64 protein-coding genes (2 of these 64 only partly in view) are annotated in these 54,531 nt (G+C 61.8%); 44 read left to right on the top strand and 20 right to left on the bottom strand.

Going from position 1 to position 54,531, the window contains the following annotated elements; genetic code table 11:
• Nucleotides 1–568, top strand: partial view of an RNA 2',3'-cyclic phosphodiesterase gene (thpR, locus tag L4923_RS04855; protein WP_239362451.1) — the 3' portion only. Its footprint begins 29 nt before the window's first position; 568 of the gene's 597 nt are visible here — the last part of the coding sequence; its start codon lies off the left edge, out of view; its stop codon occupies nt 566–568.
• Here the strand turns inward: thpR and L4923_RS04850 are convergent.
• Complete coding sequence (locus tag L4923_RS04850) at nt 472–990, bottom strand: low molecular weight protein-tyrosine-phosphatase (RefSeq protein ID WP_239362450.1); 519 nt, start codon at nt 988–990, stop codon at nt 472–474. The genes thpR and L4923_RS04850 overlap by 97 nt on opposite strands.
• Nucleotides 991–1,111: 121 nt before the next feature.
• On the opposite strand from L4923_RS04850, the gene L4923_RS04845 reads away from it, so the two are divergent.
• The 7 genes from L4923_RS04845 to L4923_RS04815 all read left to right on the top strand — a co-directional run bounded on the left by L4923_RS04845 (nt 1,112) and on the right by L4923_RS04815 (nt 5,543).
• Nucleotides 1,112–1,408 carry a 4a-hydroxytetrahydrobiopterin dehydratase gene (locus L4923_RS04845; RefSeq protein ID WP_239362449.1) on the top strand — a complete coding sequence of 99 codons (297 nt, stop codon included), beginning with the start codon at nt 1,112–1,114 and terminating at the stop codon, nt 1,406–1,408.
• Between the two features lie 117 nt (nt 1,409–1,525).
• Complete coding sequence (locus tag L4923_RS04840) at nt 1,526–1,897, top strand: YkvA family protein (RefSeq protein ID WP_239362447.1); 372 nt, start codon at nt 1,526–1,528, stop codon at nt 1,895–1,897.
• A 267-nt stretch (nt 1,898–2,164) separates the two neighbouring features.
• On the top strand, nt 2,165–2,668 hold the full coding sequence (locus tag L4923_RS04835; RefSeq protein ID WP_239362446.1) for an invasion associated locus B family protein: 504 nt from the start codon (nt 2,165–2,167) through the stop codon (nt 2,666–2,668).
• Nucleotides 2,669–2,748: 80 nt separating this feature from the next.
• Nucleotides 2,749–3,246, top strand: a complete 498-nt coding sequence (locus L4923_RS04830) for a GNAT family N-acetyltransferase (protein ID WP_239362445.1) — start codon at nt 2,749–2,751, stop codon at nt 3,244–3,246.
• 118 nt (nt 3,247–3,364) lie between these two features.
• A complete protein-coding gene (rlmN, locus tag L4923_RS04825) occupies nt 3,365–4,600 on the top strand; it encodes a dual-specificity RNA methyltransferase RlmN (RefSeq protein ID WP_239362444.1) in 1,236 nt (411 codons plus the stop codon).
• On the top strand, nt 4,597–5,064 hold the full coding sequence (locus L4923_RS04820) for a hypothetical protein (protein WP_239362443.1): 468 nt from the start codon (nt 4,597–4,599) through the stop codon (nt 5,062–5,064). The genes rlmN and L4923_RS04820 overlap by 4 nt, the downstream gene beginning before the upstream one ends.
• Complete coding sequence (locus L4923_RS04815; protein WP_239362442.1) at nt 5,061–5,543, top strand: hypothetical protein; 483 nt, start codon at nt 5,061–5,063, stop codon at nt 5,541–5,543. The genes L4923_RS04820 and L4923_RS04815 overlap by 4 nt, the downstream gene beginning before the upstream one ends.
• On the opposite strand, the gene L4923_RS04810 is transcribed toward L4923_RS04815, so the two are convergent.
• A complete protein-coding gene (locus L4923_RS04810) occupies nt 5,515–6,156 on the bottom strand; it encodes a LysE family translocator (RefSeq protein ID WP_239362441.1) in 642 nt (213 codons plus the stop codon). The genes L4923_RS04815 and L4923_RS04810 overlap by 29 nt on opposite strands.
• 159 nt (nt 6,157–6,315) lie before the next feature.
• Between L4923_RS04810 and L4923_RS04805 the strand changes: the two genes are divergently transcribed.
• The 3 genes from L4923_RS04805 (at nt 6,316) to L4923_RS04795 (ending at nt 8,533) form a co-directional block, all read left to right on the top strand.
• A complete protein-coding gene (locus tag L4923_RS04805) occupies nt 6,316–7,539 on the top strand; it encodes an argininosuccinate synthase (protein ID WP_239362440.1) in 1,224 nt (407 codons plus the stop codon).
• Nucleotides 7,540–7,541: 2 nt separating this feature from the next.
• A complete protein-coding gene (locus L4923_RS04800) occupies nt 7,542–8,069 on the top strand; it encodes a hypothetical protein (protein WP_239362439.1) in 528 nt (175 codons plus the stop codon).
• Nucleotides 8,070–8,224: 155 nt separating this feature from the next.
• Nucleotides 8,225–8,533 (top strand): hypothetical protein, encoded by a 309-nt coding sequence (locus L4923_RS04795; protein ID WP_239362438.1) that lies wholly within the window; start codon nt 8,225–8,227, stop codon nt 8,531–8,533.
• A 59-nt stretch (nt 8,534–8,592) separates the two neighbouring features.
• Here L4923_RS04795 and L4923_RS04790 read toward each other — a convergent pair whose 3' ends face one another.
• Nucleotides 8,593–9,384, bottom strand: coding sequence for a lytic murein transglycosylase (locus L4923_RS04790; RefSeq protein WP_239362436.1), 792 nt, complete (start codon nt 9,382–9,384; stop codon nt 8,593–8,595).
• A gap of 292 nt (nt 9,385–9,676) precedes the next feature.
• Here L4923_RS04790 and L4923_RS04785 point away from each other — a divergent pair, with 292 nt between their 5' ends.
• From L4923_RS04785 to L4923_RS04760, 6 genes are all read left to right on the top strand, one after another.
• A complete protein-coding gene (locus tag L4923_RS04785) occupies nt 9,677–10,273 on the top strand; it encodes a DUF1236 domain-containing protein (RefSeq protein WP_239362435.1) in 597 nt (198 codons plus the stop codon).
• A gap of 133 nt (nt 10,274–10,406) precedes the next feature.
• A complete protein-coding gene (locus tag L4923_RS04780; protein WP_239362434.1) occupies nt 10,407–11,345 on the top strand; it encodes a CPBP family intramembrane glutamic endopeptidase in 939 nt (312 codons plus the stop codon).
• 258 nt (nt 11,346–11,603) lie between these two features.
• Entirely contained in the window at nt 11,604–13,202 is a 1,599-nt protein-coding gene (ffh, locus tag L4923_RS04775; protein ID WP_239362433.1) for a signal recognition particle protein, read from the top strand.
• Between the two features lie 7 nt (nt 13,203–13,209).
• Entirely contained in the window at nt 13,210–13,536 is a 327-nt protein-coding gene (locus L4923_RS04770) for a chorismate mutase (RefSeq protein WP_239362432.1), read from the top strand.
• Between the two features lie 47 nt (nt 13,537–13,583).
• Entirely contained in the window at nt 13,584–13,979 is a 396-nt protein-coding gene (rpsP, locus tag L4923_RS04765; protein WP_239362430.1) for a 30S ribosomal protein S16, read from the top strand.
• A 341-nt stretch (nt 13,980–14,320) separates the two neighbouring features.
• Complete coding sequence (locus L4923_RS04760) at nt 14,321–16,837, top strand: putative bifunctional diguanylate cyclase/phosphodiesterase (protein WP_239362428.1); 2,517 nt, start codon at nt 14,321–14,323, stop codon at nt 16,835–16,837.
• Between the two features lie 24 nt (nt 16,838–16,861).
• Here the strand turns inward: L4923_RS04760 and L4923_RS04755 are convergent, their stop codons facing one another.
• The 3 genes from L4923_RS04755 to L4923_RS04745 all read right to left on the bottom strand — a co-directional run bounded on the left by L4923_RS04755 (nt 16,862) and on the right by L4923_RS04745 (nt 18,694).
• Nucleotides 16,862–17,767: a bestrophin family protein gene (locus tag L4923_RS04755; protein WP_239362426.1), complete on the bottom strand. Its 906-nt coding sequence runs from the start codon at nt 17,765–17,767 to the stop codon at nt 16,862–16,864.
• A gap of 158 nt (nt 17,768–17,925) precedes the next feature.
• A complete protein-coding gene (locus L4923_RS04750; protein WP_239362424.1) occupies nt 17,926–18,186 on the bottom strand; it encodes a YMGG-like glycine zipper-containing protein in 261 nt (86 codons plus the stop codon).
• A gap of 79 nt (nt 18,187–18,265) precedes the next feature.
• Nucleotides 18,266–18,694, bottom strand: coding sequence for a DoxX family protein (locus tag L4923_RS04745; RefSeq protein WP_239362421.1), 429 nt, complete (start codon nt 18,692–18,694; stop codon nt 18,266–18,268).
• Nucleotides 18,695–18,826: 132 nt separating this feature from the next.
• Here L4923_RS04745 and L4923_RS04740 point away from each other — a divergent pair, with 132 nt between their 5' ends.
• From L4923_RS04740 to L4923_RS04730, 3 genes are all read left to right on the top strand, one after another.
• The gene (locus L4923_RS04740; RefSeq protein WP_239362419.1) at nt 18,827–19,234 is read left to right on the top strand and encodes an ACT domain-containing protein; all 408 of its coding nucleotides are present in this window, start codon (nt 18,827–18,829) and stop codon (nt 19,232–19,234) included.
• A 63-nt stretch (nt 19,235–19,297) separates the two neighbouring features.
• Entirely contained in the window at nt 19,298–20,491 is a 1,194-nt protein-coding gene (locus L4923_RS31055; RefSeq protein WP_239362417.1) for a GGDEF domain-containing protein, read from the top strand.
• A gap of 104 nt (nt 20,492–20,595) precedes the next feature.
• Entirely contained in the window at nt 20,596–21,819 is a 1,224-nt protein-coding gene (locus tag L4923_RS04730) for a GGDEF domain-containing protein (RefSeq protein WP_239362416.1), read from the top strand.
• Here L4923_RS04730 and L4923_RS04725 read toward each other — a convergent pair.
• Entirely contained in the window at nt 21,803–22,168 is a 366-nt protein-coding gene (locus L4923_RS04725) for a hypothetical protein (protein WP_239362415.1), read from the bottom strand. The two genes, L4923_RS04730 and L4923_RS04725, sit on opposite strands and share 17 nt — an antisense overlap.
• Before the next feature lie 201 nt (nt 22,169–22,369).
• Here L4923_RS04725 and L4923_RS04720 point away from each other — a divergent pair, with 201 nt between their 5' ends.
• The 9 genes from L4923_RS04720 to L4923_RS04680 all read left to right on the top strand — a co-directional run bounded on the left by L4923_RS04720 (nt 22,370) and on the right by L4923_RS04680 (nt 30,711).
• Nucleotides 22,370–22,720, top strand: a complete 351-nt coding sequence (locus L4923_RS04720) for a hypothetical protein (RefSeq protein ID WP_239362414.1) — start codon at nt 22,370–22,372, stop codon at nt 22,718–22,720.
• A gap of 236 nt (nt 22,721–22,956) precedes the next feature.
• Nucleotides 22,957–23,361, top strand: coding sequence for a succinate dehydrogenase, cytochrome b556 subunit (gene sdhC / locus L4923_RS04715; RefSeq protein WP_239362413.1), 405 nt, complete (start codon nt 22,957–22,959; stop codon nt 23,359–23,361).
• A gap of 3 nt (nt 23,362–23,364) precedes the next feature.
• On the top strand, nt 23,365–23,760 hold the full coding sequence (gene sdhD, locus L4923_RS04710) for a succinate dehydrogenase, hydrophobic membrane anchor protein (RefSeq protein WP_239362412.1): 396 nt from the start codon (nt 23,365–23,367) through the stop codon (nt 23,758–23,760).
• 4 nt (nt 23,761–23,764) lie between these two features.
• Nucleotides 23,765–25,603 (top strand): succinate dehydrogenase flavoprotein subunit, encoded by a 1,839-nt coding sequence (gene sdhA / locus L4923_RS04705; RefSeq protein WP_239362411.1) that lies wholly within the window; start codon nt 23,765–23,767, stop codon nt 25,601–25,603.
• Between the two features lie 10 nt (nt 25,604–25,613).
• A complete protein-coding gene (locus L4923_RS04700; RefSeq protein WP_239362409.1) occupies nt 25,614–26,393 on the top strand; it encodes a succinate dehydrogenase iron-sulfur subunit in 780 nt (259 codons plus the stop codon).
• Nucleotides 26,394–26,437: 44 nt separating this feature from the next.
• Entirely contained in the window at nt 26,438–27,208 is a 771-nt protein-coding gene (locus tag L4923_RS04695; RefSeq protein WP_239362485.1) for a nucleotidyltransferase domain-containing protein, read from the top strand.
• Nucleotides 27,209–27,239: 31 nt separating this feature from the next.
• Nucleotides 27,240–27,881, top strand: a complete 642-nt coding sequence (locus tag L4923_RS04690) for a YceH family protein (RefSeq protein ID WP_239362408.1) — start codon at nt 27,240–27,242, stop codon at nt 27,879–27,881.
• Between the two features lie 2 nt (nt 27,882–27,883).
• A complete protein-coding gene (locus L4923_RS04685; protein WP_239362406.1) occupies nt 27,884–28,990 on the top strand; it encodes an NAD(P)-binding domain-containing protein in 1,107 nt (368 codons plus the stop codon).
• A 161-nt stretch (nt 28,991–29,151) separates the two neighbouring features.
• Nucleotides 29,152–30,711 (top strand): MFS transporter, encoded by a 1,560-nt coding sequence (locus L4923_RS04680; RefSeq protein ID WP_239362403.1) that lies wholly within the window; start codon nt 29,152–29,154, stop codon nt 30,709–30,711.
• Between the two features lie 186 nt (nt 30,712–30,897).
• Here L4923_RS04680 and L4923_RS04675 read toward each other — a convergent pair whose 3' ends face one another.
• Entirely contained in the window at nt 30,898–31,323 is a 426-nt protein-coding gene (locus tag L4923_RS04675; RefSeq protein WP_239362401.1) for an OsmC family protein, read from the bottom strand.
• A gap of 178 nt (nt 31,324–31,501) precedes the next feature.
• Here L4923_RS04675 and L4923_RS04670 point away from each other — a divergent pair, with 178 nt between their 5' ends.
• On the top strand, nt 31,502–31,858 hold the full coding sequence (locus tag L4923_RS04670) for a YciI family protein (protein WP_239362399.1): 357 nt from the start codon (nt 31,502–31,504) through the stop codon (nt 31,856–31,858).
• Nucleotides 31,859–31,922: 64 nt separating this feature from the next.
• Here L4923_RS04670 and L4923_RS04665 read toward each other — a convergent pair whose 3' ends face one another.
• Both L4923_RS04665 and L4923_RS04660 read right to left on the bottom strand, forming a co-directional pair.
• Entirely contained in the window at nt 31,923–32,405 is a 483-nt protein-coding gene (locus L4923_RS04665; protein ID WP_239362398.1) for a YbaK/EbsC family protein, read from the bottom strand.
• A gap of 112 nt (nt 32,406–32,517) precedes the next feature.
• Nucleotides 32,518–33,783, bottom strand: a complete 1,266-nt coding sequence (locus tag L4923_RS04660) for a ubiquinone biosynthesis hydroxylase (RefSeq protein ID WP_239362397.1) — start codon at nt 33,781–33,783, stop codon at nt 32,518–32,520.
• A gap of 117 nt (nt 33,784–33,900) precedes the next feature.
• On the opposite strand from L4923_RS04660, the gene tesB reads away from it, so the two are divergent.
• The 6 genes from tesB to L4923_RS04630 all read left to right on the top strand — a co-directional run bounded on the left by tesB (nt 33,901) and on the right by L4923_RS04630 (nt 41,425).
• Complete coding sequence (gene tesB / locus L4923_RS04655; protein WP_239362396.1) at nt 33,901–34,776, top strand: acyl-CoA thioesterase II; 876 nt, start codon at nt 33,901–33,903, stop codon at nt 34,774–34,776.
• A gap of 220 nt (nt 34,777–34,996) precedes the next feature.
• Nucleotides 34,997–35,335: a P-II family nitrogen regulator gene (locus L4923_RS04650; RefSeq protein ID WP_239362395.1), complete on the top strand. Its 339-nt coding sequence runs from the start codon at nt 34,997–34,999 to the stop codon at nt 35,333–35,335.
• A 29-nt stretch (nt 35,336–35,364) separates the two neighbouring features.
• Nucleotides 35,365–36,687 (top strand): ammonium transporter, encoded by a 1,323-nt coding sequence (locus L4923_RS04645; RefSeq protein ID WP_239362394.1) that lies wholly within the window; start codon nt 35,365–35,367, stop codon nt 36,685–36,687.
• Between the two features lie 276 nt (nt 36,688–36,963).
• Nucleotides 36,964–39,678: a DNA translocase FtsK gene (locus tag L4923_RS04640; protein ID WP_239362393.1), complete on the top strand. Its 2,715-nt coding sequence runs from the start codon at nt 36,964–36,966 to the stop codon at nt 39,676–39,678.
• Nucleotides 39,679–39,743: 65 nt separating this feature from the next.
• On the top strand, nt 39,744–40,433 hold the full coding sequence (locus L4923_RS04635; RefSeq protein WP_239362391.1) for an outer membrane lipoprotein carrier protein LolA: 690 nt from the start codon (nt 39,744–39,746) through the stop codon (nt 40,431–40,433).
• 188 nt (nt 40,434–40,621) lie between these two features.
• Nucleotides 40,622–41,425, top strand: coding sequence for an exodeoxyribonuclease III (locus tag L4923_RS04630; RefSeq protein ID WP_239362390.1), 804 nt, complete (start codon nt 40,622–40,624; stop codon nt 41,423–41,425).
• 7 nt (nt 41,426–41,432) lie between these two features.
• Here the strand turns inward: L4923_RS04630 and L4923_RS04625 are convergent, their stop codons facing one another.
• From L4923_RS04625 to L4923_RS04610, 4 genes are all read right to left on the bottom strand, one after another.
• On the bottom strand, nt 41,433–41,690 hold the full coding sequence (locus L4923_RS04625) for a GNAT family N-acetyltransferase (RefSeq protein WP_239362388.1): 258 nt from the start codon (nt 41,688–41,690) through the stop codon (nt 41,433–41,435).
• Entirely contained in the window at nt 41,611–41,928 is a 318-nt protein-coding gene (locus L4923_RS04620; protein ID WP_239362387.1) for a hypothetical protein, read from the bottom strand. The genes L4923_RS04625 and L4923_RS04620 overlap by 80 nt, the downstream gene beginning before the upstream one ends.
• Nucleotides 41,929–41,945: 17 nt before the next feature.
• Nucleotides 41,946–42,401, bottom strand: a complete 456-nt coding sequence (locus L4923_RS04615) for a cyclic nucleotide-binding domain-containing protein (RefSeq protein ID WP_239362386.1) — start codon at nt 42,399–42,401, stop codon at nt 41,946–41,948.
• Between the two features lie 224 nt (nt 42,402–42,625).
• Nucleotides 42,626–43,309, bottom strand: coding sequence for a response regulator transcription factor (locus L4923_RS04610; protein WP_239362385.1), 684 nt, complete (start codon nt 43,307–43,309; stop codon nt 42,626–42,628).
• A 107-nt stretch (nt 43,310–43,416) separates the two neighbouring features.
• Here L4923_RS04610 and L4923_RS04605 point away from each other — a divergent pair, with 107 nt between their 5' ends.
• Nucleotides 43,417–44,001 carry a L,D-transpeptidase family protein gene (locus L4923_RS04605; protein WP_239362384.1) on the top strand — a complete coding sequence of 195 codons (585 nt, stop codon included), beginning with the start codon at nt 43,417–43,419 and terminating at the stop codon, nt 43,999–44,001.
• A 15-nt stretch (nt 44,002–44,016) separates the two neighbouring features.
• Here L4923_RS04605 and L4923_RS04600 read toward each other — a convergent pair whose 3' ends face one another.
• Nucleotides 44,017–44,265: a hypothetical protein gene (locus L4923_RS04600; protein WP_239362383.1), complete on the bottom strand. Its 249-nt coding sequence runs from the start codon at nt 44,263–44,265 to the stop codon at nt 44,017–44,019.
• Between the two features lie 134 nt (nt 44,266–44,399).
• On the opposite strand from L4923_RS04600, the gene L4923_RS04595 reads away from it, so the two are divergent.
• A complete protein-coding gene (locus L4923_RS04595; protein WP_239362382.1) occupies nt 44,400–45,350 on the top strand; it encodes a LysR substrate-binding domain-containing protein in 951 nt (316 codons plus the stop codon).
• 9 nt (nt 45,351–45,359) lie between these two features.
• Here L4923_RS04595 and L4923_RS04590 read toward each other — a convergent pair whose 3' ends face one another.
• From L4923_RS04590 to tsaD, 5 genes are read right to left on the bottom strand one after another with little or no spacing between them, the layout of a single operon-like run.
• Entirely contained in the window at nt 45,360–45,965 is a 606-nt protein-coding gene (locus L4923_RS04590; RefSeq protein WP_239362482.1) for a class I SAM-dependent methyltransferase, read from the bottom strand.
• Nucleotides 45,966–46,015: 50 nt separating this feature from the next.
• Complete coding sequence (locus L4923_RS04585) at nt 46,016–46,441, bottom strand: EVE domain-containing protein (RefSeq protein WP_239362381.1); 426 nt, start codon at nt 46,439–46,441, stop codon at nt 46,016–46,018.
• A gap of 37 nt (nt 46,442–46,478) precedes the next feature.
• Nucleotides 46,479–46,775, bottom strand: coding sequence for a YciI-like protein (locus tag L4923_RS04580; protein ID WP_239362380.1), 297 nt, complete (start codon nt 46,773–46,775; stop codon nt 46,479–46,481).
• Nucleotides 46,776–46,799: 24 nt separating this feature from the next.
• Nucleotides 46,800–47,798 carry an NAD(P)H-dependent glycerol-3-phosphate dehydrogenase gene (locus L4923_RS04575; protein ID WP_239362377.1) on the bottom strand — a complete coding sequence of 333 codons (999 nt, stop codon included), beginning with the start codon at nt 47,796–47,798 and terminating at the stop codon, nt 46,800–46,802.
• Nucleotides 47,795–48,898, bottom strand: coding sequence for a tRNA (adenosine(37)-N6)-threonylcarbamoyltransferase complex transferase subunit TsaD (gene tsaD, locus L4923_RS04570; RefSeq protein ID WP_239362374.1), 1,104 nt, complete (start codon nt 48,896–48,898; stop codon nt 47,795–47,797). The genes L4923_RS04575 and tsaD overlap by 4 nt, the downstream gene beginning before the upstream one ends.
• Nucleotides 48,899–49,003: 105 nt before the next feature.
• On the opposite strand from tsaD, the gene hemC reads away from it, so the two are divergent.
• From hemC to L4923_RS04540, 6 genes are all read left to right on the top strand, one after another.
• A complete protein-coding gene (gene hemC, locus L4923_RS04565) occupies nt 49,004–49,930 on the top strand; it encodes a hydroxymethylbilane synthase (protein WP_239362373.1) in 927 nt (308 codons plus the stop codon).
• 26 nt (nt 49,931–49,956) lie between these two features.
• A complete protein-coding gene (locus L4923_RS04560; protein ID WP_239362372.1) occupies nt 49,957–50,673 on the top strand; it encodes a uroporphyrinogen-III synthase in 717 nt (238 codons plus the stop codon).
• 97 nt (nt 50,674–50,770) lie between these two features.
• Nucleotides 50,771–52,159, top strand: a complete 1,389-nt coding sequence (locus L4923_RS04555) for a COG4223 family protein (protein WP_239362371.1) — start codon at nt 50,771–50,773, stop codon at nt 52,157–52,159.
• Nucleotides 52,160–52,163: 4 nt separating this feature from the next.
• Entirely contained in the window at nt 52,164–53,708 is a 1,545-nt protein-coding gene (locus L4923_RS04550; protein WP_239362370.1) for a heme biosynthesis protein HemY, read from the top strand.
• 45 nt (nt 53,709–53,753) lie between these two features.
• Nucleotides 53,754–54,236 (top strand): tellurite resistance TerB family protein, encoded by a 483-nt coding sequence (locus tag L4923_RS04545; RefSeq protein ID WP_239362369.1) that lies wholly within the window; start codon nt 53,754–53,756, stop codon nt 54,234–54,236.
• Between the two features lie 16 nt (nt 54,237–54,252).
• On the top strand, nt 54,253–54,531 hold the beginning of the coding sequence (locus L4923_RS04540) for a glutamine amidotransferase (RefSeq protein ID WP_239362368.1). 435 nt of this gene lie beyond the right edge of the window; the window shows 279 of its 714 coding nt (coding positions 1–279); the start codon lies at nt 54,253–54,255; the stop codon falls past the right edge of the window.

Below are 54,531 nucleotides of genomic sequence, written 5' to 3'. Positions count from 1 at the left end.
TCCGCGTGATGCGGCGCTTTCGCTCTCCCTGCTCAGGGGCGGCCTGCCCGGTGCCCGCTGGATTGACGTCGAAAACTACCATCTGACGTTGCGCTTCATCGGCGATGTCGAAGGCCATGTCGCCGACGAGGTCGCCAACGCGCTGGATCGCGTCGATCGTCCATCCTTTTCCTTGACCCTTTCCGGCGTGGGTGCCTTTGGCCAGAAAAAGCCGCATGCGGTCTGGGCAGGCGTGATCCCTTCCCCCGATCTCAACCTGCTGCAGGCCGACATCGACCGCATTTGCAAACGCCTCGGCGTGCCGACCGATCCACGCAAGTTCACGCCGCATGTGACGCTGGCAAGGCTGCGCAATTCCAGCCCGCTGGAGGTTGCGCGGTATCTTTCCGCACGCGGAAATTTCGCCGCCATGCCCTTCAGGGTCGGTCGTTTTGTGCTGATGTCGTCGCGCGACTCGGTCGGCGGCGGGCCCTATGTCGTGGAAGAGGCGTGGCCGCTCTCGGATGCTGCAACGCGACCCTCCAACCGGGTTGCGATGGCTTCCGACGCCTCCAGGATCATGCGGTAAACCGAGGCGAAGCCTTCCGGCCCGCCATAATAAGGATCCGGGACCTCGCGTCCGGAATTGCCGGCGAATTCCAGGAAAAGCTGGATGCGGTCCTGTGCAAATTGCGGTGCAACGGCCCTGAGATCGCCGACGTTCGACCGATCCATACCGAAGATCAAGTCGAAGCGGGTGAAATCTTCAGCTAGGACCTTGCGCGCCTTCTGGCTGGAAATGTCGATGCCGTGGCGGGCCGCGATTTCGATCGAACGCGGATCGGGTGCGGAACCCGCGTGCCAACCGCCCGTGCCGGCCGAATCCAGCTGAAATCGATGTTCCAGCCCCCGTATGGCAAGGACATGCCTGAACACGCCTTCGGCCAGCGGCGAACGGCAGATGTTGCCGAGGCAGACGAAGAGAATCGATTTAGGGGGTTCCACGGGCATCCGACGTCACGTTATCCTGCCACTTCCAATGCGCCGCGCATCGGTTTTGTTTTTGCGCATGTCGTTATCGCAAAACCGCCTTTGCGCGACATGCTCAACCGCGATAGCACGGACGCAAGCCATGGCGAGAGAAAAATTGGACGGACAGGCCGTTGCAGCGCTTCTGGCCGGGCTCGAAAACTGGGCCCTTGCTGCCGACGGAAGGTCGATCCGCCGAAAGTTCGAGTTCAAAAACTTCTCGGAGGCCTTCGCCTTCATGACGCGTTCAGCGCTGGCCGCTGAAAAAATGGATCACCATCCCGATTGGTCAAATGTCTACAAGACGGTCGACGTCACACTGAACACCCATGATGCCGGCGGACTGACTGCACTGGATTTCGAGCTGGCCAAGAAGATGGACCGCTTCGCGGGCGGCTGAGTCGACCGAGCCGATTGAATCGGCTGTAACGATAGCATCTTGTGATGCGTTACGACGCTCACCACATGCTTGGGCGAGGTCAGGCAGTGTCTGCCGGCTTCGCGAGGGAAACCACTCATGGTGCAAGGCAGTAATTACGAGAACTACGAGTTCCTGGGCCCCGATGGCAAAGTCATCGGCGAAGACAATGTGCGTGCGAAATTCTGGCGGACCGTCAAGAAAGCGGCGCGGCAGGTTCCGTTCATGGAAGATCTCGTCGCGGCTTATTACTGCGCTCTCGACAAGGACACGCCTTTCAAAGTGAAAGCCATCCTGCTCGGCGCGCTCGCTTACTTCGTGCTGCCAGTGGATACCATTCCCGATATCGTCGCGGGCATCGGCTTTACCGATGACGTGGCGGTTCTGACCGCCGCGATCAGTGCTGTACGAGCCCATATCACGCCCGCTCACAAGCTGGCGGCTCGCAAGGCGATCGCCGAACAGGACTGACGTCAGCCGTCGTAGCTCGCGGCGGTCGCGGCCCGGTCGAAGCCACTCCAGTCAAACTCTTGCCGTTTTCCTGCCCTCCAAGTCGGCACCGGGACGCCGTACCTTGTCCAAAAATGGGTCAAGGCACGGAATTGGCGGCGGTTTCCAAAGGCCGTGTTCTTTTCACGCAAAAGTTCACCCTTTGGTAACCCAGATTAAATCAAACTGAAGCGAACCGGCGGGCGGGGGTCCGCCTGGCCCCGCACCGTATGGAATACAGGGAATAAGATGCGCGGATTGATCCTCACAGCCACCAGTCTGGTTTTGCTAGCCGCTGCCACGCCGGCATTGGCGCAGCAGGCGACCAAGATCGGCCAGCACAATGCCTGGGGCACCTACAGCTACAAGGCCCAGACCGGCAAGGTGTGCTATGTGCTGACCGTCCCGACCGACAAGCAGCCGCCGACGCTCGACCATGGCGACATGTTCTTCTTCGTCAGCCAGCGTCCGGGCCAGCAGGTTTCCTATGAGCCGCAGTTCATCGCCGGCTATAATTTCCAGCAGAATTCGAAGGCCGTCGTCACCATCGACAACAAGTCGTTCTCGATGTTCACGCGCGGCAAGTCGGCCTGGGTCGAAAACGCAGCCGAGGAGCCTGTGCTGATCTCGGCGATGAAGACCGGCAAGGAGATGAAGGTCACAGCCAAATCCGGTCGCGGCAATCCCACGTCCTACACCTTCTCGCTGAAGGGCATTTCGGCGGCGTTGCAGTCGATCGCGAGCTGCAAGTAGGGATCCGAAAATCCCAACATTTCAAGGAAGGGCCGGATCAGCATCCGGCCCTTCCGGTTTTACGGCGCGAGAATCCTTCAATGATGCGCATCGTTGTCGACGAAGCTGGTGAGCATCTCGATGCGGCGGCGCAGATTTGGGCTGAGGCAACCAGTTGGCGCGATAGGGTCAAGGACGTGCCGCCGCTGGAATTGTCGCGGCCGGTCATCAAACGGGTTCTGGAGATTTCGCCGCGTTCATTTCTGCTGATGGTTTTCGACGAGGATCTGCCGCTCGGATTTGCGGCGATCGCGCCGGTTGCCGGGAATGAAAGCATGGCCGAGCTGCACTATGTCGGTGTTGAGCCGCCGTCATGGGGCAGGAGTGTCGGTGCCGCCATAATGGTTTCTGCGGCTGACGTTCTGCTGCAACGTGGCTTTTCGGAAGCGAGATTGCTGGTGTATGTCGACAACGAGCGTGCAGCGCAGCTTTACGAGCGTTGCGGCTGGCGCCGGCATGGGGAAGCAGTGCCGCATCCGCGCATGGGAAAGGCGGAACAGGAGTACAGGCTTGTTCTCGAGGCCGTGGAGCTGCATTAGAGCGCCGCACGTCTCATTCGGGACCAAGGCTCGCCATCGTGACGCCATGCCACAGCTGTGATATGTGGCGCCTGAACCCTATCTAGCCAGGATTGTTTCTGTTCAAGCCAGATTTACCATGACCCTTTCGCTCGACATCACCGATGGAAACACCCGCGCCGCCTTGGCGGCTCGCGCAGCCGCGCCGCAAAAAGGCTCGCTGATCGGTCTCAGCCGCGCCGAAATGGCCGAAGCGCTGGTCGCTGCCGGCATCGTGCCGGAGAAACAAGCCAAGATGCGTGTGCAGCAGCTCTGGCACTGGCTTTATGTGCGCGGCGTTTCCGAATTCTCGCAGATGTTCAACATCTCGAAAGACCTGCGAACCGCGCTCGATCGGCATTTTGCCATTGCCCGCCCCGAAATCGTCGAAGAGCAGATCTCGTCGGACGGCACGCGCAAGTGGCTGTTCCGTTTCCCGCCGCGCGGCGCCGGCAGGCCCGTGGAAATCGAGACCGTCTACATCCCCGAAGAAGGGCGAGGCACGCTTTGCATCTCCTCCCAGGTCGGTTGTACGCTGACCTGCTCCTTCTGCCACACCGGCACGCAGAAGCTGGTGCGCAACCTGACCGCAGAAGAAATCCTGGCGCAGTTGCTGACCGCACGCGACCGGTTGGGTGATTTCCCGGACCGCGATACGCCGGCTGGCGCCATCGTGCCGGCAGAAGGCCGCAAGGTCTCCAACATCGTGATGATGGGCATGGGCGAGCCGCTCTATAATTTCGAGGCGGTCAAACAAGCGCTGCTGATTGCTTCCGATGGCGATGGCCTGGCGCTCTCCAAGCGGCGCATCACGCTTTCGACATCGGGCGTGGTGCCGGAAATCTTCCGCACCGGCGAGGAAATCGGCGTGATGCTGGCGATCTCGCTGCATGCGTCGAATGACGATCTGCGCGATCTCTTGGTGCCGATCAACAAGAAGTACCCGCTCAAGGATCTCATCGACGCCTGCCGCAAATATCCCGGGCTTTCCAACGCACGCCGCATCACATTCGAATATGTGATGCTCAAGGAGGTCAACGACAGCCTGGAAGATGCCAAAGCGCTGGTGCAATTGCTCAAAGGCATTCCGGCCAAGATCAATCTGATCCCGTTCAATCCGTGGCCCGGCACCAACTACCAGTGCTCGGACTGGGAGACCATCGAGAAGTTCGCCGATTTCATCAACAATGCGGGCTATGCTTCGCCGATCCGCACGCCGCGCGGCCGCGATATCCTGGCTGCCTGCGGGCAGTTGAAATCGGAATCGGAGCGGCTGAAGAAGTCCGAGCGCCTTGCGCTCGAAGCGATGATGATCGCGGGACACGGCGAGGCGTGAGCGGCGGGAGTTCCGCTCTGATCCGCTGGCTTGGTCGCTTCGGCTTAGGCGTGCTCGGTTATCTGGCGGCGGTCGTCGCTGCGACTGCCGTCACGGTTGTCGCGCTATCCGTCATTGGTGTCGTCGCGGAAGGCGCTGGTATGTCCGGCCTCCTTAAGAACCTGCGCCAAATACCGGAGACCTTTGTCGTCGGCATCATCATAACCGTGCAGTCGGCATTGCCCGGCTTCCTGATTGCTATCTCCGCCGCGGCAATCCTTCGCTGGGTCAAGCCGCTGAGCTACACGCTGGCAGGAGGGCTGAACGGTGCCTTCTCCATTCTTGTGCTCAATTTCTTCACGGAGACCCGGCTGTTCATCATGCCGCCGGGCCTGCTGATCCCCTGCATCATCGGCGGCCTTGCCGGCGGTTTCGTTTTCCACCGTGTTTGTATCCGTCGAATTGGCAACTGGGGCTCGGCATGAACCGCTTCGTGGCCTATTTCATCCGCTGCGTCATCATCCTGTTCGGTTATGCAATCGCCGTGCTCGCGGCGAGTGCCTTCATCAATATCCTGTTTCTTGGCGCAATCGGGTTCAGTGCGGAGGAAACCCGCTGGATGGCGAGCGGGCCGCTTGTCGTCACCATTCCGCTTCTGGCGATCTTCATCGCCTATTTCGCCTTCGCACCTTCGGCACTGCTGATCCTGGCAGCGGAGGTGCTGGCCCGGCGCGACTGGCTGTTCTATGCACTGGGCGGTGGCGTGGTTGCCGGCATCGTACTCGGTGTTGCCTGGCAATCCGGCGATCCAGACTTCGCGGTCACCGACATGCGCGTCATTTTGGGCATTGTCGGTGCCGGTATGGTCGGTGGCATTTTCTACTGGCTCTGCGCCGGCCGCTGGGCGGCCAGCTGGTGGTCGGAAGGTCGTCCGCCTACTTCGCCTGGGCCGTCAGGATCTTGAGTGCGAAGGCCGAGAACACGCCGGCGAAGAGATAATCCACGGCTCGTGTCACGCGTGGGCTTGCCTTCATCGCCGCCGAGAATTTTTCCGCCGCGAACACCATCGGCGCGGTGACCGGGATCGACAGCACCACGAACATTGCGCCGAGAAAGAACAGCTTTCCCGGTGCGTGTGGATCGTGCGCCGAAACGAACTGCGGCAGGAAGGTCATGAAGAACAGGATGATCTTCGGGTTGAGCAGGTTGACGCCCAGTCCTGCAGCCCAGGCGCGGGTAAGTGAGATCTTTGGACCGACTTTCTTTTCCGGCGAGAAGGCGGAGCCTCTGGTGATGGCTTGCCAGGCAAGGAAGACAAGATAGCCGGCCCCGAAGATCTTCAGCATGAAGAAGGCCATCGGCGAAGCAACGATGAGCGCCGAAATGCCGACCACGACCAGCGATGTGTGGATCAGTGTCCCTGACAGTGCTCCCGCCATCGAGGCGAAGCCGGCCGCGCGGCCCTGGCTCAGCGTGCGGCTGACGAAGAGCGTCATGTCGGGTCCAGGCGTGATCGCCAGAATGAAGGTGGCGATGGCGAACTGGATGAGTGTCGTCGTATCAGGAATGAAGGACATCGGTGGCCCCTGGCAGGAAGCCATTGCTATAACGCGGCCCGGGTTCACGCGCCAGCTGGCCTATTGATCCACTTTTGGTGAATTGCTGGTCCCTTGCGTTGGCCGGAAGGGGCGTGATACCTCGCCACCCGGAAAATCCACGCGCGGAAGCGGAACGACATGTCCAAGCTCAAAGACATCAAGAAGGTGGTGCTCGCCTATTCTGGCGGCCTCGATACCTCGATCATCCTGAAGTGGCTGCAAACAGAGCTGGGCGCGGAGGTGGTGACCTTCACCGCCGACCTCGGCCAGGGCGAAGAACTGGAACCGGCGCGCCGCAAGGCCGAGATGCTCGGCATCAAGGAGATTTTCATCGAGGACGTGCGCGAGGAATTCGTGCGTGATTTCGTCTTCCCGATGTTCCGCGCCAATGCGGTCTATGAAGGCGTCTATCTGCTCGGCACCTCGATTGCCCGGCCGCTGATCTCGAAGCATCTGATCGAGATCGCTGAAAAAACCGGCGCCGATGCGATCGCCCATGGCGCCACCGGCAAGGGCAACGACCAGGTCCGTTTCGAGCTGTCGGCCTATGCGCTCAACCCCGACATCAAGATCATCGCGCCGTGGCGCGACTGGTCGTTCAAGAGCCGCACCCATCTGCTCGAATTCGCCGAACAGCACCAGATCCCGGTTGCAAAAGACAAGAAGGGGGAAGCGCCATTCTCGGTCGACGCGAACCTGCTGCACTCCTCCTCCGAGGGCAAGGTGCTGGAAGACCCCGCCGTCGAAGCACCGGAATATGTGCATATGCGCACCATCTCTCCCGAGGCTGCCCCCGACAAGGCGACAATCATCAAGATCGGCTTCGAAAAGGGCGACGCGGTTTCGATCAATGGCGAGCGCCTGTCACCGGCGACGCTGCTTGCCAAACTCAACAATTATGGCCGCGATAACGGTATAGGTCGTCTTGATCTCGTCGAAAACCGTTTCGTCGGCATGAAGTCGCGCGGTGTCTACGAAACGCCGGGCGGCACGATCCTGCTCGCGGCGCACCGCGCCATCGAATCGATCACGCTCGACCGCGGTGCGGCGCACCTCAAGGACGAGCTGATGCCGCGTTATGCGGAGCTGATCTATTACGGCTTCTGGTTCTCGCCGGAGCGGCAGATGCTGCAGGCTGCGATCGACCTCAGCCAGAAGGATGTCGAGGGCGAGGTGACGCTGAAGCTCTACAAGGGCAATGTCATGGTCATCGGGCGCGACAGCCCGAAATCGCTCTATTCCGACAAGCTGGTGACCTTCGAGGACGACCAGGGCGCCTACGACCAGAAGGATGCGGCCGGCTTCATCAAGCTCAACGCGCTGCGCCTGCGCACGCTGGCGGCTCGCAACAAGCGCGGCTGATCGTGCACCGAGCCTATTGTTTCGCCGCTGGCCTTCTTGCGCTGGCGGCGGTTCGGTCTGCCGTAGCGCAGGATTTCGACCCGAGTGCTCTGGACCTACCCGCGCTGCTCGAATGCCGGGCCGACGTGCCGACCTACAACGGTTTTGCCTTCTGGCTGGCCGGTGAAACCAATGCGGCCGATACCCTCGGTTGGCGCAAGGTAGATAGCGGCAATCCTTTCCTCTCGCAGTACGAGATGGAAGAACCATTGGCCGCCTTCGGCCTCGAAACGAGGACCCTGGTCTTTTCGTCGAGTGGTCCAATGGCCGTGCTGGACGGCACGACCGCACCGGAGCTGGCCAGCAAGCTCGGCGTCGAGCCGATAATCTCCACGCCGCAGAAGTTTCTGGGTGAAAGGGTCGTTTCGGAGAAGAGCGAGACGTCCGAGGGCGTGACTTTTGCCACCCGCATCAGCCTCAACGTGTCGACGGTCGAGACACATCCAGGCAAGGTGCTGGCCGGGTGCTCCTATAAAATCGAAGTCAACTAAAGGCTCATCTCCGGATTGTTCCGGCCGCCAGCGTCTGATCGCTTTTGAACCGTTATACATCGCCGATGAGAAAGTGGTCGGCCCGCGGATCATTGCGGCTTGATGTTTTGGAGTCGTTGGTTACGTTCGCGCTGTTTTGGCTGAGGGGGCCTTCAATGAAGAACGATCTCGTTGCGTTGCTCGCAGCAGCATTAGTGCTTATCGGCTGTCAGACGTCGAATGCCGGCGACAAGCCAAATCTAAAGGCCGGCATCGACAGATGCATAAAAAGTTATGCGTTCTTTCCGCTTTCCTTGAAGGAGGAGTTGAGGACTTTCATGGGCGTGTCGAAAGATCGCGCGCCTGCGCTTTTTTGCCAGCGGTTAGGCCGAGCCGTTGCAAGCGGTCGAATTACGTTTTCCGATATCAATCGGCTTCAGGAGAGCCGGTCCACGGATATCTGGAGGGTTATCAAGGGGCGGTAGCGAGGACCGCCCAGCCGGCGATCCTCGTGTGCTGTCGAGCTGGCGCGCGAACGGATTCGTCAGTCGTTATCGATGGCCGAGGCGATGCGGGCGATGGCCTGCTGATAGACGCTGGCGGAATTCCAGCCGGCGATCGCGCCCATGTTTCCTTCCGCGCCTACGCCGGCCTGCCATCCATGACCCTTTAGGAAATTGGCAGTGGAGGCGAGCGCAGTTTCCTTATCGCGCAGGTTCGCTCCGCCAACCCCATACTTCAGGACGTTACCGGGCAGGAACTGGGTATGGCCGATTTCGCCATGCATCGCGCCGACCGAACTGGCGCTCAGCGCACCGCGATCGACAAGCTTAAGTGCGGCGATCGCGTGCGGGTAGAAGAATTCGGGGCGGCGACAGTCATAGGCAAGCGTCACGATGGCAGAGACCGTGTTCTGCTTGCCCATCGCGGCGCCGAAGCCGGTTTCCATGCCCCAGATCGCAAGCAGCACGCCGGGCGACACGCCGTAAGTGCTCTCGATCCTGTTGAAGAGCGCCGCGTTCGCTTTCTTAAGGGACTTGCCGCGCGAAATGATCGTGGCCGCGCCCCGGCGTCTCATGAAGTCCTCTACCGAACCGCTGAAGGCCTTCTTGACGGCCCGATCGGCTCTGATGGTGGCCGCGGCGTAAGTGGCACCGTTCAGCGCAGCAAGTCCGCGGCTCTTGACACCAGCTGCCTGCGCCTCCTGGGCGAACTCGGCCTTCCATTCTTCGAATCCGGCGGCAGTCTTGCCGCATTGGGCCGCCTGGGCGGCGCCCGCCAGCAGCCACAGCGCCGCAGCGGCTGCGAAAACCTTTCCCTTGGCACGCAATGCCATTCTCATCTCCTGGTTGCCTGAATCACCTCGCGAGGCGAATTTGCCAGCGAACATCGAGCTTGTCACCGACTTTGCCCGCACCCGCCATAGTCCGGCTAAGAGGGCAGAACCACGCTCCAATCAAGCGTTTTTTGAGGATCTATGACGGATTTGGCGTCGATCTGTCCGCTCCTGCGGCTCACCTGCAACGACAGGTCGGAACAAAGCGTGAGCATCCGTGAAAACTTTAGCGGGAACGCAAGGGGGAGGGAGGCGTTTGGACCCCCGAGGGACACAACGAAGGAGCAAGACAATGAGAACATTGCTGTTGTCCGCGGTGGCGGGAACACTGGTTGCCATGTCAGGCTCGGCATGGGCGGATACGCTCGTATCGGCCGACAGGGACCTCAACATGCGCGCCGGACCTGGCGCTCGCTATCCGATCGTGGGTGTCTTGGCGGCAGGCGAGACCGCCGTGCTGGATGGATGTCTGCAGGGCTCGAAATGGTGCGCCGTCGGCAATGCCGGCAGCCGGGCGTGGGTGAATTCGGATTATGTGACGAGCGAATTCGCCGGCAGACGTGTGGTGCTGACGGAAAGGCCGATGGATTCCGGCGTCACCGTGATCGAAACTCCGGGTGTCGTCAGCGACGATGATATGCTGACCGGTTCGATCGTCCAGGACGATGATGTGGACGCGCCTGTTCCGCCCTTGGAGGTGCGCAGCTACGTCAGGACGAATGCAGTCGAGCCGATCTATATCGAGGACGAAATTCGAACCGGTACGACGCTGCCTGATACGGTCATGCTGCGCGAGGTTCCCGGCTATGACTATCGTTACGCCTATGTGAATGGCGAGCCGGTGATCGTCAGCCCGTCGTCCCGCCATATCGTCTATGTCGGAGATTAGCCTGCTGCGCCGTCCGACGTTGCAGCCCGAGCAAGTTTGACCCAATCCTTGCGACGCGATTGCGAGGTTCGCGGGCATCGCCTAGTCATGGCGATGCCCGATCCAACGTGCGGGTCCATCAAGAAGAGCCCGCATGACCACCAAGCCCACGGCTTTCGAGCGCTATCAACCGAGCAATGGCAAGACGACGCTGTGGCGTCTCATCCTGGGCACCGTCGTCATCGTGGCCGTCTGGACGGTGTCGACCTTTGCGGTGATGCGGATTGGCTGGGGGTTCGTTGCGCTGGTGCCCGTGTCGCTGCGGCCGAACGGCTATGGAATGGAGCCGTTCCTTGCCTCGCCGATCGGCATGTTTACGGCGCTGGTAACGTTCTGCGGCATATGGGCCGGTGCGTGGCTGGTGATGCGGTGGATTCATCACGAGCCACTTTCGGCACTTTTCGGCAACAGTCACAGGATTTCCCGATCCGGTTTCCTTAAAGGTTTTGTTGCCGTCATCCTGACATCGATCTTTTCCGAAGTGCTGCTGTATCTCATCGATCCGGTCATCGAGCGCGGCTCGATCGATTTCACGGTGTGGCTGCTCGCCTTGGTGCCGGTTGCGCTGCTGGGCTTCGTTCAGACCTCCTCGGAAGAACTTTTGTTTCGCGGCTATCTCCCGCGCGGCTTGGCCAGGCGCTTCCGCAGCCCGCTGGTATGGGCGCTGCTGCCGACGCTGGTCTTCACAGCGCTGCACTGGAGTGGAGGCTCCGACCCGGCGATGAATGCCGCCGGGCTCATCTCCATCGGCGTCTTCGCGGCGGTCCTGATGATGCTCGTCTATTCGACCGGGAATCTTGGTGCAGCCTTCGGCGCGCATCTCGGCAACAATTTGTTCGGTTTCCTGCTGATTTCACATCAGGCTAACCTGTCGGGGTTCGCGTTGTTCGAGGCGCGGTCGCTGGAAGGCGACGGTTGGGCCGGCATCGATGCAATCCTGATTGCCGCCATCGGCATCGTGTCCAGCCTGCTGACCGCGCTGCTTCTGTTGCATGCGCGCTCGCCGTTGAGGGTGGAGCCCGATCTCGGCTGAGCAGTCGAAATGGTCGATTCCAGCCCGTTCCCTTGACTCCCGGGCATTTTTCCTGTCAAAGGCCCGCAACTTCCGCGACGAACATCTTCGCGAAGCCGACCGGGACGTGGCGAGCACTGTGCTCCAGAACGATCCCGGAGGCCAACACCCGGCAGCGCTATGCGCCCCCGGGTGCTTTTTGGTTTTGGGCTTTGCTTGGCTGGGCGGCGCGGAGGTATTACCTCTCGGGTCTGACCATCCGGGATCGAAGGAAGAAGCATGTTCGAATCGCTGCAAGAGCGACTTGGCTCAATTCTGAACGGCCTTACCGGCCGTGGTGCGTTGTCGGAAGCCGATGTTTCGGCGGCCCTGCGCGAAGTGCGCCGTGCGCTGCTCGAGGCCGATGTTGCGCTGGAAGTCGTGCGCTCGTTCACCGACAAGGTGCGCGAGAAGGCTGTCGGTGCGGCGGTTCTGAAGTCGATCAAGCCCGGCCAGATGGTCGTGAAGATCGTGCATGATGAACTCGTCGAGATGCTTGGCGCAGAAGGCGTCGCCATCGATCTCAATGCGCCGGCACCGGTCGTGATCATGATGGTCGGCCTGCAGGGCTCGGGCAAGACGACGACGAGCGCCAAGATCGCCAAGCGGATGACCGAGCGCCAGGGCAAGAAAGTGCTCATGGCGTCCCTCGACACGCGACGCCCGGCCGCGCAGGAGCAGCTGCGCCAGCTCGGCGAGCAGACCAAGGTGGCGACGCTGCCGATCATTGCCGGACAAACGCCGGTCGATATCGCCAAGCGCGCCGTGCAGGCCGCCAAGTTGGGCGGCCACGACATCGTCATTCTCGACACCGCCGGCCGTACGCATATCGACGAGCCGCTGATGGTCGAGATGGCCGACATCAAGAAGGCCTCGACCCCGCATGAAATCCTGCTGGTGGCCGACTCTCTGACCGGTCAGGATGCCGTTAACCTCGCCAAGAATTTCGACGACCGCGTCGGCATCACCGGCCTCGTGCTGACGCGCATGGACGGCGACGGCCGTGGCGGTGCAGCGCTGTCGATGCGCGCCGTGACTGGCAAGCCGATCAAGCTCATCGGCACCGGCGAGAAGATGGACGGGCTGGAGGAATTCCATCCCAAGCGCATCGCCGACCGTATCCTCGGCATGGGCGACATCGTCTCGCTGGTCGAGAAGGCCGCCGAAACCATCGACGCGGAAAAAGCCGCAGCGATGGCCAAGAAGATGCAGTCCGGCAAGTTCGACCTGAACGATCTCGCCGATCAGCTGGGCCAGATGCAGAAAATGGGTGGCATGGGCGGCATCATGGGTCTGATGCCCGGCATGGGCAAGATGAAGGACCAGATGGCGGCAGCTGGCCTCGACGACAAGATGTTCGGCCGCCAGCTCGCCATCATCTCGTCGATGACCAAGGCCGAGCGTGCAAATCCGGATCTTCTGAAGCACAGCCGCAAGAAGCGCATTGCCGCGGGCTCCGGCACCGACGCTGCCGAGATCAACAAGCTCTTGAAGATGCATCGCGGCATGGCCGACATGATGAAGGCGATGGGCGGCAAAGGCAAAGGCGGCGGCATGATGCGTGGCCTGATGGGCGGCCTCGCCAACAAGATGGGCCTTGGCGGCATGATGCCGGGCATGGGCGGCATGCCCGACCTTTCCAAGATGGACCCCAAGCAGCTGGAAGCCTTGCAGAAGCAGGCAGAAGCCGCCGGTCTCGGCAAAGGTCTTCCGGGCGGCATGCCCGGAGGTCTTCCCGGCCTGGGTGGTGGCGGCGGTCTGCCGGGCCTTCCTGGCGGTTTGAAGCTCCCGGGTCTCGGCGGTCCGGGCGGTTTGCCGGGCCTCGGCAAGAAGAAGTGAGGCTGCGATGAGCGACGAAAAAGCAATGGAAGCCGCCCGCACCCAGCTCGCAGGCTACCGCGCGTCGATCGACAATATCGATGCGGCCCTGGTCCATATGTTGGCGGAGCGCTTCCGCTGCACCAAGGCGGTGGGTGTGTTGAAAGCCACGCATGGCCTGCCGCCCGCCGATCCGAAGCGTGAAACCGAACAGATCGAGCGACTGCGCCGGCTTGCCAAGGAGGCGCAGCTCGACCCCGACTTCGCAGAGAAATTCCTGAACTTCGTCATCCGCGAAGTGATCCGCCATCACGAGCAGATCGCCGCGGAAAACGGCGCAAGCAAAACCGGCTGAACCAGCCGCAATTCGATCAACGAGACTCAGAGCATTAGGAGAAAGAAATGGCACTGAAGATCAGACTGGCCCGCGCGGGCTCGAAGAAGCGTCCTTACTACCACATCGTCGTCGCCGACGCGCGCTCGCCGCGCGACGGCCGCTTCATTGAAGCGATCGGCGCCTGGAACCCGCTGCTTCCCAAGGATGGCGAACGCGTCAAGATCGACGCCGACCGCGCCAAGCATTGGTTGGGCAACGGCGCGCAGCCGACCGATCGTGTGTTGCGCTTCTTCGACGAAGCCGGCATTGCCAAGCGCGAAGCCCGCAGCAACCCGATCAAGGCCGAGCCGGGCAAGAAGGCGCAGGAGCGCGCCGCCTTGCTGAAGAAGGCTCAGGAAGACGCAGCCGCAGCTGCAGCTGCCGCTCCGGCGGACGCGCCGGCTGAGGCCAGCGCCGAGTAAGCATCGCCTACAAGCGCGATCAAACGGCGGGCCGAAAGGTCCGCCGTTTTGCATTTCAAAGCAAATTTCAAGCTGCTTTTCGTTGCGTCCACTTGACCGAAAATCGTGATTGACCCGCCTTAAGTGTATGACACTTATATGACATCCGGCTTAAGCAAGCAGTAAGCGCGTGGCCGCTAACGTGCCTGGCAATGGCGGGCAGTCCTGGGGTCTGCGCGGGCATGATGCCATGCCGTTGAGCCGGACCCAGTCCGGCATGGATTGAAAATCGGTGCAACTCTGCTTCGAAACCTGGCGCAGGCTGGGCGATGGAAGCGTTGCGGCAATGGCGGGCTGGACGGATGTCGATTGCGGTGCGGGTTACGGAACTGGACGAATTGGCAGGACGGCAGCCGGTCGAACAGGGCGTGCCGGGGCCGGATCGGAGATTGCGGATCGATACCGAATTCGAGGATGTGCGGCTGATGTTACGCCGCTGGCATGCGGCCTGCATCGACGGCGCTCTGCCACCCTACGAAGAGTTGGCACTGGGCAGCGTTGGCCGTTTCGCGGACGAACTGGCGGTGGTGCGCCTTTCGGAGTGCGGCGAAGGCTTTATCCTGCGCGCCGGGGCACGCTTCTGCGGCTTGGCCGATATCGCGGAAGCCTCAGTCTCCCTTTCCGTTCTGCCGTTTGCGGTTTGGCGCGCGGTGAACGATGCGATCGATCTCGCGCGTTTGGCTGGGCGTCCATATCTGACGCTGTGCCGTTCGATCATCGAGGGTATGGTCTCGACCATGGAGGTCGTGGCGCTGCCGCTGTCCTGCAGGTGGCCGGGCGAATACTTCCTGGTCTTCGCAAGGCCGCGCAAAAGCCAGATCGATCTTGCCCGTCTGCTTATCAATTCGACCGACGAAGGGATTCTGGCACTCAGCCCGCTGGAGGGCGTCGGCGCGGCGCTACGCGACTACCAGGTGCTCAGCATAAACGATGCTGCCGCACGCATGCTCGGCGCGTCGGCAGAAAACATGCGGTTTCGCCTGCTGTCGGAGGTAAAGGGGGCGGAACGGCTGGCGCGCCTGCTCGACCAGCGCAGCTGCAAGCGGCCGGAGGGCGCTGCCGCGCCTTCGCTCGAACTCGAATACGATCTCGCCGACGAAGTCCTTTCTCTCCAGGTGGGTGTCGTCGAAACCGATGGGCTTCTGGCCGTGACCCTGACCGACGTGCGCGAAATCCGCAACCGAGAGGTGCTGTTCCGCTCGCTCTTCGACGATAATCCGGTGCCGATGTATGTGCGTCACGTCGCAACCGGGGCCTTTCTCAACGTGAACGCCGCGGCGCTTCACCTTTACGGACATGATCGCACAGCATTCCTTGCCCTGGACATAAGCAGTCTCGAACCGAACTCTGCCGCGCGTGTCGGTTCCTCGGGAGAACGCTTCGCATGCCATCGGACGGTATCGGGCGCCGAGCTGGACGTCATCGAATATACGCGCGCCGTAACGGTCGGCGGACAGGCTGCGACGCTGTCGACCATCGTCGATGTGACAGAGCGCAAGCGGGCGGAGGAGCGTATCTCTTTCCTCGCCCATCACGACCCATTGACCGGTGTCGGCAACCGCACGACCTTTTCGCAGGAAATCGAGGAGGCGGTGGAGATCGCGGTTGCCGGTCACCAGCCATTCGCGCTGGTCCTGATCGACCTTGACGACTTCAAGGCCGTCAACGACACGCTGGGGCACGCCGCCGGGGATTCGCTGCTGATCGAAACGGCTGACAGGATTCGCCGGCTGCTGCGCCGTACGGATCTGGTAGCGCGTCTCGGCGGGGATGAATTCGCCGTGCTGTTGCGTGGGGCGCTGAGCCGTGACGACGTCAAGTTATTGGCTGGACGGATCATCCGGGCGATCGCCCAGCCGCATGGCTATGAAGGGCACAAGCTTTCCATTGGCGCGAGCCTGGGCGCCGCCATCGCGCCTATCGACGCGCGCGATGCCGGCACGTTGCTGAAATGCGCCGACCTTGCGCTCTATCGCTCGAAGCGGGAAGGCAAGGGAACATTCCATTTCTTCGAACCGGAGATGGATGCCGAAATGCGGGAACGCCGCGAACTGGAGCTGGAATTGCGCGCCACCGATTTCGATCGCGAGCTGGAATTGCACTATCAGCCGATCATTTCACTGCGCAGTGGCGGCTTGCGCGGCTTCGAAGCATTGGTGCGCTGGCGTAATCCAAGACGTGGCATGGTGTCTCCAGCGGAATTCATTCCGTTGGCTGAAGAGACCGGCATGATCGATGCCATCGGCCGCTGGGTTCTGGAGGAAGCCTGCCGGCGCGCGGCGTCGTGGCCCCCCGATCTCATCATCGCGGTCAACGCATCGGCGGTGCAGTTTCGTCAGGGCCGCTTCGCCCAGACCGTCAGCGAGGCGATCGCGGCATCCGGCCTCGATCCTTCCCGGCTGGAAATCGAGATCACCGAATCCGTGCTGCTTGCCGATACCGGCGCCAATCTCGCCTTGCTGGAGCGATTGAAAGATATCGGCGTGCGGGTCGCACTCGACGATTTCGGCACCGGCTATTCCAGCATGAGCTACCTCCGGCGCTTCCCGTTCAGCCGGCTGAAGATCGACCGATCGTTCATCCGGGACATCGGCTCCAGCCGAGAATCCATGGCGATCGTGCGGGCCATCATTGGGCTCGGTGCCAATCTCGGCATCGATACCACGGCGGAGGGCGTCGAGACGGGCGCGCAGCTTGAACTGCTTCGACAGGAGCGCTGCGGCGAAATCCAGGGTTTCCTGTTCAGTCCGCCGGTCGACAGTGCCGGTGCCTTGCGTATCATCGACAGTTACCGCGGTGACGAGAGCAAGGTTGCGTGAAAAGTCGACTGCCCTTGTGAATCATCACGAGTAGAAAAAGTTCTGGGCTTCCAGCAGTGGCGGCGCTGGTTCGCCGAGTGCCTCGAACACGGATATTTCGCAGACCCGGCAAAGCGCATCGAGCGCAAGGTCGTTGGCTTCCGTGCCGAAAGGGTCTTCCAATTTCTCCGACAAGGCATCGAGGCCGAAGAAAGTGTAAGCAATCAGCGCCGTGAACAGCGGTGTCACCCAGCCCGCGGTGGTGGCCAGGCCGAAGGGCAGGAGCAGGCATACGATATAGGCTGTCCGGTGCAAGAGCAGGGTATAGGCAAAGGGCAATGGCGTGCCGGCAATGCGCTCGCAGCCGGCTTGCATGGCTGCTATCGCGGACAGACGCTCGTCGAGAATACGGTAGCCGATGCTGTCGATTGCGCCGCCTTCACGCAGCGACGCCACGCGCTTGCCCATGCGCCGGACCATCTCGTCGGGCCGATTGGCGAAGGCAGCCAGATTTTCGACGGCATCGCCGATGAAAGGCCGTGCGTCGCCCATGCTGTCGATCCGTCGCACCTGTCCTCGCAGCAGGTGGCAGAAGGCCAACGCATCCATCAGCAGAGACCGCCGTTCTTCTCGTAGAGGAATCAGGCCCGTGGTGGCCCGGGCAAGATTACGGACGTCGTAGACCAGTTGCCCCCACAACTTGCGCGCCTCCCACCAGCGGTCGTAGGCGGCATTGTTTCGGAAGCCCAGATAGATCGACAGCGTCACGCCCAGCAGACCGAAGGGCGCGATGGTGAAACCGCTGAGTTCGATCCTGAAATATCTGACCAACGCGACCACACCTACCGCGTAGGCGGCAAAGCCAACGATCTGGGGCAGGATGCGCGGCACAATCGACCCGCGCATGATGAAGAAGAGCTGCCAGAGACCCGGTTTCGGCCGTACGATCATAAAGAGCCCACCCTCGGAAAGCATCCGTCGCAACTGATCGGCTGGGCATAAAATGTAAGGACACTGCTGGCAACATACGGTCGCGACAAGGCAGGTCGCGACCGCCACTTTCAAGCAACCCTTCGCAATCGCTCGTCAGGGGCGTCTAAGGTCTCGCCCTAGTAGCGATCGGGACAGCGGTCGACGAAGACCCGGCCATAGCGGTCACGATAGCGGCATTTGCCACGTTCACTGGCATTGCCGATCAAGGCGCCGGCCACGGTGCCGACAGCGCCGCCGATAACGGCGCCTTCGACTGGATCACCCGCAACGGCCGCACCCACCGCCGCGCCACCCAGTCCGCCGATCGCCGCGCCTTTTTCCGTCTGCGAACATGCGGCGAGGGCCAGCACCGCCGCCAGAACCAAGACGTTTTTCATAATCGTTCCTTTCGAGAGCGATAATGCCACCCACCGCATTCCCAACGCCTTGGCAATGGATTCGATCCAAGAATGATTCTTAGCCGGGGAAAGGCAGCAGCGTCCGCATCCTCAGATCGCGCAACCATAGCCCGCCCCACAGGAGCAGGCCGAGATAGATGCCAAAGAAAGTATGTGAGAACAGCGGATTGCCGATCCTCACCTGGGTAGCGATCGCGCCGCCGAAATAGGCTGTGAGCAGGACGGCGCCCAGGAAAGACGTGCGCGGCAAAGCATAGAGCGCGGTAGAGATCAGGCCGATGATGCCGAGCAGGCGTGCGGTGCCTGTGTCAGCTGGCCAGCCGAGCTCGCCCATGGTCTGCGTAACGATTTCGAGGGGCGGCAGCTTAATGACGCCATCGAAGATCATGAACATGACGACCGCCCCGCTCATGATACGGCCGGCCCACAGAGCGCGGTTCGAAACAGTTGCGGGATTCAGCGCGTCGGTCTGCGAAATATTGGACATGGTTTTCCCTCCGTTTGCTCGCGGCCTGGATTTCTTTGCGTCCGACTGCGAATTTGTCTTCAAGACGGATGGGAGAGCATTCGTCCGACAGGGTGCTGTTATTTTTTCTGCCGAACCGACTAGCGAGGAAGCATGAGCGGAGAGACCGACCTGAAGACCCTGCTGGGTGCGATGCGTCCGGAACTGCAGCCAGAGACTTATGTTTTCGTCACGCTCCCACTTGATCAAAGCTTACCGGACGGAGTCCCGCCACTGATGGTGTTCGGTGAAAAAGAAGGCTGGACTTGTATCGTGAACGAGGAGGCGGCCAGCCGGGCTGGACTTTCGAGCACTTTTCCGTGCCGCATGATCACACTTTCCATCCACTCGTCGCTGACAGCCGTTGGCTTTCTGGCTGCGGTGCTGCCACGTCTTGCCGCGGCGGGTATGGGCGTTAATCCGGTCTCGGGCTTTTACCACGATCATCTGTTCGTGGCGGCCGATCGTGCAGGAGACGCAATGCGGATCCTCGAGGAAATGGCCGCGGCGAACAAGGGCTGATGCCCACTTAACGCGTTGTTTGTCCCTTCATTCTAGTGTGAAGCCGGGACATTCGGGCGGGCAGTGGGTCAGGACCTTTTCATTTCTCTTCTCAATCCGGTGTTGTCGATGGTTCTGTCGGCGGCATTTTTTGTGCTGTGGTCGTTCCGGCGCGAAAACCGTTACGTGCTGCAGCTTTGCATCTGCTACTTCGCGGTGGCGGTCGGCTTTGCATTGCAAGCCTTCGACCTTGGCCTCGGCCAAACCATCTCGAAAGTGATGTCCAATTCTCTTTTCTTCGGCGCGCTTCTGCTGCTCATTGCAGCCGTCACGACCCGCCAGGGCGTGCGCGTCCCCTGGGTCGCCTCGCTTGCGTGCGTAGCTGCCGGTATGGGCGGCCTGCTTTGGTTCCTGTTGGTGCATCCATATTTTCCGGGACGGGTGTTTTCCGTGAATTACGGATTGGGAGCGCTGTGCATCGTCGCCATGATGCGGCTGCGCCAATCCAGCCGACGCTCGGTGATCGACCGCATGATCGTGCTGATGGCCGGTCTCAGAGCGGCGGATTTTTTCGTTCGCCCGTTGCTGGTCGCACTGTTGAGCGGCGCCGATGCCGGCCGTCCGCCCTACATAACGTCGCCCTATTGGCTCACCACCAGCCTTTCGGTGATGGTTTTCTCCCTGCTGATCGCGCTCACCTTGCTCACCGCAGTCGCACTCGACACGATCAAGGAACTTCAGGCCGAGTCCGAAACCGATTCGCTTTCGAAACTGCTGAACCGGCGCGGCTTCGAACAGAGGGCAACGACAATTCTGGAACGCAGCGCGCGCTCGGGTGAACCGGTGACGCTAGTGCTGGCCGATCTCGATCATTTCAAGTCGGTGAACGACCGCTTCGGTCACGCGATAGGAGATCAGGTGATCGTCGATTTCGCTGCGCGGCTGCAGGCGGCAGGGGGCCGAGCGGTCATCGGCCGTATCGGTGGCGAAGAATTCGCGGCGCTGATGCCCTCGACCGATCTTGTCGCCGGCCGTCTATTTGCCGAAGCGGTACGCAACGGCTTCTGTTCCGGAACGATCGAAGGCATACCCCCAGGAGTGAAGCTGACAGCGAGTTTCGGCGTCGCGGGGCGCTTTGGTGGCGAGGAGCTCGCGCCACTTATGCAGCGTGCCGACGACGCGCTCTACAAGGCCAAGCAGAACGGGCGCGACAGCGTGCGCCTTTCCTTCCAGCGACAGCCGATGGCGACCTTTGCGGAACTGCCGGCGGCCAGCTGAAACCCGCCTGCGGTCCTTTGCGGATTAACCTGTTCTTCGTTTCGCGCAGCTACGATCTATCTTGCTGAACTGATGCGGCCGAAGCTACGGATAGACTTGTCGCGATGAGCGGTGCGAACTTCATCCTGGCGATCAATCTTTTTGTCGCTGGCCTGCTGGCGGCGGCCTTCTTGACGGTTGCCGCCTATGATACCCGACGCATCGCGGCGCGCTGGCTGGCGCTGGGCTATGCAGTCGGTATGGCCTATTTCGTCGTCGAGTTCTCGATCCCGGCTTTCAATTATGCGACCCCGCCGGTGGTGGCAGCGTTCGCCGTATTTCTTGCCGCCACACTCATCTTCAACGTTGGCCTTGCCCACAAATACGGCATCACACCGCCCTGGCGGTCCATGGCGCTGTTTCTAGTCGCCACCTCGGTGATCGTCTATTTCGTTCAGGGTCTGCCGAGGCACGCATTTCCGCGCATGATGGCGTACCAGTTCCCCTATGCGGCAGCGCAGCTGATCGGCCTTTGGATAGTCTGGTCTTCACGGCAGCGGCGCGACAAGCTTGATATCATCCTGATGGTGGTGTTGGCGGCAAGCGCGCTGCAATTTGCTTCCAAACCGCTGATTGCCCATGCACTGGGCGGCTGGGGAGCCGACCCGCAGGCTTATCTGCAGACGAACTATGCGATGGTCTCGCAGTCCGTGGGCACGGTGTTTGCAATTGCCATTGCATTGCTGCTTCTTGTCATCCTGGTGCGCGACGTGCTCGCCGAAGCCACCTCGAAATCGGAAACCGACACGCTTTCCGGCCTGCTCAACCGCGGCGGCTTCAAGCGGCTTGCCGAAGTTGCGCTGCGCGACGCGGCCCGTCAGGGACTGCCGGTATCGCTGGTGATTGCCGACCTCGATCATTTCAAGCTGGTCAACGACAATTTCGGCCATGCCTGCGGCGACCGCGTGATCGAAACCTTTTCCGGCTTCCTGCGTGACGCGGCGGGACAAAGTCACCTCGCCGCGCGCCTCGGCGGCGAGGAATTCGCGGTGATGTTGCCGGGAACAAATCTTGCCGCCGCGCGACTGTTCGCAGAGGGGGCGCGCAGCGCCTTCGGTGCGTTGCCGATCAAGGGCCTGCCGCTCTCCTATCGCTGTACGGCAAGCTTCGGCGTCGCCGAGCTGCGCCCCGGAGAAACCCTTTCCGACCTGATGCGCAGGGCGGACGAGGCGCTTTACGGCGCAAAGAAGGGTGGCCGCGACCAAGTCCGTGTCGCTTCGGGACCGATTGGCCTCGTGCCGAAGCCCAACGGCAAGCCGGCCGGCAACGGCCTCAACGGCAGGGACTGATCTCCGGCATTTCGCCGTCAGCAAGGCCATACATGTAGGAACGGCCTTTGACGAAGGCCGGTGGCCGATAGCAGTCGCGCTCATCGGTGTAGCCGCCTGTACGATCCAGACGGAGAACCTTCGGCTGGCCGGCGCTCGTATAGTCGGCCATCTTTTTGGCCATTGCGCCTTCGCCGACCAAAATCCGCTTGTAGCCGGAAGCACTGTCGATCACGAGATTGCCGAATGAATCTGCATAGGCGTGATCCTGTTGAGTTGACCAAGCCAGGGCAGGAGCTGCATGGCCGAGCGTCCCGACAGCGAGCGCGATACTGGCGGCGGCAGTTGTGCGGGCAAAATTCAAATGCATGGCGCTCCTCAATCCAAAACGAGGGCTGCCTCCTCGAATCACAGAATCAACCTTTTCTTTACCTTTGTTAAGGGGGTGACGGTGGCACTGCTTAACATGGTTAACCTCGCGACTTGATTGGCCAGGACGATCGCGACTAGGTTGGCGCATCGGAGGATTCGCATGGCGCTACGCCAAATGTCCCGGGGAGTGCCCGCTCTCATGACGCTTTTCACGCTTGCCGCCTGTGTGTCGCAGGGCAAGCCTGGCCAGAATGGCACTCCCGCTGCTGCTGGCGCAGCGGATTCGCAAACTGCCGCCATCCTGCTCGAAAAGGACACGCCGCAACCGCGTACGGCAACCTACAACTGTGCCGATGGAGGCAGGATGACTGTCGAGAACATCGGCAACGCGATCCGCGTTGTCGGTTCGGATGGGCTAAACGAGGAGATGCCCGCCGCCCCGGCTGGCCAGAACAGCCGATTCGGCATCAACCATGACGCAATCGTGATCGACGGGCGCGAGGCGCTAGTCATGAAAGCCAATGCCACCCCAGTCGCCTGCAGGCGCTGATCCTTTCGGGCAGCATCCGATAGTCCAGTCGGGTAGCGGCATTTCGCAGCCGCGAGGAAGTTCAATCGGTTAAAGACGCCGGCACCGCTATTCGTCAGACTAAATGACTTTTCCGAAACGATTTTCTGGCTTTGACGCGGTGCAAAAAGCGTTTTAGAACGCCGCAATCCATAGTCGCATTCCGAAGCGTCGATGCCGCGTTTGCATCGCTGCGACGGGTGCCGAACGGGGAAGCCATGAGCCACTCACCAGCCACCCGCGACAGACCGCTTTCGCCCCATATGACCGTATATCGATGGCCGGTCACCATGACGATGTCGATCCTGCATCGTGTCACCGGCGGTGCGCTGTATTTCGGAACCCTGCTGGTCGCCTGGTGGCTGACGGCCGCGGCCGGCCCGCAATCCTATTTCGATTTCGTCAACGGCGTCTTCGGTTCCTGGTTTGGCCGGCTTGTGCTGTTCGGCTACACTTGGGCGCTGATGCACCACATGCTCGGCGGGCTTCGCCATTTTGTCTGGGACACCGGCACAGCTCTGGAAAAACACACCGCCTCGAAAATCGCGTGGGCGACATTGGTCGGCTCGGTGATTCTGACGATCCTGATCTGGGTTGTCGGCTATATGGTACGGGGAGGCTGAGCGATGAGCGCGAACAAATCCGACATGCGCACGCCGCTTGGCAGGGTCCGTGGCCTGGGTTCCGCGCGCGAAGGCACGATGCATTTCTGGCGCCAGCGCCTGACGGCGATCGCCAACATCCCGCTTCTGCTCTTCTTCGTCGGTTTCCTCATCGCCAACAACGGTGCGTCTTATGAGGAAGTCCGTGCCGCGCTGGCTCATCCGCTGGTGGCACTGGTGCTGATCCTGGTGCTGGTCTCCGGGCTTTATCACATGCGCCTCGGCATGCAGATCATCATCGAGGACTACGTTCATGGCGAGGGCAACAAGCTCGCGCTGCTAATCCTCAATACCTTCTTCACAATAGCGGTTGGCGTGGTTTCCATCTTCGCCCTGCTCAAGCTGGCATTCGGAGGCTGACGCTTTGGCCAAGGACGCAAAAAGCGGCAGCGCAGGCTCCGCCTATACCTATGTGGACCACAAGTTCGACGTGGTGATCGTCGGCGCCGGTGGCGCCGGTCTGCGCGCCACGCTCGGCATGGCCGAGCAGGGCCTTCGCACGGCTTGCATCACCAAGGTCTTCCCGACCCGCTCGCACACGGTTGCGGCGCAAGGCGGCATCGCCGCTTCGCTGCAGAACATGGGCCCCGACAGCTGGCAGTGGCACCTCTACGACACCGTCAAGGGTTCCGACTGGCTGGGCGACGTCGATGCCATGGAATACATGGTGCGCGAGGCCCCTGCCGCGGTCTACGAACTCGAGCACTATGGCGTGCCGTTCTCGCGCACCGAGGAAGGCAAGATCTATCAGCGCCCGTTCGGCGGCCACATGATGAACTACGGCGACGGTCCGCCCGTGCAGCGCACCTGCGCCGCGGCCGACCGCACCGGCCACGCCATCCTGCACACGCTCTATGGCCAGTCGCTGAAGAACAATGCGCAGTTCTTCATCGAATATTTCGCGCTCGACCTGATCATGGACGATGACGGCACCTGCACCGGTGTCGTTGCCTGGAACCTCGACGACGGCACCATCCATCGCTTCTCCGCGAAGATGGTGGTGCTGGCGACCGGCGGCTACGGCCGCGCCTATCTGTCGGCCACTTCGGCGCACACCTGTACCGGCGATGGCGGCGGCATGGCAGTGCGCGCCGGCCTGCCGTTGCAGGACATGGAATTCGTGCAGTTCCACCCTACCGGGATCTATGGCGCAGGCTGCCTGATCACCGAAGGTGCACGCGGCGAGGGCGGCTATCTGGTCAACTCCGAAGGCGAGCGCTTCATGGAGCGTTACGCGCCATCGGCCAAGGACCTTGCCTCGCGCGATGTCGTCTCACGCTGCATGACGCTGGAAATTCGCGAGGGGCGCGGCGTCGGCAAGCTGAAGGACCACATCTTCCTTCACCTCGACCATCTCGATCCGGCCGTTTTGCATGAACGTCTGCCAGGCATTTCGGAATCGGCGAAAATCTTCGCCGGTGTCGACGTGACACGCGAGCCGATCCCGGTGCTGCCGACCGTGCACTACAATATGGGCGGCGTGCCGACCAACTATTGGGGTGAGGTGCTGAACCCGACCGCAACGAGCCCGGACCAGATATCGCCCGGTTTGATGGCCGTGGGCGAGGCGGGCTGTGCGTCGGTACATGGGGCCAACCGTCTCGGTTCCAACTCTCTGATCGATCTTGTGGTGTTCGGCCGCGCAGCTGCGATCCGTGCGGGCCAGGTGGTGGATCGTACCTCTGCTGTGCCATCGGCCAATCCGCGTTCGCTCGAAAAGATCATGGATCGCTTCGATCGGCTGCGCCACGCCAATGGAGGTACGCCGACGGCGGTTCTGCGCGACAAGATGCAGCGCGCCATGCAGGAAGACGCCGCCGTGTTCCGCACGCAGGAGTCGCTCGAGCAGGGCTGCAAGCGGATTTCGGCGATCTGGGGCGAATTGAAGGACATCAAGGTCTTCGACCGCTCGATGATCTGGAACTCGGACCTGGTCGAGACGCTGGAATTGGAAAACCTTATGGCCAACGCCATCGCCACCGTCTACGGCGCCGAAGCACGCAAGGAAAGCCGCGGTGCGCATGCTCGCGAGGACTTCTCGGCGCGTGACGACGCCAACTGGCGCAAACACACGCTGGCGAAGGTCGGCGAGGACGGCAAGGTCACGCTGACCTATCGCGGGGTGCACACCGAAACCACGCTGCCGATGGACAAGGGGGGCATCGACCCCGCAAAGATCGCGCCGAAGGCGCGGGTGTACTGAGGATCGCTTCATGGTCGAACTCACACTCCCCAAGAATTCGCAGGTCAAGCCGGGCAAGACCTGGCCGAAACCGGAAGGCGCGACGAACCTGCGCGAATATCGCATCTACCGGTGGTCGCCGGACGATGACGAGAACCCGCGCATCGACACTTATTTCGTCGACATGGACGATTGCGGGCCGATGGTTCTCGACGCGCTGCTCTACATCAAGAACAAGATCGACCCGACGCTGACGCTGCGCCGTTCCTGCCGCGAAGGCATCTGCGGCTCCTGCGCCATGAACATCGATGGCTCCAACACGCTGGCCTGCACCAAGGGCTGCGACGACATTTCCGGTGCGGTGAAGGTTTATCCGCTGCCGCATATGCCGGTGGTCAAGGACCTGGTTCCGGATCTGACCAATTTCTACGCCCAGCACCGTTCGATCGAACCCTGGCTGAAGACGGTCTCGCCGGAACCGGCCAAGGAATGGCTGCAGAGCCATGAGGACCGCCAGAAGCTCGACGGTCTCTACGAGTGCATCCTGTGTGCCTGCTGCTCGACCTCGTGCCCGAGCTATTGGTGGAACGGCGATCGCTACCTCGGCCCGGCCACGCTGCTTCAAGCCTATCGCTGGCTGATCGATTCCAGAGACGAAGCGACGGGTGAGCGCCTCGACAATCTCGAGGATCCGTTCCGGCTCTACCGTTGCCACACCATCATGAACTGCGCGCAGACCTGCCCGAAAGGCCTGAATCCGGCCAAGGCGATCGCCGAGATCAAGAAGATGATGGTGGAGCGCCGCGTCTGAGCGACCGTCTTCCGTCAAACTTTTCGCCCGAGGCCGTCGCTTCAATCCGGCAACGGCTTGATCTTGCGCGAGAGCAGGATGTCGCGATCCTTTTTGCGATCGAAAGTGGCAGTCGCGCATGGGGTTTCCCCTCGCCGGACAGCGACTACGACTGCAGGTTTGTCTATGCGTGCAAGATGTGGCGGCATCTGGTGCTCACGCAGCCCCGGGACGTGATCGAGTTTCCGATCGAAGGCGAGATCGATGCTGGTGGCTGGGATCTGCGCAAGGCGCTGCTTCTGGCCTTGGCTGGAAATGCCGTCATCGTGGAGTGGGTCAAGTCACCGATTGTTTACGAGGAGATTTCGGGTTTCAGGCGATCATTGGTCGAAATTCTCGACCGGATTGTCGACCCTGTGAGGGTCTCGCAACACTATCTGGGTTTGGCACGTTCACATGTTGCACGGCTCGGGCGTTTTTCCGACGAGGTGAACCTGAAGAAACTGTTCTATCTCATCCGGCCGATTGTCGCGCTGGATTGGATGGAGCAGCGCCATTTTGCGGCGCTCCCACCGATGGCTTTGCCCGATTGTATTGCCGAGATCGAGCTGCCCGCCGCAACCATCCATGCGATCCGCGGCCTGATCGACCGCAAGGCTGAAACCCGTGAAATGGGTACGGGCCTGATACCGGTCCCCATCGCCGACTATCTGGAGCAACGCTACACCCACCATGAGAAGAACATTCCGGATATGCGTAATGATGCAACTGATCTCGCGTCGCGGCATCAGCTGGCAGAGGGCTTTTATCGGGAGACTATCGAGCGGTTTGGCTGACAGAGCTCAACGTTCGGGTTAGAGAATAGACATGACCGCAGAAGACCTTCCCCATCTCACCCCGGCCGAGGCGCGTGTCCTCGGTTGCTTGATCGAAAAGAAAGAGCTTACGCCCGACGTCTATCCGATGACGTCGAATGCGCTGGTGGCCGCCGCCAACCAGAAGACCTCGCGCGATCCGGTGATGGCGCTGGAGATGGTCGAAATCATGCGTGCGCTCAGCACACTGCAGGCAAAGGGTCTCGTGCGTCAGCAGTTCGCGTCGCGCGTCGAGCGCTACGAGCACCTGATGGCGCAGAAATTCTCGCTGACCCGCAACCAGAGCGCTCTGATCGGCCTGCTCCTATTGCGTGGTCCACAGACCGTTTATGAACTGCAAGCTCGTGCGGAGCGTATGGCCAGTTTCGCCGATGCCGACGCTGTGCGCGGTGAACTGGATATGCTGATCGGTCGCCGGCCGCCTCTGGTCAAGGAGATCGGTCGCGCGCCCGGCCAACGCGAGGACCGGTTCGCGCATCTGCTTTCAGGCGATGTCGAGATCAGCGCAGTGGTGGTGAGCAACCGCGCGCCAAGCGCGGCGACCTCGGCCGTCTCGGAACTCGAGGAGCGTGTCCGGCTCCTGGAAGAGGAACTGGCGGCCCTCAAGGCACGGCTCGACGCAGTGGGTGCATAAGCGTGGCCGAGCCGCAGGCCGACGCCGCGACGAATGTCAGCTTCAAGATCGACATCGTCGTCATCGGTGCCGGCCAGGCGGGTCTTTCCTCCGCCTATCATCTCAGCAAACTGGGCCTGGCTGTCGGACGACAATTCCTGGTGCTCGACAGCAATCCGACACCGGGTGGTGCCTGGCAGCATCGCTGGCCCTCGCTGACGCTCAGCACCGTCAACCGAGTGCATGATCTTCCGGGCATGCAGTTCTCCGAGGCTGTCGACACGGGTGACGGTGCCGTCAAGGCGTCGGTCGCGGTGCCGGAATATTTCGCCAGCTATGAGCGCAGGTTCAACCTGCCGGTCTACCGTCCGATCACGGCCAAGGTCGTTTGCGATCGGTCCGGCCGATTGCGGATCGAGACGAGCCGCGAGACGTTTTCGGCGCGCGGCATCATCAACGCAACAGGCACCTGGGAAAACCCCGTCATTCCGGCCTATCCCGGAGCGCAACTGTTCCGGGGCCGGCAACTCCATACCCACGACTATCGCGGCGCGGAAGAATTCGCCGGAAAGCATGTCATCGTGGTCGGCGGCGGCATCTCGGCCTTGCAACATCTCGACGAGATTTCGCAGGTCACCAGCACCACTTGGGTCACCCGCCGCGAGCCGCAATTCCGCGAAGAACCTTTCACGGTGGAAGACGGCCGTGCCGCCGTCGCTGCGGTTGAGGACAGGGTACGGCGCGGTCTGGTTCCCGGATCGGTGGTTTCCGTCACCGGCGTTTCCTGGACACCGGCCTTGCGAGCTGCCCGGGATCGTGGCGCGCTAAAGCGTTTGCCTATGTTCGACGAAATCACCGAAAACGGTGTTCGCTGGCTGGATGGCACCGAGCAGCGAGCGGATGTCATCCTCTGGGCGACGGGGTTCCGCAGCTCGCTCGACCATCTCGCGCCGCTGCAGTTGCGTGAGGATAACGGCGGTATCGTCATGGGCGGTCGCCTGGCAACGCAGGTCCAGAAAGACCCGCGGATTCATCTGGTGGGTTATGGCCCTTCGGCCTCCACCATCGGTGCTAACCGTGCAGGCGGCGCTGCGGCGCGCGAACTTGCAACCTATCTCAGCCTCGTCTGAAGACATATCTCGCCGAAGACAGAGCCAGGAATTCGCTTGGCGAGATATGTCAGCAATGATGGGCCGCGCTCTTGAACCCGCTTCCAGCACTTCCTCTATATGAGCCTTGGCAAATACACGCCTGCGCCGGTCCATCGCCGTCGACGGCGATGGAGGGGTAAATGCCGCAGCATACAGAGAAGGCAACGCGCCGCGAATGGATCGGGCTGGTGGCACTCGCGTTGCCTTGCCTGCTCTATACGATGGACCTCACCGTGCTCAATCTGGCGGTGCCGCATCTGGTCGCCGATCTGAAGCCCAGCGCGGTGCAACTGCTCTGGATCGTCGACATTTATGGCTTCCTGATTGCCGGTTCGTTGATCACCATGGGCACTCTGGGCGACCGTATCGGTCGCCGCAAGGTGCTGCTCGCCGGCGCCGTCCTCTTCGGCATCGCTTCGGTGATTGCCGCATTCTCGACTTCGGCAGAAATGCTGATCGCGGCGCGAGCGCTTCTCGGCATTGCCGGTGCCACGCTGGCCCCGTCGACACTTTCGCTGATCCGCAACATGTTCCACGACGCCGGCGAGCGCACCTTCGCCATCTCGATCTGGGCGACCAGCTATTCGGTAGGCGCCGCGATCGGCCCCCTGCTCGGCGGCGTGTTGCTTGAGTATTTCTGGTGGGGTTCGGTGTTCCTCCTGGCTGTTCCGGTCATGGTGCTGCTGCTGATCGTCGGGCCGATCCTGCTGCCCGAATATCGAGACCCCAACGCCGGGCGGCTCGACGTCACAAGCGCGGCCCTTTCGCTGGTGGCAGTTCTGGCCATGGTCTACGGCCTCAAGCAGATCGCGTCGGACGGCGCTGCCTGGCTCCCAATCGCGGCGATCCTTGCGGGTCTCGCCGTCGGTGCGGCTTTTGTCGTGCGACAGCGCCGGTTGGCCGATCCCCTGCTCGATTTGGGCCTGTTCCGCTCGCGCCCCTTCAGCGCGGCGCTGATCGTCAACGTCATAGCCTGCTTCGTAGCCTTCGGACCTTTCGTCTTCATCGCGCAGTATCTGCAACTGGTCATCCGCCTGACGCCCCTGAAGGCCGGCCTCTGGACTCTGCCCTCTTCGGTCGGTTTCGTGATTTCTTCGATGATGACGTCCTGGATCGTCGCGCGCGTTCCAGCGCCGCGGGTCATCGCCGCAGGGTTGGCACTGGCCGCGCTTGCCTTCTTGTTGCTCACTCAGGTCGGCAACGGACACCCTCTGGCGATGATCGTGACGGCGACGATCGTGATGTCGTTGGGCCTCGGCCTCGTCTTCACACTGACCACTGATCTGATCGTCGGTGCCGCGCCGCCGGAGCGCGCCGGTGCTGCCGGCGCACTTTCGGAAACCGGTGCGGAATTCGGCGGCGTGCTGGGCATTGCCGTTCTCGGCAGCATCGGCATGGCGATCTATCGGGGCGCCATGGCGAGCGGAGTGCCTGCAGGCGTGCCGGAGGAAGCCGCGCACACGGCGCGCGATACGCTGGGCGGCGCTGTCGCCGTTGCGCCGCAACTGCCCAACGGGCTTGCCGATGCGATGCTGGTCGTGGCGCGCGATGCCTTCACGAACGGCTTCGAATTGATTGCGACGATCTCGACCGTGCTGACCCTAGTCGCCGCTGTCGTGATGTTGCTGGTGTTCCGCAAGGGCGGACCGACCAACCCCTCGGACGAGCCGCAATCGGCCGCCTTGCAAAAGGCCGCGTAGCCTCGAGCAATTCCGGGAAAAGTGCGTAGCGGTTTTCCGTCCCGAATTGCGTAAAAACAGAGTAAGTAGAGCGTTTCCGTTTCTCACTGAAACGCTCTAAGCCTTTGTTCGCGCCACATTTTTATAACGCCAAGTGATTCCACTTGGCTACAAAATGCTCCTAAGCGGCAACACGACCCCGTCGTGTCAGGCGAGCTTTGCGTCCAGGGCAATCTTGATGGCGCCCAGGGCTCGCGAAACCGGGCACTCAGCCTTGGCCTTTGCGGCAAGTTCCTGGAATTTGGCGTCATCGATCCCTGGCACATCGCCAATCAGCGTGATGTTGCTCTCGGTGATGCCGGTGCCAGGAATGAGCTTCACCGCCGCGGTGGCCTCAAGCTTTGCGGCGGGCGTGCCGTTCTCGGCCAGGAAGTGCGAAAGCTGCATGGCGTAGCAGCCGGCATGCGCGGCCGCGATCAGTTCTTCGGGGTTGGTACCGGATTTGCCGCTTTCGTCTTCGAAGCGCATCTTGAACGAATAGGGCGTGCCTTTGAGCGCGCCACTTTGGGTGTCGATCGTGCCGCCACCTTCCTTGAGGTTACCTTTCCAGACGGCTGTTGCGGTGCGATCCATGGTCTTTCTCCTACTTGGATTGAGAGGAACGACTATAGCGCTGCAAGCTGACAAGACCACAACATCATTGATTGTGATCTCGCCCAGAAATCAGCGCGCAGAAATGTCGGTTTCGTGCGGTGCGACTCGTCCTGTGGGCAGCGCCACATCGCGGCGCGCCACAAATGGGGAGTGAACGATGAAATATCTCTGCCTTGTCTACCATGAGGAATCGGCATTGCGGGCCTTGTCCGCCGAAGATTCGAGGAAACTCAACGCCGACTCGCTTGCCTATGACAGAGTGCTGGAAAACAGCGGCCATCTGATCGCCGCCGAGGCACTGCAGCCGGTCAATACCGCCAAAGTGGTGCGCAAGCGCAAGGGCAGGATGCTCGTCACCGACGGTCCGTTCGCCGAAACCAAGGAGCAACTGCTCGGCTTCGTGCTCATCGAGGCGGAGAGTCTTGAAGAGGCGCTGGCTCTCGCCGCTGAGATTCCGCTGGCGGAGATGGGCATGATCGAGGTGCGGGCGATCTACGACATTCCGCAACCGTAACACCAATGGTCATGACCGCCGGCACGCGACTGCGCGCAGCGTCCGCCGGCGCGAAGCCAAGCAGTTAGTCCTGAATCGCGCGTGCCGGAGCCTGGCAGACATCGACCCATTCGGCGCCGACAAGCGCTGCCATGCGTGCAGGCTGAAGTCGCACGGCGGCATTGGTGGCGCCGGCCGCGGGCACCACTTCATCGAAGGCTTTCAGCGAAACATCGCAATAGACCGGCAATGGTGCGGGAAGGCCAAAGGGGCAGACGCCGCCAATCGGGTGGCTGGTCAGGGTAACGACCTCCTCAGCCTCCAGCATACGCGCCTTGCCGCCGAAACGGTCCTTGAACTTGCGGTTGTCCAGCCGGGCCGTGCCGGCTGCGACCACCAGCATCGCGGTATCGCCGACCCTCAGGCAGATCGTCTTGGCGATCTGGTCGGGTGCCACGCCATGAGCTTCGGCGGCAAGCGCCACGGTTGCAGAGCTTGCTTCGGTGACTATGACTTCGATGTCTGGGGCTTTGGCTGCAAAGAAGGCGCGTACGGATTCTAGGCTCATATCCAAAGCATAGGGTTGGCCAGCCGGTCAGGCAACCAACCCTGGCCGTCACTCAGTTTGGCCAGCAGGAATATCAGTTGGTCCTGAATGGCTGAACGCTTCGTTCCCTGGCCTAGATCGCCTCACCCCTGAGCAGTCTTGGCGTGTCGCTTGCCAGCCCCGACGCCTGGCGGATGAAGAAGCCTTTCAGAGCCGGCATGCGTTCGACCAGGCCAAGGCCGATGTCACGGACAGCGCGCAATGGCGCGATGTCGTTGGAAAACAGCCGGTTCAACACATCGGTGGTGACGCCCATCTGCATCGTGTCGAAACGACGCCATTGCTGGTAGCGCTCGAGCACGTCGAGCGCACCGATATCCTGGCCGAGCCGGTCCGCTTCAACGATGACTTCGGCGAGGGCGGCAACGTCCTTGAAGCCGAGATTGAGGCCCTGCCCGGCTATCGGATGGATGCCATGGGCAGCGTCGCCCGCCAGCGCGATACGCGGCGCCACGAAGGCGCGCGCGAGCGTAAGCCCCAGCGGCCAGGCGCGCGGCTTGTCCATCGTGCGGATTTCGCCCAGTTTCAGCCCGAAACGCTGCTCCAGTTCCATTTCGAACACAAGGTCGTCGCCATGGACGAGCTTGTTGGCGTCTTCGGTGCGTTCCACCCAGACGATCGACGAGCGGTTGGTGCCATCCTTGTCCGGTTTCAGCGGCAAGGTCGCGAAGGGGCCTGCCGGTAGGAAATGTTCTTCAGCGCGGCCGTTATGCGGCCTCTCATGGGCCACGGTACAAACGATGCCGGACTGGCCATACTCCCATCGCACGGTCTTGATGCCGGCCATGTCGCGCAATCTGGAATTGACGCCGTCGGCGGCGACCAGCAGGCGGGCAAGCAAAGTGGCGCCGTCGGCAAGATGAACGGTCAGGCCAGCGGTGCTGGTGTCGAAAGACTGGACGGCCACGCCTTCGATCAGATCGATGCCCAATTGCTCGGCCTGCCGGCGCAATGCGCCATTGAGGTCGCGGTTGGCGACCATATGCGCGAAGGGTTCGCCGGGCGCGACTTCACCATCGAAGGTCAGGAAGACGGGGCGTACCGGATCCGAGGTGCGCGAATCGGTGATGATCATTTCGGTGATGGCCTGCGCCTGCGGGGCGATCTCCGCCCAGACACCGAGCTGGTCGAGCATGCGGCAGGCGGCGGCTGCAATCGCCGAGGCGCGGCCATCCTTCTGCCACACCCCGGGCGGGGCCGCATCGACCACGGCGATACGCAGGCTGGGGCGGGCCTGTTTCAGCGAGACAGCAGCTGCCAGGCCGACATAGCCAGCGCCGGCGACCAACACGTCGAGCCGGCTCTGCTCAAGCGCTTCTTGTCCTTGTTTTATCGCCATTTCGGCAACCTTTCCCGTACAATTCTCGGGATCATGCTCCAGGTCATGACCGCATTATGCCTTGACTGCCCGTCTCCGCTGTCCGAAACCGCGCCGACAATTGCGAGGAACGGACGCATGACGCAAGCCATGAACGAACTTCTTGGCATTCTCGACCTGGAGAAGCTGGAAGACAACCTGTTCCGAGGTCGCAGCCCCCAGACCGACTGGCAGCGTGTTTTCGGCGGCCAGACGATCGCGCAGGCGCTGGTGGCCGCCCAGCGTACGGTTGAGCCGGACCGGCATGTGCATTCGCTGCATGGCTATTTCATGCGTCCAGGTGACACCAAGCTGCCGATCATCTACGAAGTCGACCGTATCCGTGACGGCTCGTCCTTCACCACGCGGCGTGTGATGGCGGTGCAGCATGGCCAGGCTATCTTTTCGCTGGAAGCCTCTTTCCACATCGAAGAAGGCGGACTCGAGCATCAGATCCCCATGCCTCGCGATGTTCCGGAACCTGATACGCTGATGACGCAGCGTGATCTGCTGGAAAAATTCGGCGAGGCCGTACCGGAAGGCATCAAGCGCTACTGGCAGCGCGAACGTCCGATCGAGATGCGGCCTATCATGCTCAAGCACTACACCAGCCGCGAGCGGCTGGAGCCGGAGCAGAACATCTGGATCCGAACGACGGGTCCGGTACCAAACGATCGCGCGCTGCAGGCAGCCGTCCTGGCCTATCTGTCGGACATGACGTTGCTGGACACGTCGACCTTCGCGCATGGCCGGGCGATCTTTGATCGCGACATCCAGGCGGCCAGCCTGGATCACTCGATGTGGTTCCATCGCAGCCACCCGATAGACGACTGGATTCTTTACACACAGGACAGCCCCTCGACGCAGGGCGCCCGAGGCTTCACACGCGGTTCGCTGTTTGCCCGCGACGGAACCTTGATCGCGTCTGTCGCACAAGAAGGCCTGATCCGTCTGAAACGGTCGCCTGCAGAATAGGCAATCTTTCATTTTTGCCTATTTAGTAGGCAGTTGATAGGCATGCTTGTTGCGCCTGGCTCGACCAGCGCGCACATTCCTGCTGTTTAATCAAAGACTTAGATCTTCGTTTCGTCATTTGGCACGGAGCTTGAATTGCGACGGGCATTCGCCGGCCCATGTCGAGGCCGGAGATGTCGCGTGGAACGCGGGGACCGCAACGAAAAAAGGGCGAATCCTGATGAAAATCGTGATGGCCATCATCAAGCCGTTCAAGCTCGACGAGGTGCGCGAAGCGCTCACCGCCGTCGGCATCCAGGGTCTGACCGTCACCGAAGTCAAAGGCTACGGGCGTCAGAAGGGGCATACCGAAATCTATCGTGGGGCGGAGTATGCCGTCTCCTTCCTTCCCAAGATCAAGATCGAAGTGGCTGTTTCGACCGACCTCGTCGACAGGGCCGTCGAGGCGATCACGAATGCCGCCAAGACCGGCCAGATCGGCGACGGCAAGGTCTTCGTCTTCGGCATCGACCAGGCCGTGCGCATCCGCACCGGCGAAACAGACACCGACGCGCTGTGAGCGGGTCACGCATCGTTATGGAGAGATCGATGAATTATCTTCCTGGCTTGAAGAAGGCGGCAACGCCGCTGGCCGCCTTGATCGGCCTGCTCGCAGCAACCGCAGCCTATGCGCAAGAAGCGGCACCGGCTGCTCCCGCTCCCACACTCGATACCGGCAACACCGCCTGGATGCTGACGTCGACCGCGTTGGTGCTGATGATGACCATTCCGGGGCTCGCCCTGTTCTACGCCGGCATGGTGCGCAAGAAGAACCTGCTCGCCACCGTCATGCAGAGCTTTGCCGTCTGCTGTCTGGTTACCGTGCTGTGGTTCGTGGTCGGCTATTCGCTGGCATTCTCTGATGGCGGCTCGCTGAATGCCTATGTCGGCGGTTTCTCCAAGCTGCTGCATCAGGGCATTACCGTTTCGTCACTGTGGGCGCCGGGCGTGGCGAACATTCCGGAATTCGTCTTCTCGATGTTCCAGATGACCTTTGCCATCATCACGCCGGCACTGATTGCCGGCGCCTTCGCCGAGCGTATGAAATTCTCGGCGCTTCTCCTGTTCAGTGGCCTTTGGCTGTTGATCGTCTACGCGCCGGTCGCGCATTGGGTCTGGGGCGGCGGCTTCCTTGCTTCGGCAGGCGTGCTCGATTTCGCAGGCGGCACCGTGGTGCACATCAATGCCGGCGTTGCGGGTCTCGTCTGCGCGGTGGTGCTGGGCAAGCGCGAAGGCTACGGCTCCGTCAACATGGCGCCCTATAACCTCGTCTACGCGGTGATCGGCGCTTCCCTGCTGTGGGTGGGCTGGTTCGGTTTCAATGCGGGCTCCGAACTCGCTGCCGACGGCCTTGCCGCCGCAGCTATGCTCAACACGCAGGTCGCTGCAGCCGCCGCCGGTCTTGCCTGGATGTTCACCGAATGGCTGATCGCCAAGAAGCCGTCGGTGCTCGGCATCATCTCGGGCGCCGTTGCCGGCCTTGTCGCGGTGACGCCAGCATCCGGTTTCGTCAACCCGACAGGCGCCTTCGTCATCGGCATCGCCTCGGGCATCATCTGCTACTTCGCGGCCGTGAAGCTGAAGCATGCCCTGGGGTATGACGATTCGCTCGATGCCTTCGGCGTGCATGGCGTCGGTGGTATCGTCGGCGCGATCCTCACCGGTGTCTTCGCCGATCCCGCCATCAATGCGCTCGGCAAGGACGCCACTGTGCTCAAGCAACTCTACGGCATCGTCTTCACCATCATCTGGACCGCCGTCGCCAGCTTCGTGATCCTTTACGTGGTCAAGGCGCTGGTTGGCTTGAGGCCAAGCAAGCAGGAAGAGATCGAAGGACTGGACGTCACCCTCCATGGCGAGGTGGTGCAGTAAACCTCGCATCGAACGGGGCTTGTCCGTCCAAGAAGATGATCCCGTCGTGAGTCGCTGCGAACGCGCTCGCGCCACCTGGGCCCGGAGCAATCCGGGCCCTTTTTTCATGATTGGCCGGCATTGATCGTCATTGCACCGACCCGGAGATCACATCTGCCAGGGCGTTCAAAATCGCCATGGTTAATGCTGCCTTAACCTTCCCCCCGATAGTCTGGGCCCCGAATCTGCCGGAATGCGTCCTGCATCCGGCTCAGGCAACGACAGACGGGGAAATGCATGCGTTCAGGGGCATCCGCACCGCTCGCGCTGACTGGCACCGGGCACGGGTTCCAGGCGTTCCTGCGACGGCAGGCCGGCAGGCTCATTGGCGGCGCGCTGTTCATTTTCGTCGTCTTCGGCGTGGCCGCGCTGGCGACGTGGAATGTCGCCGACCCGTCCTTCTCGCATGCCACCGACAATGCCGTCACCAACGCCATGGGTTATCCAGGCGCGGTGTTCTCCGATCTTGCCACGCAGTTCTTCGGTCTCTCGGCAGTCGCGGGACTGGTCCCTGCGGTGATCTGGGGATTCCTGCTTTTCTCCGCGCGCGGTGTCGACAAGATGCCGCGGCGCGGCATTTCGTGGTTCGGTTTCTCCCTGCTTGTCGCAGGCATGGCCGGCTGTGTCGTGCCGCCCAAGACCTGGCCCCTACCCAGCGGTCTTGGTGGCGTGTTCGGCGACATGGTGCTGAAAATACCCGGCATTTTCCTTGGCGGTTATCCAACGGGCGTTGCTGCGACCGTTATTGCAGTGCTCCTGGTGGCGCCGGCGCTGTGGCTGTTTGCCTATGGCTCGGCTCTGATTTCCCGCACGAATGGCTTTGCCGTGATGGAAGAGCCGGAGCCGAAGCGTCGCGAGAAGGAAGAGGATCGCGACGCGATCCTGTTCGAGAACGAGGAAGACGATGACGGCAATGGTGGGTTGCTGGCACTGGGCGCCGTCACCCATTGGTGGTTGTCGTTCCGAGCCTGGTTGCATCGCCGGGCCGCCGCGCGTCGGCGGGAAGAAGAAGGCGAATTCGATTTTGCCGAGATGCCGACGCAAGGGAGCGCCTGGCGTCGGGCAGCCGACCGGGTCGAATCGGCGGAGCTTGCCGAAGCCCGTATGAGCTCCACAGGGCGCGCCCGGGTCGAACCGGAGTTCTTTGCTGCCATGGTCAACGATCGTCATCCATCGGTTGATCCCGCAGCGGCTCCCTTCGGAAGGGACGATTTCGACAATGGCGATTTCGACACAGCCGACTTCGAGGCTGATGACGCCTATATGGACGCGCCGCCTGCTGCGCGCGCTGCCCCGACCACACAGGTGCGCAATTTCCGCTCCGATGCCGCGACCCGTGTCGAAGCACCGGCGCCCCGGCCTCAGCAGGGTGCCCGCGTGCAGCGTGAGGCACAGACCTCGCTGATTGCGTCGAGCAGTTTCGAGATGCCGTCGCTGCATTTCTTGTCGGAGCCGAAGAGTGTGGCCCGCGATCCAAGTCTCTCCAAGGATGCGCTCGAACAGAATGCGCGGCTGCTGGAAGGCGTGCTGGAGGATTTCGGCGTCAAGGGCGAGATCATCCATGTCCGGCCGGGTCCGGTTGTCACCCTCTACGAGCTCGAGCCGGCCCCCGGCATCAAGTCGAGCCGTGTCATCGGCCTGGCCGACGACATCGCTCGCTCGATGAGTGCAATCGCCGCCCGCGTCGCGGTGGTGCCTGGCCGCAACGCCATCGGTATCGAGCTGCCAAACGCCAAGCGCGAAATGGTCTATCTGCGCGAGATCCTGGCCAGCCGCGATTTCGAAGATAGCAAGGCAAAGCTGGCCCTTGCGCTGGGCAAGACCATCAATGGCGAGCCGGTCATCGTCGACATCGCCAAGATGCCGCACGTGCTGGTGGCAGGTACCACCGGTTCCGGCAAGTCGGTGGCCATCAACACCATGATCCTGTCGCTGCTCTACCGGCTGAAGCCGGAAGAATGCCGCCTCATCATGATCGATCCGAAGATGCTGGAGCTCTCCGTCTATGACGGCATTCCGCACCTGCTCACCCCCGTCGTCACCGATCCGAAAAAGGCCGTGGTCGCGCTGAAATGGACCGTGCGCGAGATGGAGGATCGCTACCGCAAGATGTCCAAGGTCGGTGTGCGCAACATCGACGGCTTCAACCAGCGCGTCGCGCAAGCCGACAAGAAGGGTGAAAAAATCTCGCGGACCGTGCAGACCGGCTTCGACCGTCAGACCGGCGAAGCGATCTACGAGACCGAGGATCTCGATCTCGAGCCGATGCCCTATATCGTCGTCATCATCGACGAGATGGCCGACCTGATGATGGTCGCCGGCAAGGACATCGAAGGCGCCGTGCAGCGCCTCGCGCAGATGGCGCGTGCTGCCGGCATCCACGTGATCATGGCAACGCAGCGTCCGTCAGTCGACGTCATCACCGGCACGATCAAGGCCAATTTCCCGACCCGCATCTCGTTCCAGGTGACGTCGAAAATCGACTCCCGCACCATCCTGGGCGAACAGGGTGCGGAACAGCTGCTCGGCATGGGTGACATGCTTTATATGGCTGGCGGCGGCCGCATCCAGCGTGTGCACGGTCCATTTGTCGCCGACGACGAAGTCGAGAAGGTCGTGCAGCACCTGAAGCTTCAGGGCGTGCCTGAATATCTCGATGCCATCACCGAGGACGACGACGAAGGCGACGACGAACCGTCGGGTCGCGGCGGTTCCGGTGGTGGTGGCGGCGGTGGCAATTTCGACGAGTCCGACGATCCGTACGATCAGGCAGTCGCCGTGGTGCTGCGCGACGGCAAGGCATCGACCAGCTACATCCAGCGTCGGCTCGGCATTGGTTACAACCGTGCCGCCTCGATCATCGAGCGGATGGAGCAGGAAGGCATCGTCGGTCCGGCCAACCATGCCGGCAAACGCGAGATCTTGGTGCCAACGGAAGAAGACAAGTTCTGAGGGCGGTCAAACTAAAGCCCAACTGAGGGTTCACCCTTACGGAACAACAGACGAGAGAAAGTGGCATGAAAGACGACCTTTTTGCAACTGCAGCCAGCCTCGCCATGACGCGGCGGCGGTTGCTCGGGTTTGGTTTGATGGTGGCGGGTGCCGCCGCCGCCAATGCCGTGCCGGCCTTCATGCCCATGGCGGCGGCCCAGGCGGGCGTCCCGCCTGCCGCCCAGAAGATCGCCGATCATTTTTCGGCGGTGAAGTCGATGACGGGCGAGTTCGTGCAATTCGGTCCGAAAGGCGAACAGACGGGCGGAAAGTTCTTCATGGAACGCCCTGGCAAGATCAGATTCAACTATGACGGCGCCAACAATTTCAAAGTGATCTCGGATGGCGAATCGGTCGTTCTGCTCAACAAGAAGCTGCAGACGTCCGATCTCTACCCGCTGTCGAAGACGCCGCTGAAGCTTCTCCTCGAGGACAGGATCGACCTGTCCGGCGACCGTGTGAAAAGCGTGAAGGAAGAAGAAGACCTCACCACCATCAAGCTGTCGGACAGGCAGGTCTTTGGCAACGCGACCATCACCATGATGTTCGATCCCAAGACCTATGAGCTGCGTCAGTGGACGATCACCGATGCGCAGGGCAAGGACACCACGGTGATGATCTTCAACACCAAGGAAGGCGTCTCGTTCGCACCCGACACCTTCAAGATCGACTATACCGCCAATCGTGAGCTCAACGCGAAGAAGGGCATGCGCTAAACCATATCCGGCAGTCGCTTCCGGTTGCCGATTCCCCGGATCCCCTGTGGAAATTCCGCGCGTCGTCATCGCATGCGGCGTGCCGGCTTGTCTTTGGCGGCGCCGACTGGCAGGTTCCGCGCACTCTTAGTCTCAGTTGATGCCTTCGCTTGAGCCCCCGGCTTGACGGGCACGGGTTCGGAACGCGCATGGCCTTTACTTTGGCGACCTGGAACATCAATTCGGTCAGGCTCCGCATGCCATTGGTCGAGCAGCTGATTGCAGAGCGCAATCCCGACATCATCTGCCTTCAGGAAACCAAATGTCCGGACGACCTGTTTCCGGCGGCCGCTTTCCGCAAACTGGGTTACGAGCACATCGCCATCCATGGGCAGAAGGGCTACCATGGGGTCGCCACGGTCGCCCGGCGGCCGATCGAGATCGTGGAAAAGCGTCGTTTCTGCGAGATCGAGGACAGCCGGCATATCTCTGTGCGTTTCGAAGCCGGCGGCAGGAAGATCTTGCTCCACAATTTCTACGTGCCGGCCGGGGGCGACGAACCCAATCCCCAAATCAACCCGAAGTTCCGGCACAAACTCGATTTCGTTCAGGAGATGAATGCCGTCCGCGCCGACGAAAACGACGGCGCGGGCTCGATCCTGGTGGGAGATCTCAACATCGCTCCGCTCGAACACGACGTCTGGTCACACAAGCAGTTGCTCAACGTCGTCAGCCACACGCCGGTCGAGACAGAGAGTTTCGAGGCGATGCGCAAGCAGGGTGCCTGGGCCGATCTGATGCGTTTGAATGTGCCCGCAGAGCAGAAGATCTATACTTGGTGGAGCTATCGAGCCGCCGATTGGCAGGCCTCGAATCGCGGCCGCCGCCTCGACCACATCTGGTCCTCGAACAACCTCGTGCCAGCCTTCACGGGATATGAGATCCTGCGCGATGCACGCGGTTGGGAACGCCCATCCGATCATGTACCGGTGATTGCGCGCTTCGATCTGTAAGAGGCGTCTAGGCGTTCGCCGCTTGCCATTCGGGGCGCAGAAGCGACATCACCAACTCATCGCGATGTTCGCCGCCGAAATAGGCGCTGCCGCGCGATATGCCCTCAGCCTGGAAGCCGATTGCCTCATACATGCGACGGGCGCGCAGATTGTCCGGAAACAGGCCGATGACCAGGCGATGGACATTAGTCACCTCGAAGGCATGGGAAACGACGGCGGCGAGCAGGCGTCGTCCCTGACCCCTGGCCCGGATTGACGACGGCAACGCGGCGCACAAGCGTCGTACGCTCGGCCGCGTTCCAGAAACGCAGCATGGCGAAACCGATCGGTTTCGGACCGTCATATCCGAGGAAATAGGCGTGGCTGCCGTCGACGAGGGCATCGCGGTGCCGCTGCTCCTCCCAGCGCCCGACAAGCCGGTCGTATCCATCCAGCCGTTCGGTGGCCATGATGAATGGCAGATCGTCAGCGCCGCCGCGAACGAGATGAAAAGTCGCGCTCATAGGTGTTTCCATTGGGCCTACCCACCGAAGCGCGGCGCCAGGCCCTCGATGCGCTCGATCAGCGCCTGCAATTCTTTGACGATGCGCTGGTGCAATTGTACGGCAAGATCGGGGTATTCCTCGAGAATGCGCCGGAACATCTTGCGGTTCAGGCGCAGAACCTGAGAATCGATGGCTGCAGACGCGCTGGTCAGGCGTTTTGTATCGGCGATCAATGCCAGCTCGCCGAGGATCGCGCCGGGTCCGGCAGTGCCGATGACGACATGGTTGCTGTCGTCTTCGCGATAAAGGGCGATGCGGCCACTGATCACGACATAGGCCGAATCCGCCTCGTCGTCTTCGCGATAGAGTTTCCTGTCCGCCGGCAGCGAAGTGGTTTCGGCGCCGAAGGCAAGCAGGCGCAGCTGTTCCGACGTGAAGCCTTCGAAGAGCCCCACGGCGGACAGGATGCGGATGTCGTCATCCAGCGCCATCAGTTATGTCCCCGGACCGACAGGTCATTCCCTCCGTTGCGCGACCCCACCCAAATCGCCATCCGGTCAACTACACTTAATTGACCAATAATATAGAGCCTTTAACAGAATCTGTTCGGACAGGGGAGCGGCGCGAGAAAAGCGGCTTTTGCCGGCTGCCCTGCCGATAACGAAACGGCCGGGAAATCCCGGCCGTTTACGAGACATGGGCGCGTTGCACCGCGTCAGGGAACCAGTTTGTAGCCGCCGCTTTCGGTGACCAGGATCGCCGCGTTCGAAGGATCGTTTTCGATCTTCTGGCGCAGGCGATAGACGTGCGTTTCCAGTGTGTGGGTGGTGACGCCGGAGTTGTAGCCCCAGACTTCCTCCAGGAGCACGTCGCGGGTCACCACTTTCTGTTCGGCACGATAGAGGTATTTGATGATGGAGGCTTCCTTTTCGGTCAGCCTGACCTTGCCGCCGCGCTGATCGATCAGAAGTTTCTGGCTTGGCTTGAAGGTATAGGGTCCCACCGTGAAGGTGGCGTCCTCGCTTTGCTCATGCTGGCGCAGCTGCGCGCGGATGCGGGCAAGCAGCACGGCGAAGCGGAACGGCTTGGTGACGTAGTCGTTGGCCCCGGCTTCCAACCCCAGGATCGTATCGGAATCGGTATCGTGACCGGTCAGCATGATGATCGGTGCTTTGTAGCCGCCTTTTCGCAGGATCTTCACCGCTTCGCGCCCATCCATGTCCGGCAGGCCGACATCCATGATCAAAAGGTCGATCATGCCGCTGCGTGCCGTCGCGACGCCTTTTGCCGCACTTGTCTCCTGCAGGACGTCGAATTCCTCATAGAGCGACAATTGCTCTGCCAGTGTGGTGCGGAGGTCTTCGTCGTCGTCGACAACCAGAATGGTGCGTGAAGTCATGGATCAATCCGTTGTTTCAAAATTACAAAATGATAGCTGTGTCGTCGACCGGCATCCGTGTATGCGGATGTTGTCGCCTTAAACAGCCGATCACGGTAATTTGTTCCATGACTGCATCATATCCGAAAAACCGTGCACGCAATGGGGCGGGCCGTTCTTTGCGCACAGGTCTTCGAACACTGGTGGTGCGGGCTCGTCCTGGAGATGGCACCAAGGGGCTGCTGCAGGCCGGAAACCTGGTTTTTCCATGCGCGTTGGGCAGGGGAGGCATCTCTTCAAACAAGCGTGAAGGCGACGGTGCGACGCCACTGGCGGCAATGCGCATTCTGTCCGGCTATTTCCGCAACGACCAGTTCGCCGGTGCGCGGCGTACACGACTTGTGATGATGCCCATCGGTCCGGACCTTGGCTGGTGTGAGGTGCCGGACGATCGCAACTACAATAGGCCGGTCAGGATACCTTATGGCGCCAGCCATGAGCGAATGAAGCGGGACGACCGGCTTTACGATGCCTGCCTTGTGCTCGACTGGAATATCGCGCCGCGCCGCCGCGGGCGCGGCAGCGCGATCTTTTTTCATCTGTCGCGGCCGGGCTTTACGCCGACGCAGGGTTGCGTGGCGGTGACCGCTCAGACCATGGCACGGCTGCTGCCGCTGCTGTCGAACCGCACGGTGATGAAGGTTGTGCGCTGAAGGGTAGGCAAAACCTCAGCGGCGCTTCGGCCGCTGGGGTGCTTGCCAGCCCAGATCGAGCAGACCAAGGCGCTGTGGTTCCTCCGCAACTGGGCGGGCAACGTCTTCGCGACGCAGACCGATGTCTCGCAGGTAGGAATCGGAGAGAGCTTCGGCATTTTGCAAGGGGAGCGATGCTGCGACGCGCGCCTGGCGCAGCCAGTCCAACACGGGCTGAATGCGGCTCGGCCGCAGCGGCTGGGATTTCAGGACAATCACGGACATGACGGTGTTCTTTCAAAGAGCGAAACCTTAAGTCTCGCTTGGCAATTTTTGACTGATCCCAGTATCTCTCGTTGAAATCAAAGAGGGAAACGAGTAGTTCTTGCTGGATCATCAAGGGGCGCTTGAAGATAGCCATGTCCCGCCTGCTGCCTGGAACCCGTGCCTTGCGGACGCTGGAAGCGGCAGGACGCCATCTCAATTTCACCCGCGCGGCCGATGAACTCGGGCTGACGCCTGCCGCCGTCAGCTATCAGATCAAGGAGATCGAGGATCAACTCGGCCTGGTCCTCTTCACCCGCACCAGTCGAACGATCCGGCTGACGGAGGCCGGATTGGCGCTCGTGGATGCCACGACGGACGCGCTGGAAACGCTCAACCGGGCGGTCGCCAAGGCAAAAAAACTGTCCCGTGGAACGGAGCAGCTGAAGGTGACCGCCAGCGCGGAATTCGCCACACGCTGGCTGTTACGGCGTGTCGATGGTTTCCGCAAGCTTCATCCTGACATCGATCTGCGTTTCGACATCACCTATGACGTGCGCGATTTCGATCGGGACGACGTCGATATCGGTATCCGCTTCGGCACGGGGAAATATCCGGGGCTCTGCTCCGCCCGGCTGTTCGAAAACGTCATCATTCCGGTTTGCAGTCCTGAGCTGTTGCGGCAAGGTCCGCCGCTCAACGAACCGCGCGATCTGCTCAAGCACACGCTGGTTCACATCGAATGGGTTCGCCAGGGCATCGTCTGGCCGAACTGGCGCATGTGGATGGCGGCGGCCGGCGTGGAGGATTTCGACGACAGCCGCACCGTGGTGATGACGACGTCCACCGACGCGATCGCGGCCGCCGCAGGCGGCAATGTCGTGGCGTTGGCCGATTTTGCCATGGTCGCCAACGATTTGTCGGAAGGCCGGCTGGTGCGGCCCTTTGAACTCGGCATCAAGGTGCCGCCGGAATTCGCTTATTTCCTGGTGTATCCGGAAGCTTCGGCGCAGGATGCGCGTATTGTCGCCTTCAAGGATTGGATCCTGGCCGAAGCGCATACGCCGTTGGCCGATGCTGCACCGCGACCTTGGGACGAATTCTAGCCGAGCGACTTAGGCTTCAGCGAAACGCCAGACAGTCGTACGCTTGACCTCGGAATCCTCCAGCGCCCGCGTTACCGGCACTTCATAGGTCGCCAGCCGCTCGAAGCCCGTCTTAGGCAGGTAGGCGCGGCCGGGATCGCCGACCAGGATGTCGGCCCCGCGAGCCTTCAGTACGGAGAACCACGGCAGGAGACGGTCGGCGAAAGGTTTTTCATAAAAGACGTCGCCGGCGAGCACCACGTCCCATCCGCTGTCGATGCCGATCTGGTCCTGATTGTCGAAGCCAACCGTCACGCCATTGGCCATGGCATTGAGGCGGATCGCGGTTTCGCAGAACGGATCGATATCGGCGGCCTGGGCTGAGACCGCGCCGGCTTTCATCGCCGCGATGGCGACCAGGCCGGAGCCTGAGGCGAAGTCCAGCACGCGGCGGCCGCGGATGACGTCTGGATGGTCGAGGACATAGCGCGCCAATCCCTGGCCGCCGGCCCAGGCAAAGGCCCAGAAGGGCGGAGGCAGCCCGATTTCGGCCAATTCTTCTTCGGTGCGCCGCCACAAATCATGCGCCTCGTCGGCGAGGCGCAGCACGATTTCGGGCACATGCGGCGGGGCCATTAGCGCCGTGTTGTCGAGAATGAAGCGCTCGGCGGTCTGCGGTGTCAGCGTCACGGTGCGGGATTGAGACCGCCCATGCGACAAACTTCCTTCCATTCCTCGGGCGTCACCGGTTGAACCGACAGCCGGCCGAGCCTTACCAGGGCCATTTCCGACAGTTTCGGGTTGTTTTTGATATCGGCCAGTGTCGGCGGGGTCGGCACATCGCGCACCGCGCGGATGTCGACGCACTCCCAGCGCGGGTCGTCGGTCGTGGTGTCATGATGCGCAAGCGCACAAACTTCGGCGATGCCGACGATGTTGAGCCCTTCGTTGGAATGGTAGAAGAAGCCGAGATCGCCGATCTGCATCGCTTTCATATTGTTGCGCGCCGCATAGTTGCGCACGCCATCCCACTGCGTGCCGGCCTTGCCCTTTTCCTTCAGCATGTCGAAGGAGAATTTGAACGGTTCGGATTTGAAGAGCCAATAGTTCATCGTGGTCCCTCTGCTGCCGGATGTATCTTTTGCCGTCTCAGGCTTCGGCCGGTTTGTTGAACACCCAGTTCCAGGGCTTGATGTCAACGCTTTCGAACAGACCCGCCTTGGCATAGGGATCGGCCGCAGCGACCGCTTCCGCGGCGGCAAGATCTGCAGCTTCGATGACGACAAGACTACCGTTCGGCTTGCCGTCGGCGTCGAGGAAGGGGCCGCCGAAGGCCAGCTTCTTGTCGGCATTCAACCCGTTGAGGAAGTTGACGTGATCTGGGCGCGTGTCGAGACGCACCTGGAGGTGGCCGGGTTTATCCTTGCAGATCAGTGCAAACAGCATCGTGGCTCCTCGGTCAGTTTCGGTTTAGTCGGTTTCCGTCCTCAGGGGCCGTGTCATCAGCATGGAGACGGCTTCCCCGATGGTGATGGCGCCTTCCAGTATGGCGGCGACGGCCGAGATGATCGGCGCATCGATGCCCTGTTCGGCGGCAAGGCGAGCGGCAATCGCCGCCGTCGGCACCCCTTCGGCCAAGGGGCGGTCGGCAAGCGACTCGCCTTGCCCCATCGCCAATCCGTAAGCGAAATTACGCGATTGCACCGAGGAACAGGTCAGCATCAGATCGCCCAGGCCGGAAAGGCCCATCAGCGTCTCCGGCTTGGCACCAAAGGCCGCACCAATGCGGCGCAATTCGACAAAGCCGCGCGTCACCATGGCAGCCTGCGCGCTGGCGCCGAGGCCCGCGCCCGCTACAGCGCCTGCGGCGAGAGCGAAAACATTCTTCAACGCGCCGCCGATTTCCACGCCGACAAGATCGTCGCTGGAATAGCAGCGCAGATTGCGCGCGGAAAACAGCGCGGCAAGCTCGGCCGCCAGCGCTTCATCGCGGGAAGCGACAACAACAGCAGTCGGCAGGTCCTTGGCAACGTCGGTGGCAAAACTCGGCCCGGACAAGGCAGCGATCGGATTGCCGGGCAGGATTTCGCTGGCGATGGTCGAAAGCAGTGCGCCGCTGTCGCGTTCTATGCCTTTCGCGCATAGCACGATCGGTATGACCGGCGCGATGTGCTGCCGAGCCTCGTTGAGCACCTGGCGCAACGACTGCGCGGGCGTGACGGCCAGAATGCAATCGGCTCCTTCAAGCGCCTCGGCAAGGGATGTGGTTGCCTCGATCCCCTGGTCGATGGCGATGCCGGGCAGATAGCGCGGGTTCTCGCCTTGGCGGATCGCCGCAGCTATTTCGGCATCGCGAGCCCACAATGACACTCTGTGGCCCGCACGAAGCATGGCCTGGGCCAGCGCGGTACCCCATGCTCCCCCGCCCAGGACGGCCATATGGCGGCCAACGGCCTGCGGTTCGCTCATGCCTTGGCTCCTCGCCTGCCTGACCCAATCACCGGCGCCGAAACCACATCGAGCGGCCAGCGCGAGCGCGGCACGAAATCGAAGGCGTTCTCTTCCTCGAAACCGGCATTCAGGCGTTCAATGCCCGCCCAGGCGATCATTGCCGCATTGTCGGTGCACAATTTGAGTGGCGGCGCGACGAAGCGGAAACCTGTCTCGTCGCAGAGTTCTTCCAGTGTCGTCTTGATCATCCGATTGGCCGCAACACCGCCCGCAACGACGAGAGCGGGCTGTTCTTCCTGCGGGAATTCCACCTTGAAGCGCATCAGAGCGCGCGAAACGCGGTCTGCAAGTGCATCGGCTACGGCAGCCTGGAACGAGGCGCAGATGTCGGCGACATCCTGTTCGGTCAGCGGCGCGATCGCCTGGGCGGCCTGGCGTACGGCAGTCTTCAAACCGGAAAAGGAGAAATCAGGCTGAGCGGAGCCTTTCATTGGTCGCGGGAAGGCAAAGCGGGCCGGATCCCCCTTCGCGGCAGCTTTCTCGACATTGGGGCCGCCCGGATAAGGCAGGCCGAGCATCTTTGCGGTCTTGTCGAACGCTTCGCCCAGCGCGTCATCGATGGTGGTGGCCCAGCGCTGGTAGTCGCCGACGCCGGCGACGCGCACGATCTGGGTGTGGCCGCCCGAGACCAGAAGCAGCAAGTAGGGGAAGGAAAGACCATCGGTCAGTCGGGCGGTCAGCGCGTGGCCTTCGAGATGGTTGATGGCAAGCAACGGCTTGCCGGCGGCACCTGCAATGGCCTTCGCCGTCATCAGACCGACGATCAGGCCTCCGACAAGGCCGGGACCGGCGGTCGCGGCAATGGCATCGATCTCGTCGAGGCTGGTGTTGGAGTCGGCAAGCGCGGCTTCGATGATGCCGTCCAAAGCCTCGACATGGGCGCGCGCGGCGATCTCGGGCACGACGCCGCCAAATGCCGCATGTTCGGCGATCTGGCTGAGCACGACGTTTGAGAGGATTTTCGGGGACAAGATTTCCGGCGCGGAAGTGCCCTCCAGCGCCACGACGCTGGCCGCTGTTTCGTCACAGCTCGTCTCTATACCCAGAACGCGGATCAATTCGCCGCAAACCTCGATGATTGCCCATGCGCCACTTCCCCGTTAGGAGAGGGCTGGATATCCGGAGCTCAGGCTCCGAGCCGGGGTTATCACGGACCGCGCTTGATGCAAACAACCTTGAAGATCGGAACCCGAGGCAGCCTGTTGGCGCTGGCGCAAGCGCATGAAACGCGCGACAGGCTGATGGCGGCGCATGGCTTGCCGGAAGAGGCGTTCGAAGTGGTCGTCATTTCGACCAGTGGCGACCGCATCCAGGATCGCCCGCTGTCGGAAGCTGGTGGCAAGGGACTTTTCACCAAAGAGATCGAAGAAGCGCTGCTCGACAAGCGCATCGACATCGCCGTGCACTCATCCAAGGACATGCCGACGATGCTGCCGGAAGGGTTGGAGCTATCCGCTTTCCTGCCGCGCGAAGACGCGCGCGAAGCGTTCATCAGCCGCAAGGCAGGCCGCATCGTCGACCTGCCGGCAGGAGCCAAGGTCGGTTCCTCGTCACTCAGGCGCCAAGCTCTGATTCGGCGCATGCGGCCGGACCTCGATGTCGTGCTGTTCCGAGGCAATGTGCAGACGAGGCTACGCAAGCTGGATGAGGGTGTCGCCGACGGCACCATCCTGGCTCTGGCAGGGCTTAAACGGCTTGATCTGGAGCATGTCGCTGCCGACGTGATGTCGCTGGAGTCGTTCCCGCCGGCTCCGGGACAAGGTGCGATCTGCATTGAAAGCCGTATCGGCGATGCGGAGACCGGCGTCCTGCTGACTGCGATCCATGATATCCCGACTGGGCAAGCGCTGGCCTGCGAACGTGCCTTCCTCGCGGCGCTTGACGGTTCATGTCGCACGCCGATCGCCGGCTACGCGACGGTCACAGGCGACAAGCTGGCTTTCTCGGGCATGATCCTGACGCCCGACGGCAGCGATGTCCGCGAAGTGGCGCGAAGCGGGCTCGGCAAGGACGCGGCTGCCATCGGCACCGAAGCCGGCGCGGACGTACGGGCACGGGCCGGCGCACATTTCTTCGACGGCTGGAATTGATGATCGTCCAGTCGAAACGGCGCTGAATGAAACGCGTGCTGGTAACCCGTCCGGAGCCCGGCGCCAGCCGAACGGCTGCGCGGCTGCGCGAACTCGGCTTCGAACCGGTGGTCCTGCCGCTTTCCGAAACACGCACACTGCCAGTCACCCTGGAAACGTCGCCCAATGCGATGGCTGCCCTCCTGGTGACGAGCGCCAATGCCGTTCGCCACACTCCGTCGAATGTGCTGCAGCAACTCGCGGACCTGCCTTGCCACGTCGTCGGGCCCAAGACGGCGGATGCCGCGCGCTCTGCCGGGCTTTATGTCGCCGAAACAGGATCGGGCGATGCCAGGCAACTGGCTGAACGGATCGCGCCCTCGCTCTTCGGCAGAACCGCGGGTTATCTGTGTGGTCGTGTCCGCTCTGCTGATTTCGAGGCATTTCTGGCCGAACAGGGCGTCAAAGTGCTGGCAATCGAGACCTACGACACCGTGCCGATCGACTATCCTGGCAAAGTGGCGGCGACACATCTTGCAGGCCAGCCGGTGGCTGCGGCGTTGCTCTATTCCGCCAAGGCGGCGCAGGCCTATTCGGCACTGGTGCAGCGGCCCGAATTGGCGCGTTATTTTGAGGAAACGCGTGTGCTGTCGCTCTCGGCACGTGTTGCGCAGGCTCTGAACGCCGGTTTTCCGAGCCGAATCGCGATCGCCGGGCGGCCGGACGAAGATGCATTATTGACGTTGCTCGGCGCGCCGGATTGAGGCTGCTTCATCATACCGCCCCTTTTCACAGCTTGGAGGTGTGGTAGACCGTTTTAGCCTGCCGCCTGACGGTCCGAACCATTTTGGGAGCCGAAGCATGGTCAAGACGCCCAAGACGCGCCATTCCAGGAGCCGTCGCGAACCGATGACGATCGATCTCGATCCCACCGATGTTTCGCGGGTGGAGGGAAGAGATCGTCCGGACAATGGGGGGCAACCGGAAGAGGTTGTGGGCACGCAGGCGGCAGTGGCGCGATCGGATTCGCCGAAGGAAGCGCCGACAGAAGCTTCCGAATCCGCCCCTCAGCCCGCGACCGCCGATGAGAAAGCTCCTCAATCCCACGGTTTCGATTATGATTTCGGCGAAAGCCATGACCAACCTCGAGCTGAGGCGATAGGGCCGAAAACCGCTCCGGAAGCAGCAAAGACCGGCGAGAGCGAGACGAGCGGGGGCTTCATGAACGGTCAGCCTGCCGAACCGAAACGTGGCGGGATCGGCACGCTTGCCGCCGGCGTGATCGGCGGCGTCGTGGCGCTCGCCGCAGCTGGCATTCTGCAGGCGGCCGGGCTGGTCGGTTCTTCCGATACAGCTTCGAACGGGGAAATTGCGGCGCTCAAAAGCGAGGTGGCTGCGCTCAAGTCGAGCCCCGTTTCGGACGTTTCGACGCAGCTTGCCGCAACCCTCGACCAGGTGAAGGCCGATGTCGCCGCGCTGAAGGCAGCACCGGTGACTGCCGGCCCTGGCGAAGGGCAGGTGAAGGCGCTTTCGGACAAGATTGCCGAGCTCGAAACGGCACTCGCTGCCTTGCGTAACGAAAGCGGCACGGCGGCCGTAGATCTCGGACCGCTGAACAGCAAGCTCACCGCCCTGGATACGCAGATGCAATCTGCACAACAAGGCACGGCCGCACTGGAAGGTCGTCTCAGCACCGTCGAGCAACAAGCCTCGCAGCTTGCCGGCAAAGTCGATGCCCAGGCTTCGCAACCCAAGATCGCGCTGGCCATAGCTGCTTCCGCTCTAAAGGCTGCGCTGGATCGCGGCGCGCCCTTTACCGCGGAACTGGATACGTTCGCAGCCGTGCGGCCCGATGCACCGCAGATAGCGATCTTGCGGCCCTTTGCCGAAAAAGGCATTCCGACCCGCGTCGACATCACAACCGGTGTCGACGATGCCGCCAACGCGATGGTCTCGGCAGCAACGCCGGTCGATCCTGACCAAGGCATATTGCAGCGGCTGCTGACCAGCGCCGAATCGCTTGTAAAGGTACGTCCTATCGGTGCCGTCGAAGGAAAAGGTGCGCCTGAAACCGTGGCGCGTATGGAAGTAGCGGTGAAGCAGGGAGACTACGCCAGGGCGCTTTCCGAATTCGATACGCTGCCGGAAACCGCAAAAACCGCCGGTGCCGATTTCGCAGCTAAGCTCAGGGCTCGGCAAGAGGCGGAAGCGGCGGTGAATGAGCTGGTGTCCGGCGCCATGAAGGGATGATGAGATGATCCGCATCCTCTTCTATCTCGCCATTATCTTTGCACTCGGTTTGGGTTTCGCCTGGCTGGCCGACCGGCCTGGCGAAATGGTCGTTACCTTCGGCGGGTACCAGTACCAGGTCAGCTTGATGGTGGCGGCGGTTGCAGTCGTCGCTGTCGTTGCTGCCGTGATGATCACCTGGTGGCTGCTCAAGTCGGTCTGGAACAGCCCCTATGCGATCGCCCGGCACTTCCGTGTGCGCCGTCGCGACCGCGGCTATCAAGCGCTGTCGACCGGGATGATTGCGGCTGGTGCCGGCGACGGCGTGTTGGCGCGCCGCAAGACCAAGGAAGCAATCAAGCTGATCCGCTCCGATCAGGAGCCGCTGATCAATCTTCTCGATGCGCAGGCGTCGTTGCTGGAAGGCGATCACGACGGCGCTCGCCAAAAGTTCGAGGCCATGCTCGATGATCCCGAAATGCGGCTGCTCGGCTTGCGTGGGCTCTATCTCGAAGCCGAGCGCCTGGGCGACCGCAACGCCGCCCGCCATTACGCCGGGCGTGCCGCTTCGGTTGCGCCACAGCTGGCATGGGCCGCCGAAGCGACAATGGAGGAACTGGCCGCGCGAGGCGATTGGGACGGTGCGCTCAGGCTGGCCGATGCGCAGAAATCGAGCCAAACCGAGCGTGATGCGGCCAACCGGCGGCGTGCCGTGCTTTTGACCGCCAAGGCAGAGGCGCTGATGGACAACGACCAGGCCGCCGCCAAGGCGGCCGCGTTGGAGGCGAACAAGCTGTTGCCGGAATTCGCGCCGACGGCGATCGTTGCGGCCAAGGTGTTGTTCAAGCAGAACGACCTGCGCAAGGGCTCGAAGGTCCTCGAAACGGCATGGCGCGCAGAGCCGCATCCAGACCTTGCCGATCTCTACGTCCATGCCAGGCCGGCGGATGCCGTGCTCGACCGGCTTGGTCGCGCCCGCAAGCTGCAGGAGATGAAAAAGAACCACGCCGAATCCTCGCTTGCCGTGGCGCGTGCGGCACTCGACGCTCAGGATTTCGCGCTCGCCCGCCAGGAGGCCGAAGCGGCTATCCGCATGCAGCCCAGCGAAGGCGCCTATCTTCTTCTGGCCGATATCGAGGAGGCTGATGGCGGCAACCTGGGCAAGGTGCGCCAGCTGCTTTCGCAGGCGGTGCGCGCGCCGCATGATGCCGCCTGGACGGCCGATGGGATCACTGTCGAGCGCTGGGCGCCGATCTCACCGGTGAGCGGGCGAATCGACGCCTTCGAGTGGCGTGGACCGGTGGAGCGCGCGGGCAAGCTCATCGAATCGAATAGGCCGGTACCGGAGGTTGTGCCGCCCTCGTTGGAGGGACCCGCACGTGACGATGATGTCGTCGTGTTGGATGCCGAAACGGTTCCTTCCAATGGCGCGGAGACCGCCGCCGCGCCAGATCGATCCATTGCAACCAATACTGCGGTGGCCGACGAGCCAGTGCCGCATCAGCCTGACGATCCCGGGGTGACGCCCGAGGACGAGGCCGAGAAGCCGCGCCGTTTCCGTTTGTTTTGAAAAGCTGTGACTTGATCGCGATCCGGAAAGGACCAGATTATCCTTATGTTCGAACGTGTTCTGTCTTTTCTGAAAGAATTGCCCACTGCCGGCGCGCGTCCCCATGCAAGGGCGGATGATCCGCGCGTCGCGGCAGCAGCTTTGCTCTATCACGTCATGAGTGCCGACGGCGTGCGTCAGGATGTCGAGTGGGAGCGCTTCAAGGTGATCCTGGCCGAGACCTACTCCGTCGAAGGCCAGGAACTGGAAGCGCTCGCGGAAGCCGGCGAAAAGGCCGATGGTGAAGCCATCGACCTCTATGCCTTCACAAGCGTTCTCAAGCGGCATCTCGATTCCGATGCGCGCAAAGCCTTTATCGGGCTGATGTGGGAAATCGTCTACGCAGACGGCGAACTGCACGAACTCGAAGACAATACCGTCTGGCGCGTGGCGGAACTGCTCGATGTCGAACGTGTCGACCGGGTCTCTGCTCGGCGTAAGGCCGCGGCCGAGGTTCCGGAAGCCAAAGGCCGCGCGAACGACGAATGAGCAGGGCCGCATTGTCGTGATATCAGGTAAGCGGCCCCAAATCCTGATCGTCCTGCATCAGGAGAACTCCAGCCCTGGCCGTGTCGGTCATATGCTGATCGAGGCAGGCTACGATCTGGATGTACGCCGGCCACCACTTGGCGATCCGCTTCCACAAACGCTCAGCAATCATGCGGGTGCCGTCGTCTTCGGCGGTCCGATGAGCGCCAACGATCATCACGAGGAATTCATCCGACGCGAAACGGATTGGCTGGCGGTGCCGCTCAAGGAGGACAAGCCGCTGCTGGGCATCTGT

This window comes from Terribium retamae (genome assembly GCF_022347545.1).
GTDB lineage: Bacteria > Pseudomonadota > Alphaproteobacteria > Rhizobiales > Rhizobiaceae > Mesorhizobium > Mesorhizobium retamae.
Note: the sequence above shows the minus strand (reverse complement) of the source record. Positions and strands in the feature narration are given on the sequence as shown.

Excerpts from the sequence above, each read along its gene's own strand:
- L4923_RS04850 (WP_239362450.1), bottom strand. The coding sequence starts at position 990 with ATGCCCGTGGAACCCCCTAAATCGATTCTCTTCGTCTGCCTCGGCAAC.
- L4923_RS04845 (WP_239362449.1), top strand. The coding sequence starts at position 1,112 with ATGGCGAGAGAAAAATTGGACGGACAGGCCGTTGCAGCGCTTCTGGCC.
- L4923_RS04840 (WP_239362447.1), top strand. The coding sequence starts at position 1,526 with ATGGTGCAAGGCAGTAATTACGAGAACTACGAGTTCCTGGGCCCCGAT.
- L4923_RS04835 (WP_239362446.1), top strand. The coding sequence starts at position 2,165 with ATGCGCGGATTGATCCTCACAGCCACCAGTCTGGTTTTGCTAGCCGCT.
- L4923_RS04830 (WP_239362445.1), top strand. The coding sequence starts at position 2,749 with ATGATGCGCATCGTTGTCGACGAAGCTGGTGAGCATCTCGATGCGGCG.
- rlmN (WP_239362444.1), top strand. The coding sequence starts at position 3,365 with ATGACCCTTTCGCTCGACATCACCGATGGAAACACCCGCGCCGCCTTG.
- L4923_RS04815 (WP_239362442.1), top strand. The coding sequence starts at position 5,061 with ATGAACCGCTTCGTGGCCTATTTCATCCGCTGCGTCATCATCCTGTTC.
- L4923_RS04810 (WP_239362441.1), bottom strand. The coding sequence starts at position 6,156 with ATGTCCTTCATTCCTGATACGACGACACTCATCCAGTTCGCCATCGCC.
- L4923_RS04805 (WP_239362440.1), top strand. The coding sequence starts at position 6,316 with ATGTCCAAGCTCAAAGACATCAAGAAGGTGGTGCTCGCCTATTCTGGC.
- L4923_RS04795 (WP_239362438.1), top strand. The coding sequence starts at position 8,225 with ATGAAGAACGATCTCGTTGCGTTGCTCGCAGCAGCATTAGTGCTTATC.
- L4923_RS04790 (WP_239362436.1), bottom strand. The coding sequence starts at position 9,384 with ATGGCATTGCGTGCCAAGGGAAAGGTTTTCGCAGCCGCTGCGGCGCTG.
- L4923_RS04785 (WP_239362435.1), top strand. The coding sequence starts at position 9,677 with ATGAGAACATTGCTGTTGTCCGCGGTGGCGGGAACACTGGTTGCCATG.
- L4923_RS04780 (WP_239362434.1), top strand. The coding sequence starts at position 10,407 with ATGACCACCAAGCCCACGGCTTTCGAGCGCTATCAACCGAGCAATGGC.
- ffh (WP_239362433.1), top strand. The coding sequence starts at position 11,604 with ATGTTCGAATCGCTGCAAGAGCGACTTGGCTCAATTCTGAACGGCCTT.
- L4923_RS04770 (WP_239362432.1), top strand. The coding sequence starts at position 13,210 with ATGAGCGACGAAAAAGCAATGGAAGCCGCCCGCACCCAGCTCGCAGGC.
- rpsP (WP_239362430.1), top strand. The coding sequence starts at position 13,584 with ATGGCACTGAAGATCAGACTGGCCCGCGCGGGCTCGAAGAAGCGTCCT.
- L4923_RS04760 (WP_239362428.1), top strand. The coding sequence starts at position 14,321 with ATGTCGATTGCGGTGCGGGTTACGGAACTGGACGAATTGGCAGGACGG.
- L4923_RS04755 (WP_239362426.1), bottom strand. The coding sequence starts at position 17,767 with ATGATCGTACGGCCGAAACCGGGTCTCTGGCAGCTCTTCTTCATCATG.
- L4923_RS04750 (WP_239362424.1), bottom strand. The coding sequence starts at position 18,186 with ATGAAAAACGTCTTGGTTCTGGCGGCGGTGCTGGCCCTCGCCGCATGT.
- L4923_RS04745 (WP_239362421.1), bottom strand. The coding sequence starts at position 18,694 with ATGTCCAATATTTCGCAGACCGACGCGCTGAATCCCGCAACTGTTTCG.
- L4923_RS04740 (WP_239362419.1), top strand. The coding sequence starts at position 18,827 with ATGAGCGGAGAGACCGACCTGAAGACCCTGCTGGGTGCGATGCGTCCG.
- L4923_RS04730 (WP_239362416.1), top strand. The coding sequence starts at position 20,596 with ATGAGCGGTGCGAACTTCATCCTGGCGATCAATCTTTTTGTCGCTGGC.
- L4923_RS04725 (WP_239362415.1), bottom strand. The coding sequence starts at position 22,168 with ATGCATTTGAATTTTGCCCGCACAACTGCCGCCGCCAGTATCGCGCTC.
- L4923_RS04720 (WP_239362414.1), top strand. The coding sequence starts at position 22,370 with ATGACGCTTTTCACGCTTGCCGCCTGTGTGTCGCAGGGCAAGCCTGGC.
- sdhC (WP_239362413.1), top strand. The coding sequence starts at position 22,957 with ATGAGCCACTCACCAGCCACCCGCGACAGACCGCTTTCGCCCCATATG.
- sdhD (WP_239362412.1), top strand. The coding sequence starts at position 23,365 with ATGAGCGCGAACAAATCCGACATGCGCACGCCGCTTGGCAGGGTCCGT.
- L4923_RS04700 (WP_239362409.1), top strand. The coding sequence starts at position 25,614 with ATGGTCGAACTCACACTCCCCAAGAATTCGCAGGTCAAGCCGGGCAAG.
- L4923_RS04690 (WP_239362408.1), top strand. The coding sequence starts at position 27,240 with ATGACCGCAGAAGACCTTCCCCATCTCACCCCGGCCGAGGCGCGTGTC.
- L4923_RS04680 (WP_239362403.1), top strand. The coding sequence starts at position 29,152 with ATGCCGCAGCATACAGAGAAGGCAACGCGCCGCGAATGGATCGGGCTG.
- L4923_RS04675 (WP_239362401.1), bottom strand. The coding sequence starts at position 31,323 with ATGGATCGCACCGCAACAGCCGTCTGGAAAGGTAACCTCAAGGAAGGT.
- L4923_RS04670 (WP_239362399.1), top strand. The coding sequence starts at position 31,502 with ATGAAATATCTCTGCCTTGTCTACCATGAGGAATCGGCATTGCGGGCC.
- L4923_RS04665 (WP_239362398.1), bottom strand. The coding sequence starts at position 32,405 with ATGAGCCTAGAATCCGTACGCGCCTTCTTTGCAGCCAAAGCCCCAGAC.
- L4923_RS04660 (WP_239362397.1), bottom strand. The coding sequence starts at position 33,783 with ATGGCGATAAAACAAGGACAAGAAGCGCTTGAGCAGAGCCGGCTCGAC.
- tesB (WP_239362396.1), top strand. The coding sequence starts at position 33,901 with ATGACGCAAGCCATGAACGAACTTCTTGGCATTCTCGACCTGGAGAAG.
- L4923_RS04650 (WP_239362395.1), top strand. The coding sequence starts at position 34,997 with ATGAAAATCGTGATGGCCATCATCAAGCCGTTCAAGCTCGACGAGGTG.
- L4923_RS04645 (WP_239362394.1), top strand. The coding sequence starts at position 35,365 with ATGAATTATCTTCCTGGCTTGAAGAAGGCGGCAACGCCGCTGGCCGCC.
- L4923_RS04640 (WP_239362393.1), top strand. The coding sequence starts at position 36,964 with ATGCGTTCAGGGGCATCCGCACCGCTCGCGCTGACTGGCACCGGGCAC.
- L4923_RS04635 (WP_239362391.1), top strand. The coding sequence starts at position 39,744 with ATGAAAGACGACCTTTTTGCAACTGCAGCCAGCCTCGCCATGACGCGG.
- L4923_RS04630 (WP_239362390.1), top strand. The coding sequence starts at position 40,622 with ATGGCCTTTACTTTGGCGACCTGGAACATCAATTCGGTCAGGCTCCGC.
- L4923_RS04620 (WP_239362387.1), bottom strand. The coding sequence starts at position 41,928 with ATGAGCGCGACTTTTCATCTCGTTCGCGGCGGCGCTGACGATCTGCCA.
- L4923_RS04615 (WP_239362386.1), bottom strand. The coding sequence starts at position 42,401 with ATGGCGCTGGATGACGACATCCGCATCCTGTCCGCCGTGGGGCTCTTC.
- L4923_RS04610 (WP_239362385.1), bottom strand. The coding sequence starts at position 43,309 with ATGACTTCACGCACCATTCTGGTTGTCGACGACGACGAAGACCTCCGC.
- L4923_RS04605 (WP_239362384.1), top strand. The coding sequence starts at position 43,417 with ATGACTGCATCATATCCGAAAAACCGTGCACGCAATGGGGCGGGCCGT.
- L4923_RS04600 (WP_239362383.1), bottom strand. The coding sequence starts at position 44,265 with ATGTCCGTGATTGTCCTGAAATCCCAGCCGCTGCGGCCGAGCCGCATT.
- L4923_RS04595 (WP_239362382.1), top strand. The coding sequence starts at position 44,400 with ATGTCCCGCCTGCTGCCTGGAACCCGTGCCTTGCGGACGCTGGAAGCG.
- L4923_RS04590 (WP_239362482.1), bottom strand. The coding sequence starts at position 45,965 with ATGGCCCCGCCGCATGTGCCCGAAATCGTGCTGCGCCTCGCCGACGAG.
- L4923_RS04585 (WP_239362381.1), bottom strand. The coding sequence starts at position 46,441 with ATGAACTATTGGCTCTTCAAATCCGAACCGTTCAAATTCTCCTTCGAC.
- L4923_RS04580 (WP_239362380.1), bottom strand. The coding sequence starts at position 46,775 with ATGCTGTTTGCACTGATCTGCAAGGATAAACCCGGCCACCTCCAGGTG.
- L4923_RS04575 (WP_239362377.1), bottom strand. The coding sequence starts at position 47,798 with ATGAGCGAACCGCAGGCCGTTGGCCGCCATATGGCCGTCCTGGGCGGG.
- hemC (WP_239362373.1), top strand. The coding sequence starts at position 49,004 with ATGCAAACAACCTTGAAGATCGGAACCCGAGGCAGCCTGTTGGCGCTG.
- L4923_RS04560 (WP_239362372.1), top strand. The coding sequence starts at position 49,957 with ATGAAACGCGTGCTGGTAACCCGTCCGGAGCCCGGCGCCAGCCGAACG.
- L4923_RS04555 (WP_239362371.1), top strand. The coding sequence starts at position 50,771 with ATGGTCAAGACGCCCAAGACGCGCCATTCCAGGAGCCGTCGCGAACCG.
- L4923_RS04550 (WP_239362370.1), top strand. The coding sequence starts at position 52,164 with ATGATCCGCATCCTCTTCTATCTCGCCATTATCTTTGCACTCGGTTTG.
- L4923_RS04545 (WP_239362369.1), top strand. The coding sequence starts at position 53,754 with ATGTTCGAACGTGTTCTGTCTTTTCTGAAAGAATTGCCCACTGCCGGC.